This window comes from Mesorhizobium sp. BHscii, from assembly GCF_053848065.1.
Genome location: NZ_JBSPKW010000017.1, coordinates 1 through 57671, shown reverse-complemented (window position 1 = coordinate 57671; position 57671 = coordinate 1). Strand labels below are relative to the sequence as shown.

The window sequence follows — 57671 nt, the reverse complement described above, 5'->3', positions numbered from 1 at the left end:
CTGCGCGCTGCATCCTAAGGCGCGGGTGGGCCGCGCCGATTAGGGTACGTGTGAGCCATCAGCTTAGAGCGTCATGTGCTCATCCAACTGGACACACCGGCACGGCCTAATGCTCGATCGGTCCTTTCGGCATGACGATCGCCGTGCCGGCGGTTGTCGGACGCTCGATCATGCGGCGGACGCGCGGCGGCTCGTCGCCGCTGTGCAGTGCCCGTACGCGCTCGCCGACAACGGCGTCGGCATGGGTGGCCCGCTTGTTGTGGCGGATGTATTCGAGCCATGTCGGCGTGTGATAGTGCTCGATCCATATTGCGGGATTTTCGAGATCGCGCGCCAGCGTCCAGTTGCGGGCGCCGTCACGGCGGCGGATGCGGCCGCGTTCGGCCATGGTGGCCAGGAATTCCGGCACGTCCTCCTCGCGGATGATGTATTCGATCATGATGGCGATGGGGCCGCTGCGCAGTTTTAGGTCGAGCGCAAGATGCGGCTCCTTGAAACGGTTGGTAGGATCGAGATTGAGTACTGCCTGCTGCGGCAAAGGCAGCAAGAGGCCGATCGCGCCGCCCGCCAGCATCGCGACGGCAGCCGCGATCAGCGCGAATTCGGCGCCATGCGCATCGGCGACGACACCCCAAATCCAGCTGCCGAGCGCGATGCCGCCGAAGGTAGCCGTCTGATAGACCGAGAGCACCCGGCCGACCACCCAGCGCGGCGTCGACATCTGCACCGTGACGTTGAAATGCGACAGCGCGATTACCCAGCAGGCGCCGCCGATGAGCAGCCCGAGCGACGTCTGCCAGGCGTGGTCGCTGACGGCGGCGTTGAAGGCGCAAAGCGCGAAGCCGGCGAATGCCATGCGCACCATCGTCTCGCTGGACAGGATCTGCCTCAGCCGGACGCTGATCAGCGCGCCGCCGACGGCACCGATACCGAACGCACCGAGCATGATGCCGTAGGTCAAGGCATCGCCCTTGACGACATCGCGCGCCACCAGCGGCAGCAGCGCCAGAACCGCGCCGGCGCTGAAGCCGAAAGCCGCACCCCTGACCAGCACCTTGCCGATATTGGGCGACATGGCGACGTAGCGCAGGCCGGCGCCCATCGCCGCCCCCAGCGTCTCGCGCGGCAGTGTCGAGGCTGGCAGGTCCGGCTTCCAGCGGGCAAGCACGATGAGGAGCCCGACATAGCTCAAAGCGTTGGCGGCAAAAGCCGCCGCAGCACCTGCGGCGGCAACGATGATGCCGCCGATCGCCGGGCCGACGCTGCGCGTCAAGTTGAAGCCCAAGGAGTTGAGCGCGACGGCCGCAGGCAGCTTGGCGCGCGGCACCATGTCGCCGACAGAAGCCTGCCATGACGGGTTGTAAAGCGCCGTGCCGCTGTTGATCAGGAAGGCGAAGGCGAGCAGCGTCCACGGCGTTATCAAGCCAAGATAGGTGAACACGGTCAGCAGAACCGAGACGACCAGCATGAAGATCTGGGCAATCAGCATGACCTTGCGCCGGTTAAAGCTGTCGGCGATGGCACCGGCAACGAGCGCAAACAGCATGATCGGCAAGGTGGTCGAGGCCTGGACCAGCGCGACCTGATAGGACGAGGTGGCGATCGTGGTCATCATCCAGGCGGCGCCGACGCCCTGGATCAAGCCACCGAAATTCGAAACCAGACTGGCGGACCATACGGCGCGGAAAATGCCGTGCCGGAACGGCGCCAGCGCCGAGACGCGTTCGCTGTCCGGCTCGTCGTCGATCATAGATGCTTCCCCGACTTCAAATGCTGCCTTCTTCCAGAATCGATCCCCTCATACCGTTCCTTCAAGGTAGAGCATGACTTCGCAAAGGGCGAAGGCCTTTTCAAAGGAGATCATGGTCCAACAACAGGATAGCGTGCGCTGGAACAAGTCAGCGGCCACCCTTGCAGGCGGCGTGAAGCGCTTCGGTGAGGGCGGACGTGGGGCCAGCCGATGCGACTGCTGCCTACTAAATTTTTACGAATGTCGTTATCTCAAACCGCTGCGCACCCTCGGATCAAAACGCCCGAGGGGCAGGCTATGGGCGACATGCATTACCGATCTTCGAATCCGGTCAGCACGCCGACGGCGTTGATGCCGATTTCCTCGACGGCATAGCCGCCTTCCATGACGAACAGCGTGGGCAGGCCGAGCTTGGCGATGCGACGGCCAATCTTGGGATAGTCGCCGCTTTTCAGCTTGAACTTGCTGATCGGGTCCTTCTCGAATGTGTCGACGCCAAGCGAGACGACAACGACATCGGGAGCGTAAGCCGCAAGTTTCGCGCAGGCGTCCTCCAGCGAAGCATTCCAGGCGTCCCATGCGGTGCCGAACGGCATGGGGTAGTTGACATTGAAGCCTTCGCCGGGCCCTGAGCCGCGCTCGTCGGCATGGCCAAGGAAAAACGGATATTCGGTCATCGGGTCGCCATGCAGGTTCAGCACCTGCACGTCGCCGCGGCCGTAGAAGATCTCCTGCGTGCCGTTGCCGTGATGGTAGTCGACATCGAGGATCGAGACGCGCTTGGCGCCCTGGTCGCGGAACCATTGCGCGGCAACCGCGGCGTTGTTGATGTAGCAATAGCCGCCCATGAAGGCAGCACCGGCATGATGGCCGGGCGGGCGGCAGAGCGCGAAGGCTGATATCTCGCCGTCCTTGACCAGGGCGCCCGCAGTCAGCGCCACGTCATAGGACGACTTGATCGCCTCCCAGGTGCCTTTGACGAAGGTGGCGCCGCCGTCGAAGGAGTAAAAGCCAAGCAGCGCATCGATGGTGCTGGGTGGTACATCGCCGCGCAAGCCGCGCGTCGGCCAGGTGAAGGGGATGGCCGAACCTGTCCGGCCCGACGCTTCCCAGAGCGGCCATATGGTCGGCAGGAAATCGATGTAGTCGCTGGTGTGCACTCTCCTGGCGGCGGCGAGGTCGTGGGTCTTGGGTGGCAGGATCGGGCCGAGCTTTTCGCTCTCCACCCTCGCCTTGATGAACTCGGCCCGCGAGGGCTTCTCGAAGGCCGGCACGATGCTGCCTGAAATGAGTTCGAAATTGCCGGCATGGCCGGCGTGGAGAGGGGAGAAAACAGTCTTCATTTTGCCGGCCGGTTCGCTCTTCGAGTTGCGTATCTGTCGTTGACGGACTGCTTTGTGGCAGAGAGTTTCAGCGCCGCCAAGAGCATTCCGGACCGGTGTTGCGAGTGGCAGCGGACGGCTTGCCAGGCGCCAATACTCTGCTAGCCTAAGCTCAAACGGGAGAAAATTATGCTGTCGGCCGATCTGATCGTCGAGAACGCCAGTATATTGACGATGGATCCCGATACTCCCCGCGCCGAAGCCATAGCTATCAGGGACGGCGAAATCATTGCGATCGCAGATCGCGCGACCGTACTGGAGCACAAGGCACCCGGCACGCGCGTTATCGACGCCGAGCGCGGCTCGGTCGTCCCCGGCTTCATCGAAGCGCATATGCATCTTTTCGCCGGCGCGGCCGAGCTCGATCACCTCCAGCTGATGGGCATCCACGGTTTCGATGCGCTTTGCGATGCTGTTCGCCATTATGCAGCAAAGCGGCCGGATCTATCCGTCCTGCAGGCGCAAGGCGCCGACTATACCATCCTGTCGGCGACTGAGCGGGTCAGCCGCCATCACCTCGACCGCATCCTGCCGGACCGTCCCTTCGTCATGGCGGCGCCCGACCACCACACAATGTGGGCGAACACCAAGGCGCTGGAATTGGCCGGCCTGCTTAGAGGCAAGCGGCTTGGTCCCGGCAATGAGATCGTCATGGGCGACGACGGGCTGGCCAGTGGCGAATTGCGTGAGGGCGAGGCCTTCGGGCCGCTGATCGCGCTGGCCGGCGAGGATCGCGTACGGCTCGGCCTGGCCACCGGCGGCGAGCCGGACCCGAAGCCGACGCCGGCGGAGCAGGCCTCCGACCGGGCGATCATGCGCCGCGGTTTGGAATGGTGTGCCAGGCACGGTATCACGTCGATCCAGAACATGGACGGCAATTTGCACCAGCTCGAACTCCTGTCCGAGATCGAGACCGAAGGCGGCTTGCTGTGCCGCGTGCAGGTGCCGTTCCACTATAAGAATTTCATGACCCTCGACATGCTCGACAAAGCCTCAGTGATGGCAGAGCGCTACCAAGGCGAATGGCTGTCGTCGGGCATGGTCAAGGTGTTCTACGACGGCGTGCTCGATTCGTGGACGGCGGTGATGGTCGAGCCCTATGCGGATCGTCCGGATTGGGTAGGCGAGCCGCTTTTCACGCCGCAGCAATTCATCGATCTTGCCGTGGCCGTCGACAGGCGCGGGCTGCAGATGGCGGTGCACTCGATTGGCGACGGCGCCGTGCGCGCCGTGCTCGACGGCTACGAGTCAGCGCAAAAGGCGAATGGCAGGCGCGACAGCCGGCATCGGGTCGAGCATATCGAGGTGGTCACCGCCGCCGACGTGCCGCGTTTCGCAAAGCTTGGAGTCATTGCCTCGATGCAGCCACCGCATCCGCCGGGCAGCATGGGCGTGCCGCTGGAACCAACGGTGTCGCGCATCGGGCCTGCCCGCTGGCCTCTGAGCTATGCGTGGCGGACGCTGAAGAATGCCGGCGCGCGCGTCGTCTTCGCTTCCGATTGGCCGGTCTCGCCAATCGATCCGATTCTGGGCATTCAGGCGGCAGTGCTGCGCAAACCATGGGCAGACAGCGATCCCGACCAGAGTTTCTCGCTGCATGAATCGCTTGCGGGCTATACAGTGGAAGGCGCCTATGCCGAGTTCATGGAGCATCGCAAGGGCCGCCTGAAGTCAGGCTTTCTGGCTGATCTCGTGGTGCTCTCAGGCGACATCGAGGCGACCGCGCCGGAAGCGCTGCATACGGTGCGGCCGATGACGACGATCTGCGGCGGCAAGGTCACTTATCAGGCCTGACGGTGGCACGGGAATTGCGTTCTGAATCGACATTCAGATGTATGCTTGCCAAGCCATGCGCCGTGTGCTGACAATCGAGTGGGAACTGGATCCGCCCTGAAGAGCGGACACAAGAATGGGGTAATCGTGCCGGAACAACCGGGTAAAAGTGCAATTGAAGTTCGTGGCGTCCGCAAGGTATTCGGTACCGGGGAGTCACAGGTCGCCGCCCTCAACACGGTTTCGGTGTCGATCCGCGAGAATGAGTTTTTCACGCTGCTTGGTCCGTCCGGCTGCGGGAAGACAACGCTTCTGCGGCTGATCGCCGGCTTCGATTTCCCGAGCGCCGGCGAGATCCTGCTGCATGGCCAGGACATCGCACCGCTGCCGCCGTTCAAGCGGCCGGTCAACACCGTTTTCCAGAACTATGCGCTGTTCCCGCATATGACGGTGGCCGAGAATATCGGCTTCGGCCTCGAAATGCTCCGCAAGCCCAAAGCCGAAGTGAAGGCGCGGGTTGCCGAGATGCTGAAGCTGGTCAAAATGGAAGCGCTCAGCGGCCGCCGCACCAGCCAGATATCGGGCGGCCAGCAGCAGCGCGTGGCACTGGCGCGGGCGCTGGCGCCGCAGCCGAAAGTGCTGCTGCTCGACGAGCCGCTGTCGGCGCTCGACTTCAAGCTGCGCAAGGACATGCAGATCGAGCTGAAGCGGCTGCAGCACGAGACCGGCATCACCTTCATCTTCGTCACCCACGACCAGGAAGAAGCGCTGACCATGTCGGACCGCATCGCGGTGATGTCGTCGGGCAAGATCCTGCAGGTCGGAACGCCTTGGGATATCTATGACAAGCCGGCGGAGCGCTTCGTCGCCGACTTCATCGGCGAGACCAATTTCCTGACTGCGGCCATATCAGGCATGGCCAACGGCAAGGCACGAGCAACGCTCAAATCCGGCGCGACGATCGACGCGACCGTGGCTGAGGGCTTTCAGCCGAAGGACAATGCCACCGTGGTGGTCAGGCCGGAACATGCCAAGCTGACCAGCGGCAAGGGCGACCTGTCGGGCACGGTCGAAAACATCGTCTATTTCGGCACCGACACGCACATCCAAGTTCGCCTGGACAGCAGCGAGCCCTTCACGGTGCGCCAGCAGAACACGCGCAGCGCCGGCTGCGGTTTCGAGCGGGGAGACAAGGTCGGCATTTCGATCGGCAACGACGCCGCACAAGTTCTGAGGGACTGATGGCGAGCGCGGAAGAAGTCGCCAAGGAAGCCGAACGCAGAGATATCCGCCATCGCTGGCTGCTGTCAGCGCCGGCACTGATCATCATCTTTCTGGCGGCGACCGGCCCGCTGCTGATCGTCGTGATCTATTCGTTCCTGACGCCGGGCCCCTATGGCGACGTGGTGTGGAAATTCTCCACCGACGGCTGGCTGTCGGTGGTGATGCAGCGCGACATCTTCGACGACACGCTGGCTTTCGCCGACGCGCATTTGTCGATCTTCTGGCGTTCGGCCAAGCTGTCGTTTATGACAACGATCTTCACGTTGCTCTTTGGCTTCCCGACCGCCTATTTCATCGCCACCCGGCCCGCGCGGCAGCGCAACGTCTGGCTATTCCTGATCACCATCCCCTTCTGGACCAATCTGCTGATCCGCACCTTCGCCATCCAGGAGGTGATCCGCAACGAGGGCATCGTCAACACGGTGCTCATCAAGCTCGGCATCATCAGCCAGCCGATCCAGATGATGTTCACCGATTTCGCGCTGATGGTCGGCATGACCTATGTCTATCTGCCGTTGATGGTGCTGCCGCTCTATGCCAGCATGGAGAAGATCGACTTCCGGCTGGTCGAGGCGGGTTACGACCTCTACGCCAACCGGTTCCAGGTGCTGAGGCGAGTCATCATTCCGTTGGTCAAGCCTGGCATCATCGCCGGCTCGATCCTCGTTTTCATCCCGGCGCTGGGCGCCTATGTCACCCCGCGCGTGCTGGGCGGGACGAAGAATATGATGCTCGGCAATCTGATCGAGCTGCAGTTCGGGCAAGGCCGTAACTGGCCGCTCGGCTCGGCGCTGTCGCTCTCGCTGATGGCGATCGTGATGGTCGCGCTGCTCTTCTATGTCCGCTCCGCCGGGCGCCAGGGCGGCGCGCATGGCTAGCCGCTTCGACATTCGCCGGCAGACCGGCTTCACGACAATCGCGATGATCTGCTTTTTCGCGCTGTACCTGCCGATCGTGACGGTTGTCGTCTATGCCTTCAACGCAGGCAGTTCGATCGCGATCTGGGAAGGCGTGTCGCTGCGCTGGTTCTATCAGGCCTGGAACAACGACCAGGTCGTCGATGCCTCGATACGGTCGCTGCAGATCGCTTCGGTCGCCGCGACTATTGCCACGATCGTCGCCACCATGGCTGCACTCGCTACGACCCGAACGAAACCCTATCCCGGCCTCGGCTTAAAATACGCCTTCATCAACCAGCCGCTGATGGTGCCGGAAATCGTCACCGCGGTGGCGCTGCTGATCTTCTTTTCGCGCATCAAGATCTGGACCGGCTATTCGGGGCTGGGCTACCTGATGGCTGCGCATACGGCCTTTTGCATTCCCTTTGCCTATCTGCCGATCCGGGCGCGGCTCGAGAACATGGATCTGTCGTTGGAGATCGCTGCGGCCGACCTCTACGCGACACCATGGAAGGCTTTTCGGCGCGTCACCTTTCCGCTGCTCTGGCCAGGCATCCTTGCCGGGCTGATGCTGGCCTTCGTCATCTCGCTGGATGATGTCGTCATCACCGAGTTCGTCAAGTCCGGCGGCCAGGATACGTTGCCGACTTACATGCTCGGCCAGTTCCGGCGCGTTATCACGCCGGAAATCAACGCGATGTCGACGGTGTTCCTGCTGATCTCGATATTGATCGTCACCGTCTTCTTTTTCATCAGCAGGAAAAAGGATCAGGAGTGACAGGAGAGAAACGATGAATTGGAAACTGACTGCGACGGCGCTCAGCGCCGCGCTGTTCGCCTCGGCGGGTCTCGCCCGCGCCGATGGCGAACTCAACATCTACAATTGGGGCAACTACACCAGCCCCGACCTCGTCAAGAAATTCGAGGAAAAATACAAGGTCAAGGTGACAGTCACCGACTACGATTCCAACGACACCGCGCTGGCCAAAATCCGCCAGGGCGGCAGCGGCTTCGACATCGTGGTGCCCTCGGCGAGCTTCGTGCCGATCTGGATCCAGGAAGGGCTGCTCTTGGAGACAGAGCCCAGCAAGATGGAGAACTTCAAGAACATGGATCCGAAATGGGTCGACGTTCCTTTCGATCCGGGCCGCAAATATACCGTGCCGTGGCAATGGGGCACGACAGGCGTCACGGTCAACACCTCGGTCTACAAGGGCGACCCCAACACTTCCGCCATCTTCTTGGACCCGCCGCAGGAACTGGTCGGCAAGGTCAACGTCGTTCCCGAAATGGCCGATGTCATGCATCTCGCCATCAGATATGTCGGCGGCGAGCCCTGCACCGGCGACAAGGAGGTGCTGAAGAAGGTGCGCGATGCGCTGGTGGCGGCAAAGCCGAAATGGATCTCCATGGACTACGGCACGGTCGAGAAGTTCGCCAAGGGCGACTTCGCAGCCAGCGTCGACTGGAACGGCGCGTCCTTCCGCGCCCGCCTGCAGAACAAGGACATCGTCTATGGCTATCCGAAGGAGGGCTATCCGATCTGGATGGACAATCTCGCAGTGCTGAAGGACGCCAAGAACGTCGAAAACGCCAAGCTGTTCCAGAACTTCATCATGGAACCCGAGAACGCCGCGCTGATCTCGTCTTTCGCGCGCTACGCCAACGGCATCAAGGGATCGGAAGCCTTCATGCCTGAGGACATGAAGACGGCGCCGGAGGTCAACATCCCCGCCGAGTTCGCCGACAAGGGCAAATTCATGCTGAGCTGCGCACCCGACGTCCAGGCGCTTTACACCAGGATATGGACCGAACTGCAGAAGTGATCGCATCGTGACGGACCCGGCGGCGGGCGCCGCCGGGTCTGTTTTCATGTTTGCCTGGACGCATCTCATGACATCCCACCGCAACAGCGAACCGGTGCCGCCGATCATGCAGGGGTCGCCGCCCAAGATGGTGCCGCCGAAGCTCGACTGGGACAGGGGACCCTGGAACCGGTGGGCGTTCCAGCACATCCGCGAAATTCTGCCGACCGTCGAAGTCTGGCGCGGCAATGGCCATCGCCGCCGGTTCGAGCGAGCCGAAGTCGATCTCGATGCGCTGCCGGTGAACGACAGCACGGGCGCACCGACGACGCTGGCCGGGCTGCTCGACGAAACCTATACGGACGGGTTGCTCGTGCTCAAGGACGGCAAAATCGCCTATGAGCGCTATTTCAACGGCATGGCCGAGCGCACGCTGCATCTGTCGCAGTCGATGGCGAAGTCGGTCACCGCTTCGGTGTTCGGCATACTGGTCGGGCGCGGCCTGATCGATCCGGCCAGGCCGGTGACGGCCTATCTGCCGGAGCTTGGTGCGACCGGCTGGGCGGGCGCCAGCGTGCAGCACGTGCTCGACATGACGACAGGCGTGCGTTTTTCCGAGGAATACACCGACCGCTATTCCGATATCGGCCAGGTCGATGTGGCCAGCGGCTGGAAACCGGTGCCGCCGGACAGCGATCCGGCCTTCGAGTGGCCGTCGCATATGTTTGAATTGATCCTGCGGCTCAAGGAGACAAGCCGGCCGCATGGCGCTGCCTTCGAATACCGTTCGATCGAGACCGACGTGCTCGCCTTTATCATGGAGCGGGTGACCGGCAAGCGGCTGGCGCACTTGGTTTCGGAGGAACTCTGGCAAAAGCTCGGGGCGGATGAAAGCGCCTGTTTCACCGTCGACAGCGCCGGCTACGCCTTGGCCGATGGCGGCTTCAACGCCACGCTGCGCGACTATGGCCGCTTCGGCCAGCTGATCCTCGACAATGGCGGCGGCGTGGTGCCGGCCGACTGGATCGAGGCGACGCGCAATGGCAGGCATGGGCCGGATTTCAATCCCAGCCTGCCGGAAGGCAGCTACCGCAACCAGTTCTGGATCGAGGATCCGCTCTCACGCGCGCTGATGTGCCGGGGCGTGTTCGGGCAGCTGATCCATATCGACTGGAACACGAGAATGGTCGTGGTGAAGCTTTCGAGCTACCCGGATTTCACCGACATCGCCTATTCGGTGGCGACGATGAAAGCCGTGCACGCGATCGCCGCCGCGCTGGCCTAAGTTCCAAAAAAAACCGGAAGGAAACGCATGACCGGCAAGACCGCGTTCGAGACCAGATATGGCTTTGGCCGCAACCAAGTTCTGCTCGGCAACTGGCGCGAAAGCCCGTTCAGCCGGTGGTCGTTCCAGAATGTCGGTGAGTTAGTGCCGAGCGCACGCGTGGCAGCCGTGCCAGCCAGCGGTGAAGCGTCAGCGCGGGCTCTTGACGCGCTGCTCGGCGAGCGAGTCACTCTGGCCGGCGGACCGGAGACTGTTGCAGCCTTTCTCACGCGTTCCGATACCGACGCGCTGACGATCATGAAAGGCGGCAAATTCGTCGGCGACTGGTTCGCACCGCATATGCAGTTCGGTGCGCGCCACATCATCTTCTCGATCAGCAAGTCGCTGACCGCCATCCTGGCCGGCATACTGGAAGGCGAAGGGATCTTTGATCCGCAGGCCCCGGTGACCCGCTATCTGCCGGAAGCTGCCGGCTCGGCCTATGGCGACGCCAGCGTGCGGCATGTGCTCGACATGACCATCAGCCTCGACTTCGAAGAAGCCTATCTCGATCCGGAGAGCGCCTTTGCCCGCTATCGCCGTGCGACGCTGTGGAATCCGGGTGGCGGCACCGAAAGCCTAGTCGATTTCATCCTGACGCTGCAGCGCCTTGCCGAGCCGCATGGCCGGACGTTCCGCTACCGCTCGCCCAATTCCGACCTGCTCGGCATCCTGCTCGAACGCGCATCCGGCCAGCGCTTCGCCGAGCTGATGCACGAGAAATTGTGGCTGCCGCTCGGTGCAACGAGCGAAGCGTCGGTGACGGTAGACAGCGAGGGCACCGCCCGCACGGCCGGCGGCATTTCAGTCACGCCGCGCGATCTGGCGCAGGTCGGCGAGATGATGCGGCAAGGCGGCACGGCCAATGGCCGCCGCATCGTGCCGGAAGCCTGGGTGCGCGACACTGTCAGCACAGGCGGAGACAGCGAGGCCTGGCAGCGTGGCACGATGGCGTTCCTCTTTCCGCAAGGCCGCTACCGCAACAAATGGTACCAGACGGGCGCGGCAAGCGGCGCCTTCTGCGGCATCGGCATCCACGGCCAGTGGCTCTATGTCAATCCGAAGGCCGAGATCGTCATCGCAAAGATGTCGTCGCAGCCGGAGCCGGTCGACGAGCCGCTCGATGTCGATATGGTCGCCTTCTTCGAAGCGCTGAGCCGGATGGTCTGATTCGATCCAGGCCGACCGCCATCGCAGCTTTCCTGTGGACCTATTGGGCGGTTGAAAACGCCGCGGTTGGCGGAGCGACGCTCTGCGCTTATGGTCGCCGCTCTTTTCGACAAGACAGCAGGAACGACATGGCATCCGACATCAAGCGCATCGCAGCCATCATAGCAGCCGAGATCGCTGCCCGGCCCGAACAGGCCGCCGCGGCGATCGGCCTGCTGGACGAAGGCGCGACGGTGCCGTTCGTGGCGCGCTACCGTAAGGAGGTCACCGGCGGTCTGGACGACACGCAGCTGCGCCTGCTTGCCGAGCGGCTCGCCTATCTGCGCGAACTCGATGCGCGCCGCGACACCATCCTTGGTTCGATCCGCGACCAGGGCAAGCTGACCGAAGAGCTTGAGGCCAAGATCGCAGCGGCCGCCACCAAGGCGGAACTCGAAGATATTTATCTGCCCTACAAGCCGAAGCGCCGGACCAAGGCCGAGATCGCCCGCGAGCGCGGGCTCGGACCGCTGGCCGAGGCCATCCTTGCCGACCGCGCGGCGGTGCCCGCCGAACTGGCGCTGGCCTACATCGGCGAAGAGGTGGCCGACGCCAAGGCGGCGCTCGAGGGCACGCGCGATATCCTGTCCGAGCAGTTCGCCGAGAATGCCGATCTGGTCGGCAAACTGCGGACCTACATGAAGGAACGCGCCTTCATGCGGTCGCGCGTCGTCGACGGCAAGCAGGAGGCCGGCGCGAAGTTCTCCGACTATTTCGACCATGTCGAGCGCTGGGCCAACGTGCCGAGCCATCGCGCGCTGGCGATGCTGCGCGGCCGCAACGAAGAGGTGTTGTCCCTCGACATCGAGATCGATGCCGACGACGCGTCACCGTTGAAGCCGGTCGAACGGATGATTGCCGACGCCTACGCCATCGGCCGACATTTGCCGGGCGATCGCTGGCTGATGGAGGTGGCCCGCTGGACCTGGCGCATAAAGCTGTCGCTGCACCTGACGCTCGATTTGATGCGAGATCTGCGCGAGCGGGCCGAGGAGGAGGCGATCCATGTCTTCGCCCGCAATCTGAAGGATTTGCTGCTCGCTGCCCCGGCCGGCTCGCGCGCCACTATGGGCCTCGATCCCGGCATCCGCACCGGCGTCAAGGTGGCGGTGGTGGACGGCACAGGTAAGCTGTTGGCGACGACGACGGTCTATCCGTTTCCGCCAAGGAATGATGTGCGCGGCACGCAAGCCGAACTCGCAAAGCTCATCCGCCTGCACAAGGTCGAGCTGATTTCCATCGGCAACGGCACCGGCAGCCGCGAGACGGAAAGGCTGGTGGCCGACATGCTGTCCGATATGCCTGCCGAGTCCGGGCCGAAGCCGCTCAAGGTGATCGTCAGCGAGGCGGGTGCCTCGGTCTATTCCGCCTCGGCAACGGCGGCGGCGGAATTTCCCGGCCTCGACGTGTCGCTGCGCGGCGCGGTGTCGATCGCGCGGCGGCTGCAGGATCCGCTCGCCGAACTGGTCAAAATCGAGCCAAAGTCGATAGGCGTCGGCCAGTATCAGCACGATGTCGACCAGTACCGGCTCGGCCGCTCCCTGGAAGCGGTGGTTGAGGACGCCGTTAATGCCGTGGGCGTCGACCTCAACACCGCCTCGGCGCCGCTTCTGGCGCGGGTGTCGGGTCTTGGCACATCGCTGGCCGAGGCCATCATCGCTCACCGTGATGCGGCCGGCCCCTTCGCCAGCCGTCGTGACCTGTTGAAGGTGGCGCGGCTCGGACCGCGGGCCTTCGAGCAATGCGCCGGCTTCCTGCGCATTCCCAACGGCACCGAACCGCTCGATGCCTCGGCCGTGCATCCGGAGGCCTATGGCGTGGCGAAAAAGATCGTCGCCGCCTGCGGACGCGACGTCCGCTCGCTGATGGGCGACAGTGCCGCTCTCAAGGCGCTCGATCCGCGGGTCTTCGTCGATGAGCGGTTCGGCCTGCCGACAGTGCGTGATATCCTGGCGGAACTGGAAAAGCCCGGCCGCGATCCGCGCCCCGGCTTCAAGACCGCGACCTTTGCCGACGGTGTCGACGACATCAAGGATTTGAAGGCCGGCATGCTGCTGGAAGGCACTGTCACCAATGTCGCGGCGTTCGGCGCTTTCATCGATATCGGCGTGCATCAGGACGGCTTGGTGCACGTCTCGCAACTGGCCGACCGTTTCGTCAAGGACGCGCATGAAGTGGTGAAAGCCGGCGACGTGGTCAAGGTGCGTGTCGTCGAGGTCGACATCAAGCGCAAGCGCATCGGCCTTTCGATGCGTCGGGATGGTGACGGCGGTACACCGAAGCCGCGCGACAATGGCAACAGACCGGTGCCGCGCGCGCCGGCGCCGCAGCGTCAGCCGGAGCGGTCCGCGCAGCAAGGCACGTTCGGCGCCGCATTGGCCGATGCGTTGAAGCGGAAGTAATCACCCTACCACTGGCACGCGACTGAGCAGCCAGTCGCGAAAGCTGGCGACCGGCGGATGGCCGCGCTTGTCGTGCGGCACAACCAGGTAATAGGCGCTGCGGCTTTGCATTGGCCGGCCCGGCGCCGGCACGAGTTGGCCGCGCTGCAATTCGCCTGAGATGAGGACCTGCGGCAGCAGCGCCACGCCGAGCCCGGCCATGCAGGCCTGGGCGGCGGTGCCGAATTGCTCGAACTGCATGCCCGGCCCCGTCGGCGCGCTCAAACCCTGATGCTCGAACCACTCGGTCCATGCGCCGGGCCGTGTCGCCATATGCAGCAGCGGCAGGCGACCGATATCGGCGGGTGTGGCAATGGCGCGGCCGGCCAGAAATTCGGGCGACACGACAGGCGCCACCTCTTCGCGGACCAGCAGCGTCGAGTCGGCGTCCGGCCAGTCGGGCAAGCCGAAATGGATGGCGGCGTCGAGCCTTTCGCGAGCGAAGTCGAAGCGGCCGATGCGGGTGACGAAATTGATGGTAATGTCGGGGTTGTTTTCGACGAAATCCGGGATGAGCGGCATCAGCCAGCGTGTGCCGAAGGTCGGCAGGATGGCGAGGTTCAAGATGCCACTATGCCGATTGCTCATCAATCCAAGGGCTGCGTCGCGCAATTGACCCAGCGCGGCGCGCACCGCTTCGGCATAGATCTCGCCTGCCGCTGACAGCCTGACATTGCGGCTGTCGCGTTCGAACAGCCGCCGGCCGAACTGGTCTTCCAGCAGCCTGATCTGCCGGCTGACGGCGCCCTGGGTCAAATCGAGTTCCTGCGCGGCGGCGGTAAAGCTGCCCAGCCGGGCCACCGCCTCGAAGGCGGCAAGGGCGCTGATACCAGGCAAAAGGCGGCGCTGAACGTTCATGATCCATTACTAACGCTCATTGATCGGTGAAGCAATTTCGTTTGATTTTTTCGAACTGGAAGCCGATAAGCCCGGGCATCCCCGCACTTGGAGACCGAGGCCATGGCAGCCGACAAGAACGCATTCGTCTGGAATGATCCTTTCCTGATCGAGGACCAGCTTTCGGAAGACGAGCGAATGGTGCGTGATGGCGCCTCGGCATTCGCCGCCGACAAGCTCGCCCCTCGGATCGAGGAAGCCTATCTCGAGGAAAAGACCGATGCCGGGATATTTCGCGAGATGGGCGAGGCCGGGCTGCTCGGCATAACCATTCCGGAAGAATATGGCGGACTCGGCGCCAACTACGTCACCTATGGGCTGGTGGCGCGGGAAGTCGAGCGCATCGACTCGGGCTATCGATCGATGATGAGCGTGCAGTCGTCGCTGGTGATGTATCCGATCCACGCCTATGGCTCGGAGGCGCAGCGCAAGAAATACCTGCCGAAGCTCGCCAGCGGCGAATGGATCGGCTGCTTCGGCCTGACCGAGCCGGATGCCGGTTCCGACCCGGGCGGCATGAAGACGCGAGCCGAGAAGACGGCGAACGGCTACAAGGTCTCCGGCTCGAAAATGTGGATTTCCAACGCGCCAATCGCCGATGTGTTTGTCGTCTGGGCGAAATCGGCCGCGCATGACAACGAGATTCGCGGCTTCGTGCTGGAAAAGGGCATGACAGGCCTCTCGGCGCCGAAGATCGGCGGCAAGCTGTCGCTTCGCGCATCGATTACCGGCGAAGTGGTGATGGAAGGCGTCGAGGTCGGCGAAGATGCGCTGCTGCCCAATGTCTCAGGCCTGAAGGGTCCGTTCGGCTGCCTCAACCGGGCGCGCTACGGCATCTCCTGGGGTGCGATGGGCGCGGCGGAAGATTGCTGGCACCGGGCCCGCCAATACGGCCTCGACCGCAAACAGTTCGGCAAGCCGCTGGCCGGCACGCAGCTTTTCCAGAAGAAGCTCGCCGACATGCAGACCGAGATCGCGCTCGGCCTGCAGGGCAGCTTACGGGTCGGGCGGCTGATGGACGAAGGCAAAATGGCGCCGGAGATGATCTCGATCGTCAAGCGCAACAATTGCGGCAAGGCGCTCGACATTGCCCGCCAGGCCCGCGACATGCATGGCGGCAACGGCATCCAGATCGGCTACCATGTCATGCGCCACGCGCAGAACCTCGAAACCGTCAACACCTATGAGGGCACGCATGACGTGCATGCGCTGATCCTCGGACGGGCACAGACCGGGTTGCAGGCGTTTTTCTAAACGGCCATGCCCTTCGCTTCGTCATCCTCGGGCTTGACCCGAGGATCCATGCCGTGAGTCGAGGCGCCGCTGCGGTGCAGGATCTTTCAGGGGCAGGGTCACGACAGTGGTTCGTGCTGCACTGCTGCATTCTTCGGTTAGCGTCACGGCATGGATGCTGGGGTCTGCGCTTCGCTTCTTGCTCCGCCCCAGGACGACGAAGACCCGAGGCCTTCGCCAATCGCAGATGCTGGAGGCCAGCGGTGGCCAGTCGCATTAAGCGGAGTTGCGTTCAATAGCTGCTTAAATTAGGTGCACCGCAACATCCCTGCTTGGAGAATGGCCAGCATTTGTGTCAGGGTTCGGCGAATTCGTTTGAAACGCCGATTTTCGGGGCCCCATGGCAATTCTGGCAGCCGTCTACCACCTGACCCATTACAAATATGACCGGCCGGTCGTTCTCGGCCCGCAGGTCATCAGGCTGCAGCCGGCGCCGCATTCCCGCACCAAGGTGCTCAGCCATTCCTTGAAGGTCGGGCCGGCGAACCATTTCGTCAATCTGCAGCAGGACCCCTACGGCAACTTCCTTGCGCGTTTCGTGTTTCCGGAACCTGTGACGGAGCTGAAGATCGAGGTCGACCTCGTTGCCGACATGACGGTTTATAACCCATTCGATTTCTTCGTCGAGCCGTCGGCCGAAACGTTTCCCTTCGAGTATCCGGAAGAGATCAGCGACGATCTCGCCATCTACCGGACGCCGGAGCCGGCCGGGCCGCTGCTGTCGGCGTTCCTGCAGACCATCGATCGCAGTCCTACCAACACCGTCAAATTCGTCGTCAACCTCAATGCGCGCCTGCAACGTGAGATCGCCTATATCGTGCGCATGGAAACCGGCGTCTTCTCACCCGAGGAAACGCTGGCCGCCAAGAAAGGCTCGTGCCGCGACACGAGCTGGCTGCTGGTGCAGATCCTGAGGAACCTCGGCATCGCCGCGCGCTTCGTCTCCGGCTATCTGATCCAGCTGAAACCCGACCTCGTCGCGCTTGACGGGCCGCCCGGCACCGCCGTCGACTTCACCGATCTTCATGCATGGTGCGAAGTCTATCTGCCAGGCGCCGGCTGGATCGGCTTCGACCCGACCTCCGGACTGCTCACCGGCGAAAGCCATGTGCCGCTCGCCGCGACGCCGCATTTCCGCAACGCCGCGCCTATTTCCGGCATGGCCAGCTTCGCCAATGTCGAGTTCGGCTTCGACATGCGGGTCGACCGCATCGCCGAGCATCCACGCATCACCAAGCCGTTCTCCGACGAAAGCTGGCAGGCGCTTGACGCGTTGGGCAACCAGGTCGATGCCGTGCTCGAGGCCGGGGACGTGCGGCTGACCATGGGTGGCGAGCCGACCTTCGTGTCGATCGACGATTTCGAGGCGGAGGAGTGGAACACCGCCGCCGTCGGCCCGACAAAACGCGAAAAAGCCGATGCGCTGATCCGCCGGCTGCGTGAGCGTTTCGCGCCCGGTGGCTTCCTGCACTACGGGCAGGGCAAGTGGTATCCGGGCGAAAGCCTGCCGCGCTGGACCTTCTCGCTGTACTGGCGCGCCGACGGCGAGCCGGTGTGGAGTGATCCATCGCTGATCGCACGGGAAAACAGCGAAGCAGTTGTCGGACCGAAGCAGGCTGAAGGCCTGCTGACGGCGATTGCCGATGAACTCGGCATCGACAAGACCATGGTCAGCGAAGCCTATGAGGACCCGGCCGAGTGGCTGCTCAAGGAAGGCAAGCTGCCGGAAAATGTCGATCCGTCCAATTCGAAGCTGGACGACCCCGAGGAGCGCAGCCGCATGGCGCGGGTGTTCGAACGCGGCCTGACCAAGCCATCGGGCTATGTGCTGCCTGTCCAGCGCTGGAACAGCCAAGCGTCCGGACCGCGCTGGCGTTCGGAGAAGTGGAAGACGCGGCGCGGCAAGCTGTTCCTGGTGCCGGGAGATTCACCGGTCGGCTACCGCCTGCCGCTCGGCACGCTGCCCCATGTGCCGCCGGCGCAGTTCCCGTATATCGTGCCGGTCGATCCTTCCCTGCCGCGCGGACCATTGCCGGCGCGCGAGACTATTTTGCCTGGAGCCGCTCCTTTACCGGAGGCTGCCCCAGCCGAATTGGAAGGCGCCGACGAAATGGTGCGACGCCAGCAGGCGGCGTCCTTCACCGCCGCGACCGGCCAGCAGGACCGTGTCGAACAGGAAATCACCGAGATCGGCGGCGCGGTGCGCACCGCACTGTCGGTCGAGCCGCGCGACGGGCGGCTTTGTGTATTCATGCCGCCGGTCGAGGCGCTGGAAGACTATCTCGAACTGGTCGCAGCGGCCGAGAACGCGGCAAAGGTTATCGGCCTGCCGGTGCATATCGAGGGCTACGGTCCGCCTCACGATCCGCGCCTCAACGTCATCCGCGTGGCTCCGGATCCCGGCGTCATCGAGGTGAACATCCATCCGGCTGCGAACTGGCAGGACTGCGTGGCGACGACTACAGCGATCTACGAGGAGGCGCGGCAGACGCGGCTCGGCGCCGACAAGTTCATGATCGACGGCCGCCACACCGGCACAGGCGGCGGCAACCATGTCGTCGTCGGCGGCGCAACACCCAACGACAGCCCGTTCCTGCGCCGCCCCGACCTGCTGAAGAGCCTTGTCCTGCAATGGCAGCGGCACCCGTCGCTGTCCTATCTATTCTCCGGCCTGTTCATCGGCCCGACCAGCCAGGCGCCGCGTTTCGATGAGGCGCGCCACGATTCGCTCTACGAGCTCGAGATCGCGATGGCGCAGGTGCCGCATCCGGACAGTGGCAGCGCGCCGTTGCCGTGGCTGGTCGACCGGCTGTTCCGCAACCTTCTGACCGACGTGACGGGGAACACGCATCGGTCGGAAATCTGCATCGACAAGCTGTTTTCGCCCGACGGGCCGACCGGCCGGCTGGGGCTGGTCGAGTTCCGCGGCTTCGAGATGCCGCCCAATGCGCGCATGAGTCTGGCGCAGCAATTGCTGGTGCGCGCCATCATCGCCCGCGCCTGGAAGAATCCGCTCGATGGCCGCTTCGTGCGCTGGGGCACGTCGCTGCATGACCGTTTCATGCTGCCGCACTATGTGTGGGCGGATTTTCTCGACGTGCTGGACGACCTCAAGCTGAACGGCTTTGAATTCCGTCCCGAATGGTTCGGCGCGCAGCTCGAATTCCGCTTCCCGTTCTGCGGCGAGGTCCAGCATGCCGGCATCAAGCTGGAACTGCGGCAAGCGCTGGAGCCGTGGCATGTCATGGGCGAGCAGGGCGCCATCGGCGGAACCGTGCGCTTCGTCGATTCCTCGGTCGAGCGGCTGCAGGTGAAGACCGAAGGGCTTAACCCGGAGCGTCACGCGGTCGTCTGCAACGGCCGCATCGTGCCGATGAAGGTGACCGACACCAGAGAGATCGCGGTGGCGGGCGTCCGCTTCAAGGCCTGGCAGCCGGCATCGGGCCTGCATCCCGCGCTGCCGGTCAATACGCCGCTGGTCTTCGACATCTACGATCGGTGGTCGGGCCGGGCGATCGGCGGTTGCGTCTACCATGTCGCACATCCCGGCGGGCGCAGTTACGACACCTTCCCGGTCAACGGCAATGAAGCGGAGGCGCGACGGCTCGCCCGCTTCGAGCCGCGTGGCCATACGCCGTCCGGCTACGTGCTGCGCGACGAACAAGCCTCTGAGGATTTCCCGATGACCCTTGACCTCAGGCGACCTGCAAGACTCTGATCAGCCATGGCAAAGGGGAATCACAAGAAAATACGCGGCAGATCGCATAACCTGCTGGAGCATTATCAGCCGATCGACGGTGTCGTCGACGAGATGGTCGATGCATCAGGCAATCCCCGCCCGGTCTGGAAGGACTTCATCGAGGCACTGGAGGAACTGGGCCCCGAAAAGCTCGCCCAGCGCTTCGCTCGCGCCGACCAGTATCTGCGCGACGCCGGCGTCTATTACCGCGTCTACGACAAGGCCGGCGCCAATGAGCGCGAATGGCCGCTGGCGCATGTGCCGCTGCTGATCGAGGACCAGGAATGGGCCGCGATCAGCGCCGGGCTGGTTCAGCGGGCCGAGCTGTTCGAGGAAACGATCGCCGATATCTACGGGCCGAACCGCCTGGTCAAGAAGGGCATCTTGCCGCCGGGGCTGATCGCAGCCAGCCCGGAATATTTGCGGCCGGTCGTCGGCACCAGACCGGCCAGCGGCCATTTCCTGCATTTCTGCGCCTTCGAGCTCGGCCGTGGACCGGACGGCCGTTGGTGGGTGCTGGGTGACCGCACGCAGGCGCCATCGGGTGCCGGCTTTGCGCTGGAAAACCGCGTCGCAACCACGCGTGCGCTGTCCGACATCTATGGCGAGATGCACGTGCATCGCCTTGCCGGCTTCTTCCGCCGCTTTCGCGACGCGCTGAACGGTATGGCCAAGGTATCAGGCGGCCGTGTCGCCATCCTGACACCGGGGCCGCTCAACGAAACTTATTACGAACATGCCTATATCGCCCGCTATCTCGGCATCATGCTGCTTGAAGGCGAGGATCTGACCGTCTCCGGCGGCCGGCTTATGGTGCGCACCGTTTCGGGGCTTATGCCGGTCAGCGTGCTGTGGCGACGGCTCGACGCCGCTTTCGCCGATCCGCTGGAGTTGCGGCCGGAGTCGCAGATCGGCACGCCAGGGCTGGTCGAGGCGATCCGCCGGGGAGCCGTCTCAGCCGTCAACGCGCTCGGCTCCGGGCTGATGGAAACGCGGGCGATGTTCGCCTTCCTGCCGAAGATTTCGCGCGAATTGCGCAACGAGGGACTTCTGCTGCCGAGTGTCGCGACGTGGTGGTGCGGGCGGGACGCGGACCGTGACCATGTGCTGGCTAACCTCGACCGCATGGTGATCGGTCCGGCGCTGTCGACGCGGCTTGCCTTCGAGGATGACGATTCCACGAGGCTGGGCTCGGCGCTGGTTGCCGGGGAGCGGGCCGAACTGATAGCCCGGATCGAAAGGGACGGCGGCGACTTCGTCGGACAGGAAGCGGTGACGCTTTCGACCACGCCGGTCTATGTCGGCGGCTGGCTGGAGCCGCGACCAGCAGCCCTGCGCGTCTATCTGGCGCGAAACGCGGAAGGCTGGACGGTGATGCCCGGCGGTTTTGCCCGCGTCGGCTTTTCGCTCGACCCGACGGCAATCGCCATGCAGCGCGGCGGCCAGGCGGCGGATGTGTGGGTGGTCAGCGACAGACCGGTGGAGCGCGAGACGCTGCTGCCGCAGGAGCACGACACCTTCACCCGCACCTTGCCGGGCAGCCTGCCCAGCCGCGCGGCGGAAAACCTGACATGGCTCGGCCGCTATATCGAGCGATCGGAAGACACGGTGCGCATCCTGCGCGCCTATCACGTGCGGCTGGCCGAGGCATCCGACCCGGACATGCCGCTGCTTGCCGATATCAGAGATTATCTCGAACCGTTCGGCATCGACGTCGAAACCGCGATCCCGCCGGGGCTGATCGGCACACTGGACAGCGCCGTCTACAGCGCCGGACAAATCCGCGACCGCTTCTCGCCCGATGGCTGGCTGGCGCTGAAGGATCTGTCGAAGACCATTCATCAATTCGCCACAACGGTGGCGCCGGGCGATGATGCGACGCGGGCGATGACGGTCATCCTGCGCAAGCTCGCCGGGTTTTCCGGCCTGCTGCATGAGAATATGTACCGCTTCACCGGCTGGCGCTTCCTGGAGATCGGCCGGCGGTTGGAACGCGGCATCCAGATTGCCCGCACGCTCGCCAGGCTGACCAGGGCTGCGGCGCCGGACGGCGCGCTCGACATGATGCTGGAGATCGGCGACAGCGTCATGACCCACCGGCGGCAGTATCCGGTGCAGGCCGGCCGGCGCACTGTGATCGACCTCCTGGTGCTCGATCCGCTCAACCCGCGCTCCATCCTGTTCCAGCTCGAGCGGCTGAAGGCCGAAATCGCGCTGTTGCCTGCTGTCGGCGGCGAGGGGCACATGTCGCCGGCGGCGAAAGAGATCCTGCAGCTCAACACGGCGATCGCCATCAAGGAGCCATCGGACATGACGGCGCCGGCCCTGGCCGATCTCGCCAACGAGATCGGCGGCCTCTACAACAGCCTCGCCAAATCCTATTTCGGGTAGGGACGGGTTCGGATAAAGGCGGGCATGCTCTACGACATCAGGCTCAATCTGCGTTACGATTACGATGCTGCGGCCGGCGGCGGCCGCCATCAGGTGCGCGTGCTGCCGCCGACGATATCGGGCGTGCAGCGCGTGATCGCCGCTTCGCTGTCCTTCGCACCGGCGCCGAGCGAACGCTCGGATTTTTCCGATTTCTTTGGCAACAATGTCACGTCGATCGCCTTTCGCGACGTTCACGATGCGCTCGACATCAGGATGAGCGCGCGCGTCGCGGTTTCGCGGCCGGAACCTGGGCTTGACGTGTCGCCCGACATTCGCCGGCTGAGGGAGGAACTCGATGCGGTGCGGTCACTGTCGCCTGATACACCGCATCACTTTCTGGCCGCCAGCGACCATGCCGGCATCGATGCGGCGATCACGGCCTACGCGCGGAGCAGTGCCGGCAACTCCGCTGTCAGCACGGCCATGGACCTGTGCAACCGTATCTACCGCGATTTCACCTATGATGGCGAGGCGACTACGGTGCAGACCCGGGCAAGCGATGCCTTCGACCTGAAGCGGGGCGTCTGCCAGGACTTTTCGCATATCATGATCGCCGGCCTGCGCGGCCTGGGTGTCCCCGCCGGCTATGTCAGCGGGTTCCTGCGCACCATTCCGCCGCGCGGAAAACCGCGGCTGGAAGGGGCCGACGCCATGCATGCCTGGGTCAAGGTGTGGTGCGGGCGCGACACCGGTTGGCAGGAGTTCGATCCGACCAATGGCATGCGGGCAAGCAACGACCACATCACCGTCGGCCATGGCCGGGACTATTCGGATGTAGCGCCGATCGTCGGCGTCCTGAAAACAACCGGAGGGCAGGTCGGCGAGCAAGCAGTCGACGTCATTCCAGTCGTGCTGGAAAAGGCATAACGGCAAGCGAGGCCGCACTCGATTTGTAGGCGCCGAACGTAGACAGAGGACGGCTCCTCGAACGCACACGCGGTGAGCCTGACATCATTCTGAAAGCCATTCGCGGAACCAGCGGCGGGTCCGGCGCTTATCTACGGGAAAATTTCTCGCGGAGAGGACATGTTGGACAAATCCGGGTCGCCATCCGGCCGATCGGCTGGCAAGGAGGCTGCACCAAAAGACGGGGCGCCGACAAATGGGTCGCAAGCCTCTGCCGATCGAGCCTCGCTTACCTACCTCACCGACGCCGAGCCCGGTATCCGGCGTCTCAGGGCTGGCAAGGGATTCTCATATAAAGGGCCTGACGGGCAGGGTGTCGACGACGACACTATGGCCCGCATCAGGGCGCTCGCCATTCCACCGGCGTGGACGGATGTGTGGATCTCGCCGGATGCTGACGGTCACATCCAGGCGACAGGCCGTGATCAGCGCGGACGCAAGCAATATCGGTATCATGCGCTATGGGCGGAGGAGCGTGACGGCGTCAAATATTCGAGCCTGGTTGCCTTTGCAGAAAGCCTGCCTGAGCTGCGACGCCAGATCGATGCCGATCTGCGCCGTCACGGCCTGCCGCTGGAACGCGTTGTCGCCGCTGTGGTCTGGCTGCTCGACAACACGATGATCCGCGTCGGCAATACCGCCTACGCTCGCGACAACAACAGCTTTGGGCTGACCACGCTGCGCGACCGCCATGTCGACATCAATGGCTCGAGCCTGCGTTTCGCTTTCAAAGGCAAGTCCGGCAAGGAATGGAAGCTGAAGCTCGTCGATCGCCGGATCGCCAGGATCGTGCGCGGGGCGCAGGATCTGCCGGGCCAGAAGCTGTTCCAGTATCTCGACGACGACGGAAGCAGGCGACCGATCCGATCCGACGACGTCAACCGCTACATCAGGGAGACGGCAGGGGCGGATTTCAGCTCCAAGCACTTCCGAACCTGGGGCGGCACTATCCATGCTGCGTCACTGTTTGCGCAAACCGAACGACCGGAAAGCCGGGCACAACAGAAGCGGGTGATGAACGGCCTCATCGACAAGGTCGCCGAGCGGCTGGGCAACACCCGCGCCATCTGCCGCAGATGTTACATCCACCCGCAAGTTTTCGATGCCTGGTCCGAAGGACGGCTGCTCAGCGAAATAGCGGATGCGAACAAGCGGAAACGATCGATACCCGGTCTTGACGACGAAGAGGCTCTCGTACTGAGATGGCTGAAGGCGCAGGGGAGCTGAACCGAACGGAGCCGCCGCAGGCTTTCGTGATCCGTGCAGGACGTAATTTTTTGTCGACGTCATGTCGGGATAGGCCCTAGTGTTTCGTCCTTTGACAGAGAAAAGGACGACCCATGCTTTACGCGATCCTCTGCTATGCCTCCGAAGACGTCGTCTGCTCCTGGAGCAAGGAGCAAGATGACGCTGTCATGAAAAAACTCCTGGGCGTGCAGGAAAAATACGCTCAGGCGGGCCGGCTCGGCCCGGTCGCGCGGCTGCTGCCGACAACCGCTGCGACAACCCTAAGAAAGGTCAAAGGCGAAGCGGTCGTCATCGACGGACCATTTGCCGAAACCAAGGAACAGTTCCTCGGCTTCTACACGCTCGAATGCGCCGATCTCGAGGAGGCCGTCGACTTTGCGCGTGAACTTTCCGAGGTCAACCCGAGCGGCGGCTCCTACGAGATACGGCCGGTTTCGCTCTTCAATCCCGCCAAGGTTTCCGCATGACCGACCTTACCTGGATCAGCACGGCGATCAGCACTGCCCGCCCCCAGGCGATGGGCGCGCTGCTGCGCTACTTCCGCGATCTCGATGCGGCGGAGGAAGCCTTCCAGGACGCTTGCCTGCGAGCCCTGAAGAACTGGCCGACAAACGGCCCGCCGCGCGATCCGGCAGCCTGGCTGATCTTCGTCGGCCGCAACAGCGGCATCGACGCGGTGCGCAAACGTGCCAAGCAGGCGCCGCTGCCGGAAGAGGACCAGATCTCCGACCTGGAAGATGCCGAGACCGACATCGCCGAACGGCTGGACGGCGCGCACTACCGCGATGACATATTGCGGCTGCTGTTCATCTGCTGCCATCCCGACCTGCCGGCGACGCAGCAGATCGCCGTGGCGTTGCGCATCGTTTCAGGCCTGACCGTCAAGCAGATTGCCCGCGCCTTCCTCGTCAGTGAAAGCGCCATGGAGCAGCGCATCACCCGTGCCAAGGCGCGCATCGCCGATGCCGGCGTGCCGTTCGAGACGCCGGGTGCGGTTGAGCGGTCCGAACGACTGGCCGCCGTCGCTGCCATGGTCTACCTGATCTTCAACGAAGGCTATTCGACCAACAGCGGCGAGGCACCGGCCCGCGCGCCGCTCTGCGAAGAAGCAATCCGGCTGGCCAGGCTGCTGCTTAGGCTGTTCCAGACCGAGCCGGAGATCATGGGCCTGACGGCGCTTTTGCTTCTCCAGCATGCGCGTGCGCCGGCGCGTTTCGACGAGAATGGCGAGATCGTGCTGCTCGAAGACCAGGATCGCAGCCTGTGGAGCCGCAAGATGATCGACGAGGGGCTGGCGCTGGTCGACAAGGCGCTGCGCCACCAGAAGCCGGGTCCCTACCAGGTGCAGGCCGCGATCGCCGCCCTGCATGCGCGGGCGGCGAAGCCCGAGGATACGGACTGGAACGAGATCGACCTGCTCTATAGCTTGCTCGAGCAGATGCAGCCGTCGCCGGTGGTGACGCTCAATCGCGCCGTCGCGGTCGCCAAGGTGCGCGGGCCGGAAGCGGCACTTGCCATGATCGAGCCATTGGAGCAAAGGCTTTCCGGCTATTTCCATTTCTTCGGCCTCAAAGGCGGCCTGCTGATGCAGCTTGGTCGTGGCGAGGAGGCGCGCATCGCCTTCGACCGTGCCATCGCTCTTGCCAACACGGCAGCCGAGGCCGCCCATATCCGCATGCATATCGACCGCCTGATGAAGGAAGGCGCCGCGCGGGGAACCGCGCAGACAGCGCGCTGAACGAGTCACTGGTTCAACGGTCTGACCTTGGCTTAGACCATGCCGGGGTGGCGATTTTTCCCTGAAACGAGTAATGCCACGCCATGACAGCGCCTGATGTGCCGATCGGTACAGGGACGGCATGGCACAAGGCTTTGGCAAGTTTGTTTTATGCATGTCGTTGTCCCAAAACCGCTGCGCACTTTTGGGCGACATGCATTATGAGCGACGGGATCTGAAAGGGAAAGAAAATGACGATTGCAAAGGAAACAGCCGGGTTACTGGCGAAACTGGGTGTCGCTGAGGACGCGCTTTCGGGCGGCGATCTTATCGTGCGCAGCCCGGTGACAGGCGAGCAGATCGCCGCGCTGAAGACGATCTCGCCGGCCGGTGCGGCAAAGACCATCGATGCCGCCCACAAGGCCTTCCAGGCCTGGCGTCTGGTGCCGGCACCGAAGCGCGGCGAGCTGGTGCGGCTGCTTGGCGAGGAACTGCGCGCGCACAAGGCCGAGCTTGGCCGGCTGGTGTCGATCGAGGTCGGCAAGATTCCGTCCGAAGGGCTCGGCGAAGTGCAGGAAATGATCGACATCTGTGATTTCGCCGTCGGCCTGTCGCGCCAGCTCTACGGCCTGACCATCGCCACCGAGCGGCCCGGTCATCGCATGATGGAAACCTGGCACCCGCTGGGCGTCGTCGGCGTGATTTCGGCCTTCAACTTCCCGGTCGCGGTGTGGTCGTGGAACGCGGCGCTTGCGCTGGTCTGCGGCGACGCTGTGGTGTGGAAGCCCTCGGAAAAGACGCCGCTGACGGCGCTCGCCTGCGAGGCGATCTTCAAGCGTGCGGCAGAGCGTTTCGGCGATGCTCCGGAAGGTTTGACGTCGGTGCTGATCGGCGATCGCGCCGTCGGCGAAATTCTGGTCGACCATCCCAAGGTGCCGCTGGTCTCGGCCACCGGCTCGACCCGCATGGGCAGGGATGTCGGTCCGCGGCTGGCAAAACGCTTTGCGCGCGCTGTGCTGGAGCTCGGCGGCAATAATGCCGGCATCGTCTGCCCGACGGCCGATCTCGACATGGCCTTGCGCGCCATTGCGTTCGGCGCCATGGGCACGGCCGGGCAGCGCTGCACGACGCTGCGGCGCCTGTTCGTGCATGAGAGCATCTATGATGCCTTTGTCCCGCGCCTCAAGAAGGCCTATGAAAGCGTCTCGGTCGGCAATCCGCTGGAGACATCCGCGCTGGTCGGACCGTTGATCGACAAGGCAGCCTTCGACAGCATGCAGAACGCGTTGAAGGAAGCCGCCGCTCACGACGGCAAGGTGACCGGCGGCACGCGGGTCGACAATGGCCATCCCGACGCCTATTACGTTCGTCCGGCGCTGGTCGAGATGCCCAAGCAGGTCTCGCCGGTGACGGAAGAGACCTTCGCGCCGATCCTCTATGTGATGAAGTACTCGGATTTCGACGCCGTGCTCGACGAGCACAACGCGGTCGGAGCGGGGCTGTCGTCGTCGATCTTCACCCGCGACCTGCAGGAATCCGAGCGCTTCCTCGGCGTCGACGGGTCCGACTGCGGCATCGCCAACGTCAACATAGGCACATCAGGGGCCGAGATCGGTGGTGCCTTCGGTGGCGAGAAGGAGACCGGCGGCGGCCGCGAGTCGGGCTCCGATGCCTGGAAGGCTTACATGCGGCGCGCCACCAACACGGTGAACTATTCCAAGGCGCTGCCGCTGGCCCAAGGCGTATCCTTCGACATCGACTAGGCTGGTGAGACCCTTGTCGTGGCGGCTATGCCAATAGCTGCCACGATTTATCTCGGTCGTCGTTCAGCGGCTTCCGGGAGATCCAAAACAGTCTGCGAAGCCGCATCAAGGATGGCGAGCTACGCCGGCCTTTCCCGTGCCCTCGCCATCTGGCGGAATCTGTAGAGCGCCGGTAGCGAGGTCGCGCGGCATGCGCGCCTGTTCGTCAGCGGCAATCGAAGCTGCCGCAGACCGTGACGATGAATCTTCGGATGTGGCTCTATGGAGCGGCTGATGTGGCCCACCACATCTCGTTGAAACGTCAACCGAGGCGACCCATATACGCACTGCGTCGGATGTTTTCCTCCCATTGCGTCCGGCGCGTTCCCCTCTGGAGGTTTTAAACCTTCATGCCTGGCCGGACTTCAACAGTCCGGCCTTTTTTCTATTGGTCCTGTGAAGCTGCGAGTTCGCGAGCGAGCTGTAGAACCGCCGTAGGTCAGAGCATCCACGACCGGGCAGGCCGCGGTGCTGGCATCGGGCACGGGTGCCCAGCCGGCATAATCAGCCCAATGAGCGAGAAAATGTCCGTGACATTGTCGTCATATTCCACAGCGGCCTAGCCGTAGGGGTGCGGCAACGGAAGCTGCCATTTTGTCGGGAAATCCACTAGGCTCGCTTGGTTTGCGAGACGGCGAGAGGTGCCCGACCTGAAACAGATGCCCGATATGAAACAAATGAGATTGCTCGGCATCGTGACCGCGACGGCGATCGGTCTGTATGTCTGCTATCTCTTGGCGTTGCCTTTTTTGCCCGCATTGACGTGGGCGCTGGTGTTGGCAATCGTCCTGTATCCGGCTCATCGACGGGTCGAGGAAAGGCTCAGGAACCAAAACCTGGCTGCACTGATGTCAGTCAGCATCGCGGCGGTTGCAGTCGGCCTGCCGCTCATCTTCGTGGCACAGCAGCTTGTTCGCGAGGCGGTAAACGGCGCCACCTATCTGGAGGAGGTCATCCGGGGTTGGAACACAGATGCCTTCGTGTCGGGCTATCCCAGGCTTTCGGCGGTTGCCCAGTGGGTTGAGAACCAACTCGATCCGGCCGGCACGGTCGCCGCATTTGTGCAATGGCTGACGGGACAAAGCACATCGCTATTGCGCGGCTCGATCAATCAGGCCGTGATGTTCGTGCTGACATTCTATCTGCTGTTCTATTTTCTGCGGGACCGTGAATCCGCCCTGCGGGGCATCGAGCGTCTCTCGCCCCTGCGTGCACCGGAGACGGCATACATGCTGTCGCGCCTTGCCGAGACGGTACATGCGATCCTGATAGGCACCGTTTTTGTCGCCGCTGTGCAGGGAACGCTGGGCGGCCTGATGTTCTGGTGGCTCGGCCTGCCCACGCCGGTCTTCTGGGGCCTGGTAATGGGACTTCTTGCCATCGTGCCAGTGCTCGGCGCATTCGTGATCTGGGTGCCGGCAGCGATCTATCTCGCACTGGAAGGGTCTTGGGCAAGCGCAGCGATCCTGACCATCTGGGGCGGCGGCGTCGTCGCCGGCATCGACAATCTGCTCTATCCGATGCTTGTCGGGAGCCGGTTGCGGCTCCACACAGTGATGGCCTTTATCGGCGCGGTCGGTGGCATCGTCCTCTTTGGAGCATCCGGACTCGTCCTCGGCCCTGCGGTGATCGCGGTCACCATCAGCCTCATTGACATTCTCAAGAAACGGTTGAACGGCCAACCCGGGGCGGAACTGACGCCAAAGCGCTACACGAAGCCATCACGTCAGTCCGGAGCCGGGCCTGGTCGTGAGTAAGCACCGCCACGCGCCCCTGTTCGATTCTAGACCTAAAGACTTGGCAGGCCGTATCGCTCGCGAAGGGTGCGCTCACCCCCGGCGTCGAAAACTTCCGAACGCTCCAGCAAAGGCATCACGTCGTCGATGAAGCTTTGCTGGTCGACCCAATAGTCGAGGCTAGTCGAGGCAAGCGGGTCGCTTTTCGGGTATGCGCCAACCGGCCTCGTGACTGCCGAGGCCAAAGATCACGGCATTGAGATATATGCACAGCGGCGGGCTCATTTTTCGCCGGCTATATAGGCGTTGCTGTAATAGGCCGCGAAATCGGGGCGTTCGCCGATCAGGTTCCCATCGCTGTCGCGCAGGGCGCCGGCCTTGAACAGGTAGTCGCCGATCGCCTCCATCTTTGCTGGATCGATAGTGCCGATCGCGCCGGTGGGGCTTTGCAGATAGTGGCCGTCGACCAGCGCCTTCAGGGATGCTTCGATCAGCGGACGGTCGGTCAGGACGTCGCTGTTTGCTGCGATCAGGATATCAGCCGCTTCTTGCGGATGTTCGACGGCGAAGGCATAGCCGCGCCTGGTCGCGGCGATGAACCCAGTTGCCGTGTCCTTGTTCTTTTCGAGGTAGGCCCGGCTCGAGCCAATGAAATTGGTGTGTTGGTCGGGCACGCCGTAATCGGCGTAGCGGAAGGCGCGCTGAGCCTTGCCGTCAAGTTCCGCTTTGATCCCCTCCCAAGTATAGACTTCGAGCGTAAAATCGACTGCGCCATTGGCCAAGGCCTCATAGGCGGAGGTGCCCAGCGTCACCGTTTCGAATTTGCCCTCGCCGCCACCATGGCGGATGATGGTGCCGATCAGCGCATTCTCCCAGGCGCTGCCGAAACCGCCATAGGTCAGGCCGTCCAGGTCCCTTGGGGACTGTATATCGGCGCGGTCGGCATTGAACACCAGCCTGCCGATTTCTGTTTGCATGATGGCGTAGGTGGCGACGAGGTCGGCGCCGGCGGTGCGTTGGGTGAACAATCCTATGGATCCCAATATACCGAAATCAGCCACGCGGTTGGCGATCAGCGTACCGGCCGCAGTGTCGCTGTAGGGCAGGATCTGCACGTCGAGCCCGGCCTCGGCGTAGAAGCCTTTCGCCTGGGCGACATAGAGCCCGACATGGTTTGTGTTCGGCGTCCAGTCTAGTGCGACGGTGACAGTCTGCTGGGCGCGGACGGACGTGACGGGTCCGAGCCCGGAGATCAATGCGGCAGCGATGAAGAGGCGTCTGGAAAGCATGGTCATGTCCTTTGGGCGGGCTGTGGATCGAGCAGGGTATCGAGGATGTCGGCTTCGATGCCGCTGGCTTCCGGCGAGACAAGATCCGTGCGCGGGCGCGGAAGAGGTATGGCGATTTCGCGCAGCACGCGGGCGGGGCGGCTGCTCAGCACATAGATGCGGTCGGACAGGAAGACTGCCTCGCGCACGTCGTGGGTGATCAGCAGGACGGTCCAGCGGTGTCGGTCCCACATCATCGCAAGCCAGCGCTGCATGCCGGTGCGCGTGAGGGCGTCGAGTGCGCCGAACGGTTCGTCGAGCAACAGCATGGCGCGGTCCTGCACGACGGTACGCAACAGCGCGGCGCGCTGGCGCATTCCGCCCGAGAGCTGCGCCGGATACCTTTGCTCGAAGCCCGCAAGGCCGAATTCGCCGAAGAGCGGCGCCACCTTGTCGCGCGCCGCCTTGCGGGACATGCCTTGCACTTCCAAACCGAGCGCGGTGTTGTCGATAACCGTGCGCCAAGGCATCAGGGGATCGTGCTGCGGCATGAAGGCAAACGGTCGGCGCGCGTCGGCCAATGGCCGCCCGTCGAAGGCGACACCGCCGCCGTAGCCTTCGAGACCGCCCGTCAGCAATCTGAAGATCGTGGATTTGCCGGCTCCGGAGGGGCCGAGGATTGAAACGAATTCGCCCGGCTCGACATGCAGGGTGATGCCGGCAAGCACGTCAATGTCGCCAAAACGCTTGCTGACTTGGCGCAGCTCCAGCCGTCTGCTCATGATTTTCGTGCGGCATCGAGCCGCTCCCATGGCATGGCGGCGCGCTGGATCAGCACCGTGGCGGCAAACAGGGCCAGCGTGAGCAAGGCGCTGATCAGCACGGCTGCGAGCACGAGATCGGGCCGGAAATTGTTCTTGGCGTTGAGCATGTAGATGCCGAGCCCTTTGGCTGCGCCGGCATATTCCGCGAAGATGGCGCCCACCACGGCGTAGGTGATCGAGATACGCAGCCCGGCGAAGAAATAGGGCAGCGAGGACGGCAGGCGGGCCAGCAGGAAAATGCGCATGCGGGAAGCGCCCATCGAACTCAGAAGCGCCGAGATGTCCCGATCCGTCGATTCGTAACCCTGCACCAGCGCGACCAGCATGGGAAAGAAAGTCACGAGGGCGACCAGCATGATCTTCGGCGTCAGCCCGAAGCCGAACCAGAGAACGACCAGGGGGGCGATCGCCACCAGCGGCAGCGTCTGGCTAATGATGAAGACCGGGAACAGGGCGCGGCGCAGCGGTTTGAAGAAATCGATCAGCACCGAAAGAAGGAAGGCAACGGCCAGCGAGCAGGCGAAGCCCACCAATGTGGCACTGATGGTCGGCACGGCGTTGTCGAACAGCGCCTGGCGCTGCTGGATGGCCTGGGCGAGAATGCGTGACGGCGCGGGCAGCGTGGTGGGCGAGATGCCCGAGATGCGCGCATAGAGCTCCCAAGCCAAAACCAGCGTGCCGACAGATAGCAAGGCCGGTCCGGTCTTGGCGAACAAGGCTGCGATTCGCGGCGCGGCGGAGAAAGATTGGGACATGCGAGACCTGTCTGGCGCGAAAAGATCAGCGCGGGGCCGGGCTGTTGGCCGAAACCGTAAGCTCGATCGTGACATGGCCCTGGAGCCGGCCGACCGGCAGCATCGAAATATCGCCTGTGCCCATGCGCAACTGATCGCGACAAGGGTCGAGCGCATCGAGCGCGGAGATGTCGACACCGACGAAATCGCCGGTCCTCGGATAAAGAGAAATGTCAGAAAACATCGCCCGCCTCGCTCCGCTGGTATTATCCAGATCAGCTCTAGGGTTTACGGGCTTGCAGCCCATCTCTCAGCCCCGACGATACGGAGCACCCCTGTGGATGGCGGCAATTAAACAGATATGCGGTGGAGCTGCAAGTCCGCGCCCGACCCGTACCCGACGCGTGAACCTCAGGTCAGAGGAGGTGCGGCTACCCGAACATCCAATTCGAGAGATCGCTCTCGATATCCTAAGAGGCTGAACGACTGAAGGTACAGGAAAGGCGTCGATCGAGTGGACAATTTCCCGTTCGTCGTCACCATTGTCGATGCGAGGCGTTTGGTGAATTGTCTTTTCGGCAATTACGACCCGCGCTTTGTTGGAGAGCCAAATGCAAGAGTTCATTCTTTTTGCGCTCGTAGGGTTTGTAGCTCAAGCTGTGGACGGGGCTCTCGGCATGGCCTACGGCGTGGTTTGCTCGACAACATTACTGGGGTTTGGCGTATCTCCTGCACACGCTTCGGCTTCAGTTCACGCGGCTGAGCTGTTTACCACTGCGGCCTCGGGTTCGGCTCACCTCTATCACCGCAATATCGACTGGAAGCTTTTCTGGCGCCTGATGCCGTTTGGCGTTCTCGGCGGCGTTCTCGGCGCTTTTGTGCTCACCTCGTTTGAGGGAGCGGTCATGAAGCCATATGTGACCACATACCTTGCGCTCGTCGGAGCTTGGCTCCTGTTCCGTTCCTTCCGGCGGATCCCAAGCAATCCGGTCCCTGCAAGCGCGGTACCTCCCCTTGGACTTGGTGGTGGATTTCTTGATGCGGCAGGGGGTGGCGGATGGGGACCTATCGTAACGACGGGCCTTCTCGGTTTTGGCGGGACGCCCCGCTACATTATTGGTACGGTAAATGCCAGCGAGTTCCTCATCACGCTCTCGGTGTCTCTGACCTTCTTGTTTGCGGTGCTAACGGGCCACTGGGAGGAGGCAGGAGAGCTAACGAAAAATCTACTCTCTGTCGCCGGCTTGATCCTTGGCGGCGTAGTCGCAGCGCCGATTGCGGGATGGGTAGTGAAGTCAATCGCAGAAAAGACGCTTCTCAGGCTCGTTGGCATTCTCATCATACTGCTGGCGGGCTGGCAAACCGCGCAACTCTTCGAATGGGTGTAAACTGAGGCACATCGAAAAAGTTGTCGGCGTCGCTTCCCTGGCGGCCGTGCCGGATACGAAAACTCATTCCCAAATGGAACGAAGAGACCCCTTTGATGTTTGGCTTCCTTGGACAACCGGAGGACGAGTTGATGAAAAAATTGGTTGCAACAGCAGGGTTGGCGCTGGCGGTCGCGATGCCTGCAGCGGCTCAGGACACCGCGACCGCGAAAGCCGAATTCGTCAACATGGCTGGCGAGAAGAACGGAACGGCCACGCTGACCGAGACGGCGCACGGCGTGCTGATAGCGTTGGAGGTAACAGGACTGCCGGCGGGTGAATGGGTCGCATTCCATATTCACGAAACCGGGAAGTGCGACCATCAGACCGGCCATGCCTCGGCCGGTGGGCACTTCAATCCGACGAATGCCGAACATGGATACCTCACCGGGAAAGGCCCGCACGCGGGCGATATGCCAAATCAGCGGGTCGGCCCCGACGGCGTTTTGCGTTCCCAGGCTTTCAACAGCGTGGTCAAGCTGGATGGGGGAGATACGGCCATACGAGGCAAGGCATTGATGATCCACGGCGGACAGGACGACTACAAAAGCCAGCCTGCAGGTGATGCCGGAAATCGTCAGGCCTGCGCCGTGATCGAGTGAAAACCCCGAAATGAGTAGAGACCTGTCCGACATATGATCCGACCGGCTCTTCAGCCTCGGCGGCCAGGTAGATGGTCGGAGCCTCTAGCGTGATGATTGCATGAACGATACTTCTCCTAAGGGTGTGCCTTCTATGGGCCTTGCCGAGTCGGCCATTTCCGCTCGCGGCCTGGTCAAGACATTCGGCAAGCTGCGCGCGGTCGATGGTATCAATCTCGATGTGCCGCGCGGCATGATTTTCGCCATCTTGGGCCCGAACGGCGCCGGCAAGACAACGCTGATGCGGATGCTCGCGACGCTGTCGCGCCCCGACGCCGGCTCCGCGACCGTGATGGGGCACGATCTCGTGCAGGCCCCGCATGAGGTCCGTGCGGCAATCGCGATGACCGGGCAGTTCGCTTCGCTCGACGAGGACTTGACGGGCCGGGAGAACCTCGTCCTGCTCGCCCGACTCTGGGGTTTTCGCGGTCGCGCCGCGAAAGCTCGTGCGGACGATTTGCTCGCGGCTTTCGGCTTGTCCGAAGCGGCGACGAAGCAGGTGAGGGATTATTCAGGTGGCATGCGAAGGCGGCTCGACATAGCCGCCTCGCTGGTCGTCACGCCGGGCGTGCTGTTCCTTGACGAGCCGACCACAGGCCTCGATCCGAACGCCCGCAAGGATGTCTGGGGCATGATCCGCGGCCTCGCCGAGGCCGGCGTCACCATCCTGCTCACCACCCAATATCTCGAAGAGGCCGATCAACTTGCAGCGCGCATCGCCGTCATCGACCACGGCAGGAAGATCGCCGAGGGTACCAGCCGCGAACTGAAGGCGGCCACCGGCTCCGGCTTTCTCCATGTCGCGCTCGCCGATGTCGCTCGGCTGGACGAAGCGGCGACCATTCTGGAACGCCGGCTGGAGCACCCTGTCCAACGCAGTGCCGAAGGCGCGGAGCTCTCCGTCCTTGCCCGCACAGCGAAGACCGCCAACGAGGCGCTGGCCGAGCTGGTCGCCGCCGGCATCGAGCTGTCGGATTTCTCCATGGGCCAGCCCAGCCTCGAGGAGGTCTTCTTCGCGCTGACGGGCCAGCCGGGCCTGAGTGAAAGCCGCAAGGAAGGCGACAAGCCATGATCGACACGACATCCCTGCAGCGGCTGCAAAGCGTCGCCCGACCTAGAACCCCATCAGCCCTTTCCAACGCGCTCGTCTTCGGATGGCGCGCTGTGCTGAAATTCAAGCATGTGCCGGAGCAGCTCTTCGATCTGGTGATGACTCCGATCATGTTCACGCTGCTCTTCACCTTCGTCTTCGGCGGTGCGCTCGCCGGTTCGCCTGGCGAATACCTGCAGTTCTTCCTACCCGGCATCCTGGTTCAGACCGTGGTGTTTAACGCAGTCTATTCGGGCATGGGATTGTCGACCGATCTCGGCAAGGGCTTGTTTGACCGCTTCCGATCGCTGCCGATCTGGTCGCTGTCTCCGTTCGCCGGCCTGATGGTGGGCGACATCCTGCGCCATTTGATTGCCGCCTCGATCATTCTCACCATCGGGCTGATCCTCGGCTACCGGCCTGAGGCAGGCATCCCCGGCGTGCTTGCCGCCTTCGCCATGCTGATCGCCATCGGGTTCGGCATGGGCTGGGTATTCATCGTGCTCGGCCTGCTGATCCGCACGCCAACCACGGTGATGACGCTCGGCTTTACTTTCCTGTTCCCTCTCGTCTTCGCCTCCAACATCATGGTCGACCCCGGAACCATGCCGGACTGGCTGCGGGCTTTCGTCGAAGTCAATCCAGTGTCGCTGATGACGACGGCGCTGCGCGGGCTGATGGGTGGCGGGGCGACACTCAGTCAGGTCGTCCTCGCCCTGATCGCGCCGGTAGCGCTGACCGCGATCCTGGCGCCGACGACCCTATGGCTGTATCTCAGAAGGTGATTGGTTCTGCGCATGCCGCAGACGGACCGCCGATCCAAGCGAAACCGTCGAACGTTATCTGGCGTGATGTGCGCCTCGGCTCTTGATCGCTAAGCGCCGTCTTGGGTTCGGCTGTGCGGATGTTCCCCTACGCGACATGCACCGTGCGCTGCCTCGGCTTGATCGCGGTGGCGAGCAGCAGGCCGGCGACGATAAAGGCAGCGCCGGCGAGGTCGTAGTCGTGCAAGCTTTCCCCAAGGAAAAGATAAGCGAGCACGGCGACGAAGACAGTCTGCAGATAGAGCAGCATGCTGGCGCGCCCGGCACCAAGCGTCTCGACGCTGCGGTTGTAGAGGTAATACATCAGAGCGCCGCCCGGACCAGCGACATAGGCGAGTGCCAGAAGGCCGTTCGCATGCAGCGCCGAACGCTCGCCGGAAAACAGCTCCCAGAGATAAAGGGGCAGTGCGACCAGCGCGCCGGCTCCTAGCAGCAGGACCACCATCGGCAGAAGCTCGATAGCGAATTTGGAGCGACGCAGCAGCACGGTGTAGAGGCCCCAGCAAAACGCGCTGCCGACGATCCACAACTCGCCGGGATTGAACTGGAGCCGCATCAGCGCGGTAAGGTCGCCGCGCGCTACGATCACCACCATCCCGACCAGAGCGAGCAGCGCGCCAAGAGCCTTCCAGACGCCGAGGGGCTCGCCGAGCACGTAGCGGGCAAGCACCATGGTCATGATCGGCGACAGCGCCATGATGATGCCGGCGGTCGTCGCGTCGGTGTAACTGAGGCCCGTGTAGATCATGCCCTGACAGAGGGTCAGCCCGATCGCGCCGATGGCCAGCACCTCGATCGCCCGGGACTGGATCAGCACGAGCATCGCCCCGTGATGACGATGGACGATAGGCAGCAGGATCGCGCAGGCGAGCGCCAGCCGCCAGAAGCAGAGCGCCCAAGGCGGCATTTCGGGGGCAACCCACTTGGCTGCGATGTAGACGCCGGCGGACAGGAGCCAGCAGAGCGTCGCGGTGGAATAGGCGAGAGGAAGCGATACGCCGGCAGTCGCCTTGGCTACGCTTGGATGGGCTATCGGCAGCGATTGCATGTCCCTCTCCTCCCACTGCGGATCTTAGCAAGATTGCTGCGACTTGCCGAGCAGCAACGCCACCTATTTCACCGATCCTTGTGCGGCGGTTTTTTGTTTTCCGTGTGGAACACAGGCCAGCGACGAAAGTTCGGCTTCTGCAGCCGCAGACAAATGCTGCCAGATCGGATCCTCCCCGCCGATCACAGCCCGCGTCCTTCTCCCAGGGGCGCGGGCCTCCTCTGATCCCAACAGACCGTTGCCCGCGACCTTTTCAATTCACAGGCTGGTCCGCAGCGCGGCGCTTTTCAGACATTTAGTCCGAGCAGTTGAACGTCTGCGTGGGCCACGAGTTGGCAAAGCCCGACCTGAGCCCAGCCCGCCTCAATACAGGTCCAGTGCGAGCGGTCGGGATAGATTTTGAGCTCGGTATTCGACGGCGCCTGCTTCTGCTTCTCGAACATGGCCCTGGTCATCTTTAGCCTGGGCAATGAGGTCGATGCCGCCACCGATGAGCAGCAGAGGTGCGCGATCGGGGTTGTCCCAGCTGATCTTGCCAGCGGCTGAGACCAGACCGTCCCAGTAGACCCTCCCGGCCGTGGGGACGATGTAGCGGTCGTAAGTGGCATCGAGTGTGCCGGCGGCGCAGTCTGTGCGAAGCGCGTGCCGAAGAACCTGCGCGACATGGTCATGACGCTGCGCCAGCTGCCCCAGGAAAGGAACACGGTCGACTTGATGGGTCTGCCACCCGACCAGCACGCCGGAGGTCGGCGCGGGGGCGATGGCGACGCCGGCCACGCCGAGCCCGCGGTCAAGCAGGTGCTGCGTGATAGTGCCGCCGCACGAGTGTCCGATCAGGCTGGGCGCGGATGAGGCGATCGTAGTGATTGATAATTTCGTCGATGCCGACCTTGGCGAGAGCGGGGTCCGGGGACGCACGCAGCTCGGCCGGAGAGCGGTCGTCGAGCGGCCAGGACGGCGCGATGACGGTGTAGCCCCTCGCTTCGTAGCGGGCCTTGAAGCCTTCCCAACTGTGGGCGTTCAGCCACGCGCCATGGATAAGCATGATGGTCTTGGACATTGGTCACTCCCATCGGTTCTGCTTAGTAGCTGGTAAGCGACGATTGCGTAGCGCCATCATTAATCGTGCTGGACTGTCTGTCGGTGCGCGACATGCCCGTGTTCCTCATTTGCTCGATCGACCATCGTGCTGACCAGAGATATGGGGAGAACGCTATGTTGAGGGTGCGCGTTCAGTCGACTGCATCAAGGCCGTGAATGACTGATACCCCGGTTAGGATCTCCCCGCGCTGGGTGTACCGCCGACAGGCAAGAGGACAGCCGTTGTTCGCTGCTCAAAGCGGCGTCTTCTGACGTTTGTGGAAGATCACCCATGCTCGCAACGGGGCTGCCATAGACCTTCGCATCGCCTGACCGACACTTCCGTTCGATGGTCGCGTAGACCGAGGCGGCGCAATCTCCTCCGCAGACGCCAGGTGGCTGTCCATGGAGGCGCGTGCCATCCCATGGGGGCCAGCGGCGCAGGTGGCCGATACGGCCGCGGATAAGGCGATCAGCAGGAGATAAACATGAGCTTGGACAAGACCTCACACCCCGGTAGACTGGAATCCGATGAGTTGGTTCCGTCGCGCTACGCGCTGCGGGTCGGCGAGATTGACGTAATGGTGGTCAGCGATGGAGTGCTACCGATACCAGCCCCGGTTATGGCACACAACGTCGACCCGGCCGTCCGGGCGGCCTGGCTGGAGGACATGTTCCTGCCGCCGGAAATGCTCGACTGGCCGCTGAATGTGGTCGTGGTGCGTAGCGGCGGCCGGACAATACTCGTCGACGCTGGGCTAGGGGCGGACCCGGACTTGCATTTGCCGCAGGCCGGGCGGTTGGCCCAGCGACTGGAGGCCGCCGGCATCGATCTCACATCCGTGACCGACGTGGTGCTTACCCACATGCACATGGACCACATTGGCGGGCTGCTCGTCGACGGGGTGAAGGACCAGCTGCGTCCGGATCTGCGGATCCACGTGGCAGCCGCCGAGCTCAAGTTCTGGGAGTCGCCCGATTTTTCTCGCGCCTTAATGCCGCCGGGGTTCCCGGACGCGCTTCGGCGGGCGGCCAAGCGGTTCGTGAACGAATACCACAGCCAGTTGCGGCCGTTCGACGAGGAGTACGAGGTGGCGCCGGGGGTAGTCGTCCGTCGCACTGGCGGCCACACCCCCGGACACAGCGTGGTCCGCCTCGCGTCCGGCGGCGACCGGCTGACATTCGCCGGCGACGCCGTGTTCCAGGTCGGGTTCGACCAGCCCGAGTGGCACAACGGCTTCGAACACGACCCCGAAGAGGCGGCCCGCGTCCGCGTCAGTCTTTTGCGGGAACTGGCGGCGACCCGCGAGCCGCTGGTGGCCACTCACCTGTCGTTCCCGTCCGTCTGCCATGTGGCGGTCGACGGCGACGCCTTTCGTTGCATACCGGCCGTCTGGGAGTACTGACCGCTTGTTGGGTTAGGGCCGAACTAGACGACCGCATGCGTCTGAACAACTGGTCGATCGCTGCCTCGTACGACACCGCCCGAATTTTCGCCGGCGGCTCCTCTACCACGAGCAGGTCGATCATCTCGCGTCCCCGCCGCACCGGCTTGTGCTCCGCAGCATGCAGGTGCGGCGCGTCATGTGCGGTATGTAGGGTGTCCCCACGCCGTTTTGTTTTTCGGAGTGAAGCGGACATCGGGTTCGCGTGTAGTGCCAACGAGTGAATTGGGTCAGTTCGCGTCGATGCACGCCGGGCGCGTCAACGTCTGCTCCTGACTATCCGAGCCTCTTAGATGCCAGTCCGCTGTCGGCCCAAAACCTCGCCGTATCTCTAGAGCGGGATGCATTCTTATTGAATGGGGACATCCCGCTCTATCTGTTTTTTAGCCGATGACCTGCCACGGGTAATTTCCTCGGCCGAAGCACTGTGACCCGAGCGCTTCGATACCTTCCGCCAGCACCGCGCTCAGCCGCCCTAGACCTTAGCATCGCCCGACTGGTTACTGTGTGGAATAGGCGAGTGCGCCGGACTGTCTCATTCTCTTCGCACCGGTCACCCCAGCCTTGATGGAGAGAGGTGGTACGGACTGAAAAGGAGATGAAATGAGAAATGAAGTACCAAGCAAAGGGTTGGAGTGGACCAACCTTGTTCTTGGCGCAGTCTTGGCCTGCGCTGCGTTCATGTTCGCCGGCCTGCCTGCCGCGGCTTGGAACGCTGGGATCGTCGGCACGCTGATCGTGTGCTGCTCCGCTGTGGCGCTCTACCGCTACGGGGCTTGGGCCGAATGGTCCAACCTCACTCTGGGCTGTTGGGCGGTGATCGCTCCATTCCTGCTCGGCTTCGGATCGGCGCAGACGCCGATGTGGACGCACGTCGTGGTTGGGCTCTGCGTCGCGACGATCGCCATCCTGCAGCTTAGGACCGGTCGCACTGTGCCCAATACACCCTCTTGACTGGTAACGGATGTTACCGTAAACATCAATGGTAATACTCATTACCGGAGGGCGTCGTGGCGCGGCTTAACAAGAAGAAGATCATCGGCTTGCTGCTGTGCCTCGGCGCCTTCGTGATCGGGGCTGCGGGATGGGCTTGGACTCGTTCGAGCGGTGAGACGTCGACCGACAACGCTTATGTCCGAGGAGACGTGACCTCGCTGGCTCCAAAGGTTGCTGGCTACGTCATTGCAGTAGAAGTTGAGGACAACCAAACCGTCCGAACAGGTGACGTCCTGTTCCGGATCGATGACCGTGATTACCGCGCACGGCTCGCGCAAGCTGTGGCCAATGTCGAAGCCGCCCAGGCTCGCCTCGGCAATGTCGACGCCGAAACCCAACTTCAACATGCCCTAATTCGGCAGGCCGAAGCCCAGAAACTTTCGAACGTGGCCGAGTTGAACCTCGCGGCGCGGGCATCTGACCGCCGCCGCGAACTTATTCGCAGCAGCGCAGTGAGCCAGGCCCAGGTCGATGAAAGCGACGCCGCGCGGTCGAGGGCCGAGGCGGGCGTATCGGCGGCGTCGGCAACCGTAGAGGCGCAGCAGCAACGCATCGCTGTCCTTGCCACCCAGCGCGACGCCGCTGTTGCCGCCGTCGCGCAGGCACAGGCCGCACGCGATCTCGCCCAAATCGATCTCGACAGCACCGTGGTACGCGCGCCAGTCGGCGGCGTCATTGGTAACCGCCAGGTCCGCATCGGCCGGCTTGTCGCGCCGGGTGCCTCCCTGCTTGACATCGTTCCGGTCAACGACGTGTGGGTCGTGGCGAATTTCAAGGAAACCCAGTTAGCACATATCCTGCCCGGTCAGCGCGTCCGTATCGCCATCGACGGCTACCCGAACGAGACGTTTGAAGGCGTGGTGGACAGCTTTGCGCCCGGCAGTGGGTCTTCCTTCAGCTTGCTCCCCACAGACAATGCGACAGGCAACTTCGTTCGCGTCGTTCAGCGCGTTCCGGTGAAGATCCGGTTTGCCAGTAATCCGTTGCCCGGCCGCCTGGTGCCCGGCTTGTCCGCGCGTGTCGAGATTGATCGAGCGAGCGGCTCATGACCGCGGCCGTCGCCACGTCGAGCCGCGACAGACCTACGACAGAAGCCCTTCTTGTCGCGGGGATAGTGCTTGCCACGCTGACGGAGGCGATCGCCAGCACCGTGCTGTCACTCGGGCGCGGCGATATCATCGGCGACACCTATGCAACTCCTGACGAGTTCGCCTGGCTGGACATCGGATACACCGCCCTGAAGCTTATCGGGTTCATGGCCGCGCCTTGGCTGATGAACCGTATCAATCCGCGCAGCCTGATCATCGGCTCGACCCTCGTCATGGGCACCGCCTGCGCCATGGCCGCCATCACAGCTCGGTTGGACCTGCTGGTTGCGCTGCGCATCATACAGGGCTTCTCCGGAGGCATCCTGCTTGTTGGGAGCCAGGCGGTCATTTTTCTCGCCTATCCGCGATCCCACCAACCAATTCTTCAAGCCTTGTTCGCAATGGGGTCGGTCGTTGCCCCCGCCACCATCGCTCCGGCCCTTCAAGGGTGGCTGCTCGATAGTCAATCCTGGACATGGATCTTCTTCAGCATCGTCCCGGTGGCGCTGGCGGCCGCCGGGCTTCTGCTGATCGCGGATGGTCCGACGCACGCTAAGACCACGCACCGTCCGTTTGATTGGATCGGCTTCGCCCTAATCTCCGTAACACTTTTTTGCTTCACGTACGTCTTCAGCCAGGGCAGCCGATGGGACTGGTTCGAGGAACCTCGGATCCTATGGCTAACAGTGATCGGCGCAGCCACTCTGCTGGCATTTCTCGGCCAACAGGTCATCGCCAGGGGCCAGGGCCTACTCGATTTCACCTCGTTTCGGTCAGACGATTTTTCCTTCGCCTTTATTGTCAGTTTTGTCGCCGGCGCCGCGTTGTTCGGGAGCGTGTTCCTGATTCCGTCGTTTGCCGTGTCCGTACTCGCGTTCACACCTACCGGCGCCGGCCAGCTCTTGTTGCCGAGTGGCGCACTTTTCATCTGCGCGCTCCTTGTCGCCGCCTTTCTCATGCAGGTCCGCCGCGTTCCTCCCATCGCCACAGTGCCTTTTGGAATCCTGATGATCATGATTGCGATGTGGATGCTGTCCGGCTCGACCAGCGAAAGTGGAGCAGACGACATGATGGCAGCCATCCTGTTGCGCGGCTTGGGCCTTGGCTTCCTGTTTCTGTCGATCACCCTGATCGCTTTCAGCAACCTCAACAGCCGAAATCTCGCGTCCGGCATAGGTCTCTTCAATACAGGTCGCCAGCTTGGCGGTCTTATGGGAGTCGCCGGGCTCCAGACACTGATCGATCATAATGTCGCGGCCAATGTCGCGGTGCTCGGCGCCTACGTCACCGCGGGCATCCCTGCGGTAAGCGAGCGGCTGACCACGACGACAGCCATGCTGGCGGCAAGGGGAATGGACGCCGCAGCCGCCAGCCGGGCAGCCACAAGCCTGCTGGGCAGGGTCGTCGCAGGTCAGTCCACCGTGATCGCCTTCGACACAGCGTTCAACGCAATCGCCCTGCTATTTGTAATCGCCGCTCCCGTGTTGGTTGCGATCAAGATCGGCCTCTCCCGATACGCCCGAATGCGCACGGCGCGGTCATCCAGGAGCGAAGGGCATAATGAGGCGTCCCACGACAAAGTCGGCTCGACCGGTGCTGGCGATCAGCGAGGCTACTATCCGATGCCGAGGATTCGAGAACTAGGGGCAGCGTGATGAGCGGTGGACATTCGACCTATACGCCCACGACCGGAATCGGACGCTGGTTCGACGCCCGCCTGCCGCTGCCGCGCGTAGTGTTTGATCAGTTCATCGCCTATCCCGTCCCGCGCAACCTGAACTACGCGTATTCGTTCGGCGGCATCCTCTCGATGTTGCTGGTGGCGCAGCTCGTGACCGGTGTCGTGCTGGCGATGCACCATGCGGCCGACACGACGCTGGCCTTCAATTCAGTCGAGAAGATCATGCGCGACGTGAATTCCGGCTGGCTGTTGCGCTATCTGCATTCAAACGGCGCGTCGTTCTTCTTCATCGCAGTCTACATCCACATGTTCCGCGGCCTCTATTACGGCTCGTACAAGGCACCGCGCGAGCTTCTGTGGGTGCTCGGCTGCACCAACTTTTTGTTGCTGATGGCGATCGGCTTCATCGGTTACGTGCTGCCTTGGGGACAGATGTCGTTCTGGGGCGCTACCGTCATCACCAACTTCTTCACCGCCCTACCGCTGGTCGGCGACTGGCTTCAACAGCTGCTGCTCGGCGGCTTCGCGGTCGACAATCCGACCCTCAACCGCTTCTTCGCACTGCACTACCTGCTGCCGTTCATGCTTGCCGGCGTGGTGGTTCTACACATCTGGGCGCTTCACGTCGTCGGCCAGACCAATCCAACGGGTATCGACGTAAAGTCGAAAACCGATGTCGTGGATTTCACGCCCCATGCCACAATAAAAGACGTGTTCGGGGCCGTGATGTTCCTGCTCGTTTTTGCCTATTTCGTCTTCTACATGCCAAACTATCTCGGGCATCCGGACAACTACACTCCCGCGGACCCGCTGAAGACACCGGCCCATATCGTGCCCGAATGGTACTTCCTGCCGTTCTACGCGATCCTGCGCGCCATCACCTTCAACATCGGACCGATCGATTCCAAGCTCGGCGGCGTACTGGCCATGTTCGGGGCCATCGCCGTGCTGTTCTTCGTGCCGTGGCTCGATACCTCGAAAGTGCACTCGGCGGTCTACCGGCCCTGGTACAAGCGGCTCTTCTGCCTGTTCGTCGCCAACGCGATCTTCCTCGGCTGGCTGGGATCAAAGCCGGCGGAGGGCTGGTACATACCCGCCATGCAGGTGTCGACCTTCTACTATTTCGCGTTCTTCATCATCGCTATGCCGCTGCTTGGTCTGATCGAGACGCCGCGTCGGCTGCCGAACTCGATAACCGAAGCGGTTCTCGAGAAGAGCAAGGGCAGGCGCGAGTCCTGTGCCGGAAACCTAGATGGCCTTGGGTCGTGATCGGCACTGAGCCTAACCGTTCAATTGATCAGATGCCGACATTGCGGGCACGAACCAAGTCATGGTTTACGAAATAGACAAGCAAAGCTTCGCTCCTCTGCGGCCCGACCGGCCTGAAATGGCCGAGGATCTTGCGGCGATGCTGTCGTCCAGGAGGTCCCACTGCTCGAAGCTATTCAGACGGCATTTCGCGCCGTTCAGTTCAAACGCGTTTGAGCGCCCGGCCCAAGCCATGCAAGAGGAGAGATATCCATGACCTCCCACCAAAGCGATGTCGCAGCTATCGACACAGTCATTCTGCCACGGGTCCATCACCTTGCGGATGGGTTCAAGGTACGGCTGACATTGCCCTCCGATCATGGGCGCATGATCGGGCCCTTCATACTCTTGGATCGTCTGGGCCCGATCGTATTCGACGCAGGTCATGGTCTCGACTTGAGACCACATCCCCATATCGGCCTTGCGACCGTGACCTACCTGATCGACGGGGAGATCACCCATCGTGACAATCTCGGCAAAGTGCAGACCATTCGTCCTGGCGAGGTCAACTGGATGACGGCCGGATCCGGCATCGTCCATTCCGAGCGCACGCCGCTGGAAGTCCGGGCGTCGGGAAGCAATCTCTTTGGTATTCAGGCCTGGGTCGCCCTTCCCTCTGGGCACGAAGAGATTGCGGCCGAAGTTGCGCATTATAGAGCTCCCGAAATACCCAGGACTTGCGCCAAAGGCGTTGAGTTCACTTTGATCGCCGGGGCGTCCGACGGGTTAACTTCGCCTGTAAGAACCTTCTCCGATATGGTCTACGCTGAAATCGTGCTCACGAGCGGTGCCCGCTATCAGGTCAAACCCGAACATCGTGAGCGTGCGATCTACATCGTCGCCGGCGAGGTTGAAATTGTGGGCCAGTCTGGCTCGTTCGGTGAGGCGGAATTGATACTGCTGGAACCCGGCGTTGAGATCGTGCTCAAGGCGCCAGCCTTCCACGCAGCGCGACTGATGCTGCTGGGAGGTGAGCCCTTTTCCGAACCTCGGCACATGTATTGGAACTTCGTCTCCTCCTCGGCCGAGCGGATCGAGTGGGCAAAGGCCGATTGGCGCGAAGGCCGCTTCCCAGGTGTGCCAGGGGAGGATGAATTCGTCCCGCTGCCGGAGGATCTCGATCTGGCACGCAAATAGCTTGGCCCGGCTTCGGCATGCAATTTGCCTCACCGGACGACGCAGCTTTTGCGAATTTCGAGATGTCCGGGCGGGTGATGTTTCCCTCCGCACCGCCCGTAGTTTGCCGCCACATCGCCTTCCGCCATTCCTCTTCGACAGGCAGGCGGTCGCGCAGATTGAACTAGCGCGACATGGCGTCAAGTTCATGCATGGTCTTCTCGTCGAGCAAACCATCGAACCAGACGTCGAACATCGTATCGAGCAGGAACTCGTCGCTGCTTGCTTCGGAAAACAGCGTCAGTGACACGTGCAACTTCCGCGCGTCGACATCGCCAAAAACGGCGCGAGCATTTACGTTCGAGAGCCGCTGCAGTGTGCCAACGCATTCCCGATAGCGACCTCCCAGCAGCATTTCGGTTTATCCCAATCTTGCCACGCAGAAACAGTTTCGCCCGTAATTATCCAGCGACAATATCGGCGTACTCCGGGTGCTTGACGAAGAACCGGCCCATGAAGGGACACGTCAGAATCGTCCCGCGGAGGCGGATTGATCTACCTTAGTCGTGTGAAGACGGTATCTTGACGGGCATTCGCGGTCGATTGGATCGAGGGTGAGGGCGAGCCATACCGCGGTTTAGTTTTGCTTTAGTCTCGGTGGATTCGCCCAGCTTAATGAAACGGCCGGCCACCTGAGCGGCGGCTTGATCTGTTCTGATCTTGCAGAGAATTTAGGGCTTCTTGCATGGCGTCCGATTGCGTTGGAGCAACGCGGCTCTTATGCGCGCCGTCGTTCAGATAATCATCTGCCCGTCTTCAGCGCCGACCGGCTATCTACCGGAAGGGCGGGTGCCCTATCCCGAAGCACGCTGTGACCCAAGCGCTTCGATACTTTCCACCATCACCGCGCCCAGTCGACCTACACCTTAGCATCGCCCGACAGATGCCTGCGTAGAATAGGCTCGTGCGCCGGATTGGCCCATTCTCTGCGCACCGGCCACCCCCCGGCCTTGGTGGAGAAGACGATGCGCAATCTCATCGGAATATTGTCGGCTGCTATAGCGGTTGCCCTCTCGAGCAACACATTTGCACATGCAGCCGATCCCGATGCGAAGCCGACGATCGTGCTTGTGCACGGCGCCTTCGCGGAATCGTCGAGTTGGAACGCGGTCATCGCCGAGCTGAACAGCGATGGCTATGCAGCCATCGCCGCGGCCAATCCGCTTCGCAGCGTTGCAGGCGACGCGGCGGCCGTATCGGCCGTCATCGGATCAATCCACGGACCCGTCGTGCTCGTTGGCCATTCCTACGGCGGACCGGTCATCACCGAGGCCGCCAACGGCAATGCGAACGTGAAGGCCCTAGTCTATGTAGCGGGTTTTGCGCCGGATATCGGCGAATCCAGCCTCACGCTTTCAGGACAATTCCCAGGCAGCACGCTGGGCAATGCGCTTCTGCCGGTCGCACTGCCTGGTGGAGGACAGGATCTCTACATCCAGCCCGAAAAGTTTCACGAGCAGTTCGCAGCCGACGTATCGACGGCGGAGGCTAGCCTGATGGCGGTAACCCAGCGACCTGTGACGGAAGCCGCGCTGGCCGAGGCCTCGGGCGTCCCCTCCTGGAAGACAATTCCGTCCTACGCGATCTACGGCTCGGCCGATCGCAATATCCCGCCGGCGGTCATGAAGTTTATGGCCGAGCGTGCGCACGCCGTGAAGACCGTGGTTATCGAAGGCGCTTCCCACGCCCTGATGGTCTCGCATCCCGACAAGGTCGCCTCGCTCATCGAGGAAGCCGCATCGGCACAATGACGAACTGACCGCCTCGCGCCGGCTGGATTCGGCAAAGTCCAAAATCTCATAGAGACGACGAGGACATCGACATGAAAATCGTGGTTATTGGCGGCACCCGTTACAGCCGATCAAAGACGGTCGAGAGGCTGCGCAAGAAGGGTCACGAAGTCGTGGCGGCGTCGCCGAACCTTCGTGGCAATACCATCACCGCAGCGCCCCGTGACCCGGGCCACGCTGGCCGACCTCTCAGCGATTTCCTCGAGAAGATCGCCTCCGTTCTGCGTGATCTATGGCTCGGCCGACTGCAAGGCCACGTCGGCGGTCGTGCAGTCCATGGCCGAGCGAGGGGAGGCAGCGAAAACGGTATTCGGTGAGGCATCTCCCGCGCCTTGACGAGTCCCAGCATGCGGCCGAGGCGCCTCCGAGGAGCCGTTGGCAGTATTCCAAACAGATCATTTTCGAAATCAGAACAGGAGAGTGACATGAAAATCGTCGTCATAGGTGGAACCGGACTTATTGGCTCGAAGACGGTCGATAGGCTGCGTAAGAAGGGCCATGAAGTGCTCGCGGCGTCGCCGAACACCGGCGTCAACACCATTACCGGCGAGGGGTTGACCGAGGCCCTCGCTGGAGCGCAGGTCGTCATCGATCTGGCGAATTCGCCGTCATTTGAGGACAAGGCCGTTCTGGAGTTCTTCGAGACCTCTGGCCGCAACCTGCTCGCTGCGGAAGCGGCGGCTGGTGTGAAGCACCACATCGCGCTCTCGGTAGTAGGGACCGAGCGCCTGCCGCACAGTGGCTATATGCGCGCCAAGGCGGCCCAGGAGAACCTGATCAGGAGCTCCGGGATTCCCTACACGCTTGTTCACTCGACGCAGTTCTTCGAGTTCCTGGGCGGCATCGCCCAGTCGTCAATGGTCGGAGAAGCCGTCCACCTGCCATCCGTATCTTTTCAGCCGATCGCGTCTGACGACGTCGCCGATGTCATGGCGGACGTCGCGCTTGCGACGCCGGCCAACGGCATGATCGAGATTGCCGGGCCAGAGCGGGTGCGCTTCAACGAACTTGTGGCGCGATTCCTGAAAGCGACCAATGATCCGCGCCAGGTGATCGCGGATCCTCACGCGCTCTATTTCGGTACGGAGCTGGACGACGGCTCGCTCGTCCCCGGTGGCCAGCCGCGTATCGGCGCAGTGCGCTTCGAAGACTGGCTCGCCCGCGCCTCGCCCCAACGGCACTGATCAGCCTCCGCCGAGGCCCGCGCGTCGCCAAGATGTCGCGCGGGCCTAAAGCTCAAACGCGAAGGAGCGAAACGATGAAGACGACTTTCCTCTCCCGCTGGAGCACTACGCCGCGATGTCTTGGCGGGCGCCTTGCCGCCACCTTCGCAACCGGCCTGCCCACGGCCGGCGATCGCCCAATCCATCCTCAACCGCAAAACTGGAGCCAAGACCATGATTAGGACCATCCTCTGCACCGTTGCCCTGGCAACCACCCTCGCGTCCGGCGCACTGGCCGCCGACAAAGTCACTCTGGTCTATGACCAGCCGCTGCCCAACGTGCCGGGCAAGAGCATGCGCGCCGTGCTTGTGGAGTATGAGCCCGGCGACACTTCGGCGGCGCATACTCATCCCAACTCGGCATTCATTTATGCCACGGTTCTCGAGGGGGCGATCCGCAGCCAGGTCAACGATGGGCCGGTAACGACCTATCGCGCCGGCGAGAGCTTTTCGGAATTCCCCGGCGACCGCCACGGTGTCAGCGAAAACGCCAGCGCAACCGAGCCCGCTCGGCTGCTGGCCGTGTTTGTCCTCGATACCGACGAAACGGAACTGACGACACCCAGCGGCGACTAAAGCCTGGGCACCACCCCCAGCTCAGCTCGTACAAGAAGCACTGCTCCGCCTACTCGAAAGAGCCGGCGGCGCAGTCATGCTACCACTGAGCAGATCACGAACATCTTTGCCGTGAATGTCGTTGGTCCAAGCCTTTTGGCGGCGGCAGCGCTTCCGCATCTGGCAGCGGCGAAGGGGGCGGTCATCAACGTATCGAGCACGTTCGGTCACCAGCCCGCTGGTCATAAGACCGAATATGTTGCGTTGCGGCTTTGGTGGAGGGCGGAAGCTCGTGCAAGTATCGTCTATGTCGGCCTTGCGGGACGAAGCGTACGTCGTGGCAAGCCGGGCGATCACGCTCCAATCCGCCCGTTTCGGTATCTGGCCCACACGAGCCGGACGATCTGGGTCAGGTTCAACATGATGAAGAACACGTTCCAGGCGACTACATTGAGCATCGGAACCGGCTGGCTGTAGAAATAGACGGCGAGGCAGGTCGCCGCCGTCACCGTGAGGATACGCAGGCGCAACATGTCCATCGTGAAGTAGGCCGTCACGTAAAGGATGTTCGCCGCGTTGATGAGGATTTCCATTGGGTACCACTACGATTCGATCCTGGGCATACTGCGCCCGGCAATCGAGCCGGGCGCAGTATGCGATCACTTGGGGCCGAGTTCGGTCTTGAAGGTCTCGAGATCGATCTGGAGGCCGTTGAGGACCGTGCTCCAGTGGCGGACATAAGCCGCCTGCGTCACGGCCTCGGCTACCTCTTCGTCGGTCGCGCCGTGGGCCTTGGCCATCTCGGTCTCGAACCAAGTGCAGTAGCGGCATGGAATCTGCGCGGCCACCGCCAGGTTGATGAGCGACTTGACCTTAGGCTCCAGCGCGTTGTCGCCGTCGATTTCGAGGCCCTTGGTCATGGCCCATGCGCCGGCGATCGCCGACTTGGGATAAGCTTTCATGTGCGTGGGCACCACGCCGAAGATCGCCTCCATCTCTTTGTAGGCTTTCTCGACTGAAGGCAGTTCCTGCGCCGCGGCAAAGGAAACGGCACCCATCAGGGTTGCGCCGGCAAGTGCGGCGATTGCAAAGGTCTTTCTCATTTCGTCTTCCTGTCTTTCACTGTCTGATCGAAGGAAAAGGTTGACTGCCTCGCGCGCCCTTCACGTCGCGAAGAAGGAACCGCCCGGATCTTGGGTCGGCTGCATTAGGAGATTGAGCTTGTCAGGTCGGACCGCCGGTCAGCGGTCGAACGGTCCCGTCCCGGCGCTGTGGACGCGCCAGATTGAGTCAGGCCGGTGTCCTTGAGCTGCGCATCCGAGAGGTGCTGAAGCATCCTTGCGTTGCGGCGCGTCTGCCGCCTGGTGCGCATTGCCGCGGCTGCGGCCAGCACCACATCTACGAATGTCTTTCTCATGGGTCGTGTCTTTCGTGGTCGATACGACGGGATGCGGCGCTCAACGCCGTACCTCGAAGATGAGATTGAATGGGGTTTCGGCGGCGCGGCGGAAGTGCGTGAAGCCTGCTTTGCGGAACACCTCGGCAAGGCGCGCTTGTCCCGCCTGGGCCCCGAGCACCATGTTGCCGCCCTCGGAAATGGCGTGCGCGCAGCAGATCATTGTCGACGCCGAGTAGTAAAGTTGCGCCACCGGCGAGAGGTTGTCCCTCACGTGGTCGTGGGCGAACGGCTCGACCAGCAGCACCGTGCCGCCGGGCGCCAGCACCTTGGCCGCATGGCGAGCGGCGGCGACCGGATCGCCGAGATCGTGGAGGATGTCGAAGAAGCAGATCAGGCCGTACTGGCCGTCCGGATAATCGTCGGCCCTTGCAAGCGCGAAGTCGATGCGGTCGGATACGCCCGCCGCCGCAGCATTCCGCCGTGCCTCGTCAAGTGAGGCGGCATGCGTATCGAACCCGTGGAAACGCGAGTTCGGGAACGCTTGGGCCATCAGCAACGTCGAATGGCCATGGCCGCAACCGACATCGGCAACCGCTATGCCCGTCTCGAGCTTTGCGACGACGCCTTCCAGCGCTGGCAGCCATTGCGGCACCAGGCTGGCGCGGTAGCCGTTGCGGTAGAAAGCGGCCGAGCCACAGGCGAGCCGTCCGTCATGTTCGCCCCAGGCCACACCTTTGCCGGTGCGGAATGCATTCAAGGCCTTCGCCTCGTCGAACCACATCGACGCCGGCACATTCCATGCGTGCGGGATGTAGACTGGGCTGTCCTCATCTGCCAGCACCATCGCCTGCTCCGGCAGGAGCTCATATGTGTTGCTCAGCCCGTGATAGGCGACGTAGCCACCGGCCGCCTGCGCGTTCAGCCATTCGGCAACGTAGCGCTCGGCGCAGTTCGCCCGCGTGGCAATTTCCTTCGCGCTCAGTGGGCCGGCCCCAGCCATTGCCTGATAGAGGCCGAGCTTGCTGCCCAGGCTGACCATCACCCCGGTATAACCGGCCGTCAGGTCGCCAATTGCCCGTGTGGCGAATGCCTCGAGCCTCGCCTCGTCGATTTTTTGTATGTCCAGCATCCTGCTGTTCCTTCAAATGCTTGAGTTGTGTTCAGAAGCGACTGTGGTGTAGGTCTTTCGGCAGGCTGCGCGACAGAGCCGCTATCGCCCGCAATCGGTCCTTTCGTGCCATGTCGGGCGCATTTTCGTGGCGCGGCGTGAAAGGTCGCTATGACCCAACAGGCGAAACCAATTCGGTCGGCACCGCTGCGGGTTTGTCTCGTCGCGCTGCCGGATGCGGTCATCTCGACGCTGGCAGGCATCTACGACGTCATGAACGGGGTCTCGATGATGGGGATCGCTAGCCCCGGGGCCGAGCATCCCTTTCAGGTGGAGATCGTCGGAGAGGAGGCAGGAGCGCTACGGCTTGCCAGCGGCGTCCCCATCTACGTGCAGTGTGCGATCGATGATGTCGCGGCGTGCGACATCCTCATCGTCCCGTCTGTCCTGCTGAAACCGGCTGGATGGGAAACGGGTCGCTACCCGCGTCTGGTGGACTGGGTCCAGCGCATGCACGATGGCGGCGCGCGGCTCTGCTCCGCCTGTTCGGGCGTCTTCCTTCTGGCCGAAACGGGACTGTTCGACGGCAAGGATGCCACTGTGCATTTCGGCTACGCGAACGAGTTCGCGGCCCGCTTCCCGGCCGTGCCGATCCATCCCGAGCGTGTGCTGGTGATCTCTGGTCTGCGCGAAGACCTGATCAGTTCAGGCGCGTCGAATACCTGGCACGACATGGTGCTCTATCTGATCGCCCATCACGTGGGCGCCACGGTCGCGCAGGAAGTCGCGCGCATGTTCGCGCTGCAATGGCATCAGGACGGACTGGCCCCTTACATTATCTTCGAGGGCAGGAGCGACCACGGCGACGCCGAGATCCAGAGCGCGCAGGCCTGGCTGACGAACCACTTCTCGGTTGCCAATCCGGTCGACGAGATGATCAGGCGGTCGAAGCTCGCCGAGCGTACCTTCAAAAGACGTTTCGCCGCCGCGACGGGCCTTGCGCCTATAGCCTACGTGCAGCGCCTGCGCATCGAGGACGCCAAACGCAGGCTGGAGCGTACCAGTTCGCCCGTCGACGAGATCAGCTGGCGCGTTGGCTATGAGGATGCCGCGTTCTTCCGCCGGCTGTTCAAGCGCACTACCGGGATGACGCCAGGTGCCTACCGGCGGCGGTTCCAGATACCCGAGTTCGCCCGAGGGTAGATTATGTATTCGTCTTCCGCCGCGGTGCGACCAGACTGCCGCGCACGCTCGCGAAATTGGAAGAGGCTCTGGCAATCATCACGGGTTGGGTCGACTTCTGGTGAAGCGCCCGCGGCATCGGTGTCGCGGGCGATGTAGAGCCGACGCAGTATCGGCGGAAGCAGAAGGGCGGAAGGTGGCTTGCAGGGAGCGCGGCCTACTCTGGCATTTCCGCAGAGGGGCGCGGCGGCCACTTGCCAGGGCAATGCATGGATTTCCATGAGGTGCGGCTGGGGCATGGCGGAATTAGAGTAGGGGAACTGAGTTCGCCAGCCCAGATCTTAGGGCGTGATTTTTGCCAGCCAGATGTTCAGAAGTAGTGCTATACGAAGCGCCGACGGTCCCGAGCTTTTGTGCGGTAGGAGCAGCCGATGATGTGCGTCTGGTCGCACCGCCCCCGATTCTTGCACCTGGGACTCTTTTTTGCGGCATATGTCTTGGGCTGCGGATTTGCCCAATCGCTCGCAATCGTACCTGGGACAGGCATTTCCATTTGGCCTCCAGGCGGGCTTTTCATCGCGACGCTTGTCTTCGCCCCCAGGCAGAGCTGGCCGTGGTGGGTGCTGGCGGGGTGTCTGGCTGAACTGTTCAGTAATTTCTTGTGGTTCCACAGCCCGTTGCCTGCGGCTTTCCTGATCTATGCCGGCAACGCTCTTGGAGCGGCCGCCGGGGCATGGCTCGTAAAGCGGGCCTTGTGGCAGCGGGTTCGGCTGGACACCTTGCAGGAAGTTCTCGCGTTCGTCGTAGTGGGCGCTGGAATTGCGCCGGTTATAAGCGCGACGGTAGGAAGCGCGACACTTGCGTGGTTTGGCATACAATCGCAAACCTTCGCGGCGGCTTGGCCTCTATGGTGGATCGGAGACGCCACCGGAGTCTTGATCGTGGCCCCACTGGCGCTGGTCGTGTTCCAGAACTGGCGCGGCAAGGCTGAGCTCTCGGCCGCGCTGTGGATGGAAGTTTGCGTCCTGGGGCTGATCTTTCTTGGTGTCGCTGCCCTTTCCCTGAGCGGTTACCTGCCCTTCGCCTACATCATCATGCCGCCTCTACTTTGGGCTGCAGTGCGCTTTGAATTCAAAGGCGCTGCCGTCTCCTTGATCCTCCTCGCTCTGATTACGGCGGTATTTACAATATCCGGCGCCAGCCAATTTGCCGGCGATCCCGAGTCCCAGAGGCACAGGCAGGTCATGCTGCAGCTTTTTCTGGCCATCTCGGCATTTTCGGCGCTCATCGTGGCCGCCATATCCCGGCAGCACCAGCTGGCGGTGCGCACATTGCGGCAAAGCGTGGAGGCATTGCGCGACCGGGAGCGGGAGCTCTCGCAGCTCGTGGACATGGTTCCGAGCCACGTCTGGCGTCTAACATCCGACGGCGAGCCGACCTTCTTCAATAAGCGCATGGTCGATTTCCTCGGTATGGACGTAGCGGACACGGACAAGCCGGGCATGAGCCGACTGGATGCGGTCATAGAGACCGTCCATCCGGACGACGCAGCGGAGTTTAGGGACGCCCTAAACCGCTGCCTCGTCACCGGCGAGCGGTTTTCCATGAGGTGTCGCCTGCGCCGCGCCGACGGCGTCTACCGCTGGATGTCGAGCCGCGCGGAGCCGATGCGGGATGAGGGCGGACGCATCGTCCAGTGGTACGGCCTCTGCCACGACATAGACGATCAGATGCACGCCGAAGAGGCGCTGCGGCGGAGCGAGCGGCAGCTTCAGGAGATGATCGACGCCGTGCCGGTCCGCGTCTGGAGCGCAACCCCTGCGGGCGGGCCGGTCTACTTCAACAAGCGATACCAGGACCATTTCCGTTCCGTTATCCCGAATTTCGACGCTCTCGAGGAGCCGAGCATCGAAAAATTGCTGCAAGAGCTGATTCATCCCGACGATGCTCCCGAGGTGCAGCGCACGTTACGGAATTGTTTCGAAATCGGCGGCGGCTCCGCGATGCGGTTTCGTTGGCTTGAGAAAGATGGCGCTTATCGCTGGGCGGAGTGCAGGGTGGAGCCCCGGCGTGATCAAGACGGATCGATTGTGCAGTGGTACGGAGTCTCTCTCGACATCGACGATGAGGTGCGCGCACAGGAAGCGTTGAGCGACCGGGAGCGGGAACTCTCGCAGCTCGTGAACATGGTCCCCGTCCAGATAAGGCGTCTGACGCCCGAAGGCGAGCCGACCTTCTTCAACAAGCGCTTGCTTGACTTCGTCGGGTTGAACGACCTAGCGCAAGTGGACAAGCCGGACATGAGCCGGCTGGCGGCAGCCATACAGTCTCTCGTCCATCCCGAAGATGCAGCCCGCCTGCTGGAGGCAGTCCGCCACTCCCTCGTTACCGGCGAGCCCTACTCCATGAAGTATCGTATGCGTCGTGGGGACGGCGCGTATCGCTGGGTTGATGGCCGCGCCGAGCCGGTGCGGGATCAAGGCGGAGTGATTGTGCAATGGTTCGTAATTTCTATCGACATCGACGATGAGATGCGCGCGCAGGAAGCGCTGCGCGACCGGGAGCGGGAACTCTCGCAACTCGTGGATATGGTTCCGAGCCTGCTCTGGCGGTTGAGCCCGGAGGGCGAGCCGACCTTCTTCAACAAGCGACTGGTGAATTTTCTCGGCCTGGACAAAGCAGATGCAGACAAGCCGGGCATGAGCCGGCTGGCAGCCATCATAGAAGCCGCCGTCCATCCCGATGATGCGAACAGCCTTAGGGAAGCGCTCAACCATTCCTTCGTCACTGGCGAGCGCTTCTCCAAGAAGTATCGCCTGCGGCGTGGTGATGGCGTGTACCGCTGGGTGGAAGGCAGCGCGGAGCCACTGCTGGATGAGAGCGCACGCATCGTCCAGTGGTACGGCCTCTCACACGACGTCGACGATCAGCTACGCGTCGAAGAGGCGCTGCGAAGCAGCGAGCGGCAGCTTCAGCAGCTCATAGACACGGTGCCAACGCAGATCTGGTGCGTAACGCCAGGCGGCGAGCCAGCATACATCAACAAAACCATGGTGGACTATATCGGTCTGAAGCTGGAATATTTTGATGCTCAGGCAGGATTGCCGGGCGCCATTGAAACCATCGTCCATCCGGATGACAGGGCCGTTTTGCTGGGAGCCCTAACCCATTCCTTCAGCACGGGTGAACCGTTCGAGCTGAAGTTTCGTAACCGTCGATGGGATGGTTCATATCGCTGGACAGAGGGACGCGCGGATCCGCTTCGCGATGAGAGTGGTCGCATAATCCGGTGGTACGGTGCCAACGTCGACATCCACGATTTTATGATTTCTCAGGAAGCGCTGCGAGAAAGGGAACGCTCGCTCTGGCAGCTCGTCGAAACGCTGCCCGTAATGATCGATTGCGCCGCGCCCGATGGTGAGCCGATATATCGCAGCCAGCAGCTCCGCGAATTCCTCGGATACAACCTTGAAGAATTGGACGGCGCGGGAAAGTCCCGGTTGGCCGGCACACTCGACGCTGGCGTTCATCCCGACGACGTCGCGGGAGTCAAGGAGCAGTACGCCCATTCGTTATCCACCGGCGAGCCATACTCGCGGAAGCACCGTCTGCGGCGCTTCGATGGCGAATATCTCTGGGTCGACACGCGCGCGGCGCCGATGCGCAACACCGAGGGCGCCATTGTGCAGTGGAATGTCATCTGCCTGGACATTGACAGTGAGGTTCGGACGCAAGAACAGCTGCGTCTGGCGCAAGAGGGTCTTGCACGGGCGAGCCAGGCGGCGAGCCTTGCTGAGCTTTCGGCGTCTATCGCGCATGAGGTGAACCAGCCATTGGCGGCCATTGTGGCCAACTCACACGCCTGCTACCGTTGGCTGGCCGCCGAGCCCCCTAACGTCGTTCGTGCGAAGACCACGGCCGAGCGCATCATCCGGGACGCCAACTCCGCCGCCGATGTCGTGGGCCGCATCCGCGCCTTGTTCAGACCATCCCTTGAAATGAGAACCAGCACACCGATCCCGAGCGTCATTGCCGAAGCGCGTGACCTGATGGCCGAGGAAGCTACGCGGCGCCGTGTCCGTATGGACTTTGATATCGAGAGCGAGCTTCCGCTTGTCGCGCTCGATCGTGTCCAGATCCAGCAGG

General features: G+C 62.7%; 47 protein-coding genes, 2 pseudogenes and 1 riboswitch (1 of these 50 running past the window's edge). Of the genes and pseudogenes, 35 read left to right on the top strand and 14 right to left on the bottom strand.

The window, feature by feature from the left end; genetic code table 11:
• On the top strand, positions 1-18 hold the final stretch of the coding sequence (locus ACWTU7_RS22015; protein WP_455840224.1) for a hypothetical protein. 1404 nt of this gene lie to the left of the window's left edge; only the last 18 of its 1422 coding nucleotides appear in the window; the start codon falls outside the window, past its left edge; it ends in the stop codon at positions 16-18.
• 88 nt (positions 19-106) lie between these two features.
• On the opposite strand, the gene ACWTU7_RS22010 is transcribed toward ACWTU7_RS22015, so the two are convergent.
• Both ACWTU7_RS22010 and ACWTU7_RS22005 read right to left on the bottom strand, forming a co-directional pair.
• Complete coding sequence (locus ACWTU7_RS22010; RefSeq protein ID WP_292075583.1) at positions 107-1750, bottom strand: MFS transporter; 1644 nt, start codon at positions 1748-1750, stop codon at positions 107-109.
• Positions 1751-2061: 311 nt separating this feature from the next.
• On the bottom strand, positions 2062-3093 hold the full coding sequence (locus ACWTU7_RS22005) for a histone deacetylase family protein (protein WP_455840223.1): 1032 nt from the start codon (positions 3091-3093) through the stop codon (positions 2062-2064).
• Positions 3094-3261: 168 nt separating this feature from the next.
• On the opposite strand from ACWTU7_RS22005, the gene ACWTU7_RS22000 reads away from it, so the two are divergent.
• From ACWTU7_RS22000 to ACWTU7_RS21965, 8 genes are all read left to right on the top strand, one after another.
• Entirely contained in the window at positions 3262-4926 is a 1665-nt protein-coding gene (locus ACWTU7_RS22000; protein WP_455840222.1) for an amidohydrolase, read from the top strand.
• Positions 4927-5052: 126 nt separating this feature from the next.
• On the top strand, positions 5053-6147 hold the full coding sequence (locus ACWTU7_RS21995; RefSeq protein ID WP_455840221.1) for an ABC transporter ATP-binding protein: 1095 nt from the start codon (positions 5053-5055) through the stop codon (positions 6145-6147).
• Positions 6147-7067 (top strand): ABC transporter permease, encoded by a 921-nt coding sequence (locus ACWTU7_RS21990; protein WP_455840220.1) that lies wholly within the window; start codon positions 6147-6149, stop codon positions 7065-7067. The genes ACWTU7_RS21995 and ACWTU7_RS21990 overlap by 1 nt, the downstream gene beginning before the upstream one ends.
• Positions 7060-7866 (top strand): ABC transporter permease, encoded by an 807-nt coding sequence (locus ACWTU7_RS21985; RefSeq protein ID WP_455840219.1) that lies wholly within the window; start codon positions 7060-7062, stop codon positions 7864-7866. The genes ACWTU7_RS21990 and ACWTU7_RS21985 overlap by 8 nt, the downstream gene beginning before the upstream one ends.
• A 13-nt stretch (positions 7867-7879) precedes the next feature.
• Positions 7880-8914 (top strand): ABC transporter substrate-binding protein, encoded by a 1035-nt coding sequence (locus ACWTU7_RS21980; protein ID WP_455840218.1) that lies wholly within the window; start codon positions 7880-7882, stop codon positions 8912-8914.
• A 67-nt stretch (positions 8915-8981) separates the two neighbouring features.
• Positions 8982-10178, top strand: coding sequence for a serine hydrolase domain-containing protein (locus ACWTU7_RS21975; RefSeq protein ID WP_455840217.1), 1197 nt, complete (start codon positions 8982-8984; stop codon positions 10176-10178).
• Positions 10179-10205: 27 nt separating this feature from the next.
• Positions 10206-11387 carry a serine hydrolase domain-containing protein gene (locus ACWTU7_RS21970; protein WP_455840216.1) on the top strand — a complete coding sequence of 394 codons (1182 nt, stop codon included), beginning with the start codon at positions 10206-10208 and terminating at the stop codon, positions 11385-11387.
• Positions 11388-11515: 128 nt separating this feature from the next.
• Entirely contained in the window at positions 11516-13828 is a 2313-nt protein-coding gene (locus ACWTU7_RS21965; protein WP_455840215.1) for a Tex family protein, read from the top strand.
• On the opposite strand, the gene ACWTU7_RS21960 is transcribed toward ACWTU7_RS21965, so the two are convergent.
• Entirely contained in the window at positions 13829-14725 is an 897-nt protein-coding gene (locus ACWTU7_RS21960; RefSeq protein ID WP_029349736.1) for a LysR family transcriptional regulator, read from the bottom strand.
• Positions 14726-14827: 102 nt separating this feature from the next.
• On the opposite strand from ACWTU7_RS21960, the gene ACWTU7_RS21955 reads away from it, so the two are divergent.
• The 9 genes from ACWTU7_RS21955 (at position 14828) to ACWTU7_RS21915 (ending at position 29659) form a co-directional block, all read left to right on the top strand.
• Complete coding sequence (locus ACWTU7_RS21955) at positions 14828-16018, top strand: acyl-CoA dehydrogenase (RefSeq protein ID WP_455840214.1); 1191 nt, start codon at positions 14828-14830, stop codon at positions 16016-16018.
• Positions 16019-16397: 379 nt separating this feature from the next.
• Positions 16398-19775 (top strand): transglutaminase family protein, encoded by a 3378-nt coding sequence (locus ACWTU7_RS21950; protein ID WP_455840213.1) that lies wholly within the window; start codon positions 16398-16400, stop codon positions 19773-19775.
• 6 nt (positions 19776-19781) lie between these two features.
• Entirely contained in the window at positions 19782-22187 is a 2406-nt protein-coding gene (locus ACWTU7_RS21945) for a circularly permuted type 2 ATP-grasp protein (RefSeq protein ID WP_455840212.1), read from the top strand.
• A gap of 24 nt (positions 22188-22211) precedes the next feature.
• Positions 22212-23096 (top strand): transglutaminase family protein, encoded by an 885-nt coding sequence (locus ACWTU7_RS21940; RefSeq protein WP_455840211.1) that lies wholly within the window; start codon positions 22212-22214, stop codon positions 23094-23096.
• 159 nt (positions 23097-23255) lie between these two features.
• A complete protein-coding gene (locus ACWTU7_RS21935; protein ID WP_455840210.1) occupies positions 23256-24362 on the top strand; it encodes a DNA topoisomerase IB in 1107 nt (368 codons plus the stop codon).
• Positions 24363-24475: 113 nt separating this feature from the next.
• Positions 24476-24850: a YciI family protein gene (locus ACWTU7_RS21930; RefSeq protein ID WP_029349747.1), complete on the top strand. Its 375-nt coding sequence runs from the start codon at positions 24476-24478 to the stop codon at positions 24848-24850.
• Positions 24847-26121 (top strand): RNA polymerase sigma factor, encoded by a 1275-nt coding sequence (locus ACWTU7_RS21925; protein ID WP_455840209.1) that lies wholly within the window; start codon positions 24847-24849, stop codon positions 26119-26121. The genes ACWTU7_RS21930 and ACWTU7_RS21925 overlap by 4 nt, the downstream gene beginning before the upstream one ends.
• Before the next feature lie 230 nt (positions 26122-26351).
• Complete coding sequence (amaB, locus tag ACWTU7_RS21920) at positions 26352-27863, top strand: L-piperidine-6-carboxylate dehydrogenase (RefSeq protein ID WP_095517189.1); 1512 nt, start codon at positions 26352-26354, stop codon at positions 27861-27863.
• A gap of 680 nt (positions 27864-28543) precedes the next feature.
• Entirely contained in the window at positions 28544-29659 is a 1116-nt protein-coding gene (locus tag ACWTU7_RS21915; RefSeq protein WP_455840208.1) for an AI-2E family transporter, read from the top strand.
• A gap of 260 nt (positions 29660-29919) precedes the next feature.
• Here the strand turns inward: ACWTU7_RS21915 and ACWTU7_RS21910 are convergent, their stop codons facing one another.
• The 4 genes from ACWTU7_RS21910 to ACWTU7_RS21895 form a co-directional block, all read right to left on the bottom strand.
• On the bottom strand, positions 29920-30933 hold the full coding sequence (locus ACWTU7_RS21910; protein ID WP_455840207.1) for an ABC transporter substrate-binding protein: 1014 nt from the start codon (positions 30931-30933) through the stop codon (positions 29920-29922).
• Complete coding sequence (locus ACWTU7_RS21905) at positions 30930-31688, bottom strand: ABC transporter ATP-binding protein (protein WP_455840206.1); 759 nt, start codon at positions 31686-31688, stop codon at positions 30930-30932. Before ACWTU7_RS21905 ends, ACWTU7_RS21910 begins: the two co-directional genes overlap by 4 nt.
• Entirely contained in the window at positions 31685-32485 is an 801-nt protein-coding gene (locus ACWTU7_RS21900; protein ID WP_455840205.1) for an ABC transporter permease, read from the bottom strand. Before ACWTU7_RS21900 ends, ACWTU7_RS21905 begins: the two co-directional genes overlap by 4 nt.
• Positions 32486-32510: 25 nt before the next feature.
• Complete coding sequence (locus ACWTU7_RS21895) at positions 32511-32708, bottom strand: hypothetical protein (RefSeq protein WP_455840204.1); 198 nt, start codon at positions 32706-32708, stop codon at positions 32511-32513.
• A riboswitch (TPP riboswitch) is annotated at positions 32699-32811 on the bottom strand. Its footprint overlaps the gene before it by 10 nt.
• 264 nt (positions 32812-33075) lie before the next feature.
• Between ACWTU7_RS21895 and ACWTU7_RS21890 the strand changes: the two genes are divergently transcribed.
• The 4 genes from ACWTU7_RS21890 to ACWTU7_RS21875 all read left to right on the top strand — a co-directional run bounded on the left by ACWTU7_RS21890 (position 33076) and on the right by ACWTU7_RS21875 (position 36407).
• Positions 33076-33852 (top strand): sulfite exporter TauE/SafE family protein, encoded by a 777-nt coding sequence (locus ACWTU7_RS21890; protein WP_455840203.1) that lies wholly within the window; start codon positions 33076-33078, stop codon positions 33850-33852.
• 131 nt (positions 33853-33983) lie between these two features.
• Positions 33984-34493 (top strand): superoxide dismutase family protein, encoded by a 510-nt coding sequence (locus tag ACWTU7_RS21885; RefSeq protein WP_095517262.1) that lies wholly within the window; start codon positions 33984-33986, stop codon positions 34491-34493.
• 100 nt (positions 34494-34593) lie between these two features.
• Positions 34594-35604 (top strand): ATP-binding cassette domain-containing protein, encoded by a 1011-nt coding sequence (locus tag ACWTU7_RS21880; protein WP_455840202.1) that lies wholly within the window; start codon positions 34594-34596, stop codon positions 35602-35604.
• On the top strand, positions 35601-36407 hold the full coding sequence (locus tag ACWTU7_RS21875; protein WP_029349756.1) for an ABC transporter permease: 807 nt from the start codon (positions 35601-35603) through the stop codon (positions 36405-36407). The genes ACWTU7_RS21880 and ACWTU7_RS21875 overlap by 4 nt, the downstream gene beginning before the upstream one ends.
• Positions 36408-36534: 127 nt before the next feature.
• On the opposite strand, the gene ACWTU7_RS21870 is transcribed toward ACWTU7_RS21875, so the two are convergent.
• The 3 genes from ACWTU7_RS21870 to ACWTU7_RS21860 all read right to left on the bottom strand — a co-directional run bounded on the left by ACWTU7_RS21870 (position 36535) and on the right by ACWTU7_RS21860 (position 38554).
• Positions 36535-37494 (bottom strand): DMT family transporter, encoded by a 960-nt coding sequence (locus tag ACWTU7_RS21870; protein WP_127211736.1) that lies wholly within the window; start codon positions 37492-37494, stop codon positions 36535-36537.
• A gap of 363 nt (positions 37495-37857) precedes the next feature.
• A complete protein-coding gene (locus ACWTU7_RS21865) occupies positions 37858-38271 on the bottom strand; it encodes a hypothetical protein (protein ID WP_455840201.1) in 414 nt (137 codons plus the stop codon).
• Positions 38272-38284: 13 nt separating this feature from the next.
• Complete coding sequence (locus ACWTU7_RS21860) at positions 38285-38554, bottom strand: hypothetical protein (protein WP_455840200.1); 270 nt, start codon at positions 38552-38554, stop codon at positions 38285-38287.
• Between the two features lie 508 nt (positions 38555-39062).
• On the opposite strand from ACWTU7_RS21860, the gene ACWTU7_RS21855 reads away from it, so the two are divergent.
• The 6 genes from ACWTU7_RS21855 to ACWTU7_RS21830 all read left to right on the top strand — a co-directional run bounded on the left by ACWTU7_RS21855 (position 39063) and on the right by ACWTU7_RS21830 (position 46229).
• Positions 39063-39980, top strand: a complete 918-nt coding sequence (locus ACWTU7_RS21855) for an MBL fold metallo-hydrolase (protein ID WP_455840199.1) — start codon at positions 39063-39065, stop codon at positions 39978-39980.
• Positions 39981-40622: 642 nt separating this feature from the next.
• Positions 40623-40973, top strand: coding sequence for an SPW repeat protein (locus ACWTU7_RS21850; RefSeq protein ID WP_455840198.1), 351 nt, complete (start codon positions 40623-40625; stop codon positions 40971-40973).
• A 56-nt stretch (positions 40974-41029) separates the two neighbouring features.
• Positions 41030-42064: an HlyD family secretion protein gene (locus ACWTU7_RS21845; RefSeq protein ID WP_455840197.1), complete on the top strand. Its 1035-nt coding sequence runs from the start codon at positions 41030-41032 to the stop codon at positions 42062-42064.
• Positions 42061-43758: a DHA2 family efflux MFS transporter permease subunit gene (locus tag ACWTU7_RS21840; protein ID WP_455840196.1), complete on the top strand. Its 1698-nt coding sequence runs from the start codon at positions 42061-42063 to the stop codon at positions 43756-43758. The genes ACWTU7_RS21845 and ACWTU7_RS21840 overlap by 4 nt, the downstream gene beginning before the upstream one ends.
• A complete protein-coding gene (locus tag ACWTU7_RS21835) occupies positions 43758-45053 on the top strand; it encodes a cytochrome b (protein WP_455840195.1) in 1296 nt (431 codons plus the stop codon). The genes ACWTU7_RS21840 and ACWTU7_RS21835 overlap by 1 nt, the downstream gene beginning before the upstream one ends.
• Before the next feature lie 252 nt (positions 45054-45305).
• Entirely contained in the window at positions 45306-46229 is a 924-nt protein-coding gene (locus ACWTU7_RS21830; RefSeq protein ID WP_455840194.1) for a pirin family protein, read from the top strand.
• A gap of 163 nt (positions 46230-46392) precedes the next feature.
• Here ACWTU7_RS21830 and ACWTU7_RS21825 read toward each other — a convergent pair whose 3' ends face one another.
• A complete protein-coding gene (locus tag ACWTU7_RS21825; RefSeq protein WP_455840193.1) occupies positions 46393-46623 on the bottom strand; it encodes a DUF1810 family protein in 231 nt (76 codons plus the stop codon).
• 610 nt (positions 46624-47233) lie between these two features.
• On the opposite strand from ACWTU7_RS21825, the gene ACWTU7_RS21820 reads away from it, so the two are divergent.
• The 5 genes and pseudogenes from ACWTU7_RS21820 to ACWTU7_RS21800 all read left to right on the top strand — a co-directional run.
• Positions 47234-48019, top strand: a complete 786-nt coding sequence (locus ACWTU7_RS21820; RefSeq protein WP_455840192.1) for an alpha/beta fold hydrolase — start codon at positions 47234-47236, stop codon at positions 48017-48019.
• 71 nt (positions 48020-48090) lie between these two features.
• Positions 48091-48210: pseudogene (locus ACWTU7_RS21815) on the top strand (NmrA family transcriptional regulator); the annotation flags it as partial.
• A gap of 273 nt (positions 48211-48483) precedes the next feature.
• Positions 48484-49242, top strand: a complete 759-nt coding sequence (locus ACWTU7_RS21810) for an SDR family oxidoreductase (RefSeq protein ID WP_455840191.1) — start codon at positions 48484-48486, stop codon at positions 49240-49242.
• A gap of 213 nt (positions 49243-49455) precedes the next feature.
• Positions 49456-49857: a cupin domain-containing protein gene (locus ACWTU7_RS21805; protein ID WP_455840190.1), complete on the top strand. Its 402-nt coding sequence runs from the start codon at positions 49456-49458 to the stop codon at positions 49855-49857.
• 111 nt (positions 49858-49968) lie between these two features.
• Positions 49969-50040 (top strand): annotated as a pseudogene (locus ACWTU7_RS21800) (hypothetical protein); the annotation flags it as partial.
• 149 nt (positions 50041-50189) lie between these two features.
• Here ACWTU7_RS21800 and ACWTU7_RS21795 read toward each other — a convergent pair.
• The 3 genes from ACWTU7_RS21795 to ACWTU7_RS21785 all read right to left on the bottom strand — a co-directional run bounded on the left by ACWTU7_RS21795 (position 50190) and on the right by ACWTU7_RS21785 (position 52364).
• Complete coding sequence (locus tag ACWTU7_RS21795) at positions 50190-50429, bottom strand: hypothetical protein (RefSeq protein ID WP_455840189.1); 240 nt, start codon at positions 50427-50429, stop codon at positions 50190-50192.
• A gap of 66 nt (positions 50430-50495) precedes the next feature.
• Positions 50496-50939: a carboxymuconolactone decarboxylase family protein gene (locus tag ACWTU7_RS21790; protein ID WP_455840188.1), complete on the bottom strand. Its 444-nt coding sequence runs from the start codon at positions 50937-50939 to the stop codon at positions 50496-50498.
• A 354-nt stretch (positions 50940-51293) separates the two neighbouring features.
• Complete coding sequence (locus tag ACWTU7_RS21785) at positions 51294-52364, bottom strand: class I SAM-dependent methyltransferase (protein WP_455840187.1); 1071 nt, start codon at positions 52362-52364, stop codon at positions 51294-51296.
• A 150-nt stretch (positions 52365-52514) separates the two neighbouring features.
• On the opposite strand from ACWTU7_RS21785, the gene ACWTU7_RS21780 reads away from it, so the two are divergent.
• Positions 52515-53546 carry a GlxA family transcriptional regulator gene (locus tag ACWTU7_RS21780; RefSeq protein WP_455840186.1) on the top strand — a complete coding sequence of 344 codons (1032 nt, stop codon included), beginning with the start codon at positions 52515-52517 and terminating at the stop codon, positions 53544-53546.
• Positions 53547-53956: 410 nt separating this feature from the next.
• Positions 53957-57671: PAS domain-containing protein (locus ACWTU7_RS21775; RefSeq protein ID WP_455846542.1), on the top strand; the 3715-nt coding region annotated here is incomplete at its 3' end.

Bases quoted from the DNA above. Each gene is read 5' to 3' on its own strand.
- ACWTU7_RS22010 (WP_292075583.1), bottom strand. From the start codon at position 1,750: ATGATCGACGACGAGCCGGACAGCGAACGCGTCTCGGCGCTGGCGCCG.
- ACWTU7_RS22005 (WP_455840223.1), bottom strand. From the start codon at position 3,093: ATGAAGACTGTTTTCTCCCCTCTCCACGCCGGCCATGCCGGCAATTTC.
- ACWTU7_RS22000 (WP_455840222.1), top strand. From the start codon at position 3,262: ATGCTGTCGGCCGATCTGATCGTCGAGAACGCCAGTATATTGACGATG.
- ACWTU7_RS21990 (WP_455840220.1), top strand. From the start codon at position 6,147: ATGGCGAGCGCGGAAGAAGTCGCCAAGGAAGCCGAACGCAGAGATATC.
- ACWTU7_RS21985 (WP_455840219.1), top strand. From the start codon at position 7,060: ATGGCTAGCCGCTTCGACATTCGCCGGCAGACCGGCTTCACGACAATC.
- ACWTU7_RS21980 (WP_455840218.1), top strand. From the start codon at position 7,880: ATGAATTGGAAACTGACTGCGACGGCGCTCAGCGCCGCGCTGTTCGCC.
- ACWTU7_RS21975 (WP_455840217.1), top strand. From the start codon at position 8,982: ATGACATCCCACCGCAACAGCGAACCGGTGCCGCCGATCATGCAGGGG.
- ACWTU7_RS21970 (WP_455840216.1), top strand. From the start codon at position 10,206: ATGACCGGCAAGACCGCGTTCGAGACCAGATATGGCTTTGGCCGCAAC.
- ACWTU7_RS21965 (WP_455840215.1), top strand. From the start codon at position 11,516: ATGGCATCCGACATCAAGCGCATCGCAGCCATCATAGCAGCCGAGATC.
- ACWTU7_RS21960 (WP_029349736.1), bottom strand. From the start codon at position 14,725: ATGAACGTTCAGCGCCGCCTTTTGCCTGGTATCAGCGCCCTTGCCGCC.
- ACWTU7_RS21955 (WP_455840214.1), top strand. From the start codon at position 14,828: ATGGCAGCCGACAAGAACGCATTCGTCTGGAATGATCCTTTCCTGATC.
- ACWTU7_RS21950 (WP_455840213.1), top strand. From the start codon at position 16,398: ATGGCAATTCTGGCAGCCGTCTACCACCTGACCCATTACAAATATGAC.
- ACWTU7_RS21945 (WP_455840212.1), top strand. From the start codon at position 19,782: ATGGCAAAGGGGAATCACAAGAAAATACGCGGCAGATCGCATAACCTG.
- ACWTU7_RS21940 (WP_455840211.1), top strand. From the start codon at position 22,212: ATGCTCTACGACATCAGGCTCAATCTGCGTTACGATTACGATGCTGCG.
- ACWTU7_RS21935 (WP_455840210.1), top strand. From the start codon at position 23,256: ATGTTGGACAAATCCGGGTCGCCATCCGGCCGATCGGCTGGCAAGGAG.
- ACWTU7_RS21930 (WP_029349747.1), top strand. From the start codon at position 24,476: ATGCTTTACGCGATCCTCTGCTATGCCTCCGAAGACGTCGTCTGCTCC.
- ACWTU7_RS21925 (WP_455840209.1), top strand. From the start codon at position 24,847: ATGACCGACCTTACCTGGATCAGCACGGCGATCAGCACTGCCCGCCCC.
- amaB (WP_095517189.1), top strand. From the start codon at position 26,352: ATGACGATTGCAAAGGAAACAGCCGGGTTACTGGCGAAACTGGGTGTC.
- ACWTU7_RS21910 (WP_455840207.1), bottom strand. From the start codon at position 30,933: ATGACCATGCTTTCCAGACGCCTCTTCATCGCTGCCGCATTGATCTCC.
- ACWTU7_RS21905 (WP_455840206.1), bottom strand. From the start codon at position 31,688: ATGAGCAGACGGCTGGAGCTGCGCCAAGTCAGCAAGCGTTTTGGCGAC.
- ACWTU7_RS21900 (WP_455840205.1), bottom strand. From the start codon at position 32,485: ATGTCCCAATCTTTCTCCGCCGCGCCGCGAATCGCAGCCTTGTTCGCC.
- ACWTU7_RS21895 (WP_455840204.1), bottom strand. From the start codon at position 32,708: ATGTTTTCTGACATTTCTCTTTATCCGAGGACCGGCGATTTCGTCGGT.
- ACWTU7_RS21890 (WP_455840203.1), top strand. From the start codon at position 33,076: ATGCAAGAGTTCATTCTTTTTGCGCTCGTAGGGTTTGTAGCTCAAGCT.
- ACWTU7_RS21885 (WP_095517262.1), top strand. From the start codon at position 33,984: ATGAAAAAATTGGTTGCAACAGCAGGGTTGGCGCTGGCGGTCGCGATG.
- ACWTU7_RS21880 (WP_455840202.1), top strand. From the start codon at position 34,594: ATGAACGATACTTCTCCTAAGGGTGTGCCTTCTATGGGCCTTGCCGAG.
- ACWTU7_RS21875 (WP_029349756.1), top strand. From the start codon at position 35,601: ATGATCGACACGACATCCCTGCAGCGGCTGCAAAGCGTCGCCCGACCT.
- ACWTU7_RS21870 (WP_127211736.1), bottom strand. From the start codon at position 37,494: ATGCAATCGCTGCCGATAGCCCATCCAAGCGTAGCCAAGGCGACTGCC.
- ACWTU7_RS21860 (WP_455840200.1), bottom strand. From the start codon at position 38,554: ATGTCCAAGACCATCATGCTTATCCATGGCGCGTGGCTGAACGCCCAC.
- ACWTU7_RS21855 (WP_455840199.1), top strand. From the start codon at position 39,063: ATGAGCTTGGACAAGACCTCACACCCCGGTAGACTGGAATCCGATGAG.
- ACWTU7_RS21850 (WP_455840198.1), top strand. From the start codon at position 40,623: ATGAGAAATGAAGTACCAAGCAAAGGGTTGGAGTGGACCAACCTTGTT.
- ACWTU7_RS21840 (WP_455840196.1), top strand. From the start codon at position 42,061: ATGACCGCGGCCGTCGCCACGTCGAGCCGCGACAGACCTACGACAGAA.
- ACWTU7_RS21835 (WP_455840195.1), top strand. From the start codon at position 43,758: ATGAGCGGTGGACATTCGACCTATACGCCCACGACCGGAATCGGACGC.
- ACWTU7_RS21830 (WP_455840194.1), top strand. From the start codon at position 45,306: ATGACCTCCCACCAAAGCGATGTCGCAGCTATCGACACAGTCATTCTG.
- ACWTU7_RS21825 (WP_455840193.1), bottom strand. From the start codon at position 46,623: ATGCTGCTGGGAGGTCGCTATCGGGAATGCGTTGGCACACTGCAGCGG.
- ACWTU7_RS21820 (WP_455840192.1), top strand. From the start codon at position 47,234: ATGCGCAATCTCATCGGAATATTGTCGGCTGCTATAGCGGTTGCCCTC.
- ACWTU7_RS21810 (WP_455840191.1), top strand. From the start codon at position 48,484: ATGAAAATCGTCGTCATAGGTGGAACCGGACTTATTGGCTCGAAGACG.
- ACWTU7_RS21805 (WP_455840190.1), top strand. From the start codon at position 49,456: ATGATTAGGACCATCCTCTGCACCGTTGCCCTGGCAACCACCCTCGCG.
- ACWTU7_RS21795 (WP_455840189.1), bottom strand. From the start codon at position 50,429: ATGGAAATCCTCATCAACGCGGCGAACATCCTTTACGTGACGGCCTAC.
- ACWTU7_RS21790 (WP_455840188.1), bottom strand. From the start codon at position 50,939: ATGAGAAAGACCTTTGCAATCGCCGCACTTGCCGGCGCAACCCTGATG.
- ACWTU7_RS21785 (WP_455840187.1), bottom strand. From the start codon at position 52,364: ATGCTGGACATACAAAAAATCGACGAGGCGAGGCTCGAGGCATTCGCC.
- ACWTU7_RS21780 (WP_455840186.1), top strand. From the start codon at position 52,515: ATGACCCAACAGGCGAAACCAATTCGGTCGGCACCGCTGCGGGTTTGT.